General features: G+C 46.3%; 44 protein-coding genes and 2 pseudogenes (2 of these 46 cut by a window edge). 35 read left to right on the forward strand and 11 right to left on the reverse strand.

Annotated features, from left to right (window positions below; genetic code table 11):
- A pseudogene (locus AB4Z29_RS15790) lies at positions 1 to 45 on the reverse strand (IS3-like element IS655 family transposase) (its annotated part extends 204 nt beyond the left edge of the window); the annotation flags it as partial.
- Positions 46 to 839: 794 nt separating this feature from the next.
- Between AB4Z29_RS15790 and AB4Z29_RS15795 the strand changes: the two are divergent.
- The 3 genes from AB4Z29_RS15795 to AB4Z29_RS15805 all read left to right on the forward strand — a co-directional run bounded on the left by AB4Z29_RS15795 (position 840) and on the right by AB4Z29_RS15805 (position 3,498).
- Positions 840 to 1,787, forward strand: a complete 948-nt coding sequence (locus AB4Z29_RS15795) for a glycoside hydrolase family 43 protein (protein WP_441943993.1) — start codon at positions 840 to 842, stop codon at positions 1,785 to 1,787.
- A gap of 36 nt (positions 1,788 to 1,823) precedes the next feature.
- Positions 1,824 to 2,654: a metallophosphoesterase family protein gene (locus AB4Z29_RS15800; protein WP_441943994.1), complete on the forward strand. Its 831-nt coding sequence runs from the start codon at positions 1,824 to 1,826 to the stop codon at positions 2,652 to 2,654.
- A 118-nt stretch (positions 2,655 to 2,772) separates the two neighbouring features.
- Entirely contained in the window at positions 2,773 to 3,498 is a 726-nt protein-coding gene (locus tag AB4Z29_RS15805) for a glycerophosphodiester phosphodiesterase (protein WP_441943995.1), read from the forward strand.
- A 407-nt stretch (positions 3,499 to 3,905) separates the two neighbouring features.
- Here AB4Z29_RS15805 and AB4Z29_RS15810 read toward each other — a convergent pair whose 3' ends face one another.
- Both AB4Z29_RS15810 and AB4Z29_RS15815 read right to left on the reverse strand, forming a co-directional pair.
- On the reverse strand, positions 3,906 to 4,115 hold the full coding sequence (locus AB4Z29_RS15810) for an integrase core domain-containing protein (RefSeq protein ID WP_441944155.1): 210 nt from the start codon (positions 4,113 to 4,115) through the stop codon (positions 3,906 to 3,908).
- Positions 4,116 to 4,205: 90 nt separating this feature from the next.
- Positions 4,206 to 4,384: pseudogene (locus AB4Z29_RS15815) on the reverse strand (IS110 family transposase); the annotation flags it as partial.
- Positions 4,385 to 4,759: 375 nt separating this feature from the next.
- Between AB4Z29_RS15815 and AB4Z29_RS15820 the strand changes: the two are divergent.
- The 5 genes from AB4Z29_RS15820 (at position 4,760) to AB4Z29_RS15840 (ending at position 11,308) form a co-directional block, all read left to right on the forward strand.
- Entirely contained in the window at positions 4,760 to 6,316 is a 1,557-nt protein-coding gene (locus AB4Z29_RS15820; protein ID WP_441943996.1) for a response regulator transcription factor, read from the forward strand.
- Complete coding sequence (locus AB4Z29_RS15825) at positions 6,313 to 8,076, forward strand: cache domain-containing sensor histidine kinase (protein ID WP_441943997.1); 1,764 nt, start codon at positions 6,313 to 6,315, stop codon at positions 8,074 to 8,076. Before AB4Z29_RS15820 ends, AB4Z29_RS15825 begins: the two co-directional genes overlap by 4 nt.
- A 110-nt stretch (positions 8,077 to 8,186) precedes the next feature.
- Positions 8,187 to 9,533: an ABC transporter substrate-binding protein gene (locus AB4Z29_RS15830; protein ID WP_441943998.1), complete on the forward strand. Its 1,347-nt coding sequence runs from the start codon at positions 8,187 to 8,189 to the stop codon at positions 9,531 to 9,533.
- Positions 9,534 to 9,551: 18 nt separating this feature from the next.
- Positions 9,552 to 10,505, forward strand: a complete 954-nt coding sequence (locus tag AB4Z29_RS15835) for a carbohydrate ABC transporter permease (RefSeq protein ID WP_441943999.1) — start codon at positions 9,552 to 9,554, stop codon at positions 10,503 to 10,505.
- Entirely contained in the window at positions 10,502 to 11,308 is an 807-nt protein-coding gene (locus tag AB4Z29_RS15840; RefSeq protein ID WP_441944000.1) for a carbohydrate ABC transporter permease, read from the forward strand. The genes AB4Z29_RS15835 and AB4Z29_RS15840 overlap by 4 nt, the downstream gene beginning before the upstream one ends.
- A gap of 65 nt (positions 11,309 to 11,373) precedes the next feature.
- Here AB4Z29_RS15840 and AB4Z29_RS15845 read toward each other — a convergent pair whose 3' ends face one another.
- The 3 genes from AB4Z29_RS15845 to AB4Z29_RS15855 all read right to left on the reverse strand — a co-directional run bounded on the left by AB4Z29_RS15845 (position 11,374) and on the right by AB4Z29_RS15855 (position 12,949).
- Complete coding sequence (locus AB4Z29_RS15845; protein ID WP_441944001.1) at positions 11,374 to 11,520, reverse strand: hypothetical protein; 147 nt, start codon at positions 11,518 to 11,520, stop codon at positions 11,374 to 11,376.
- A 269-nt stretch (positions 11,521 to 11,789) separates the two neighbouring features.
- Complete coding sequence (locus tag AB4Z29_RS15850; protein WP_441944002.1) at positions 11,790 to 12,131, reverse strand: nuclear transport factor 2 family protein; 342 nt, start codon at positions 12,129 to 12,131, stop codon at positions 11,790 to 11,792.
- Between the two features lie 23 nt (positions 12,132 to 12,154).
- Complete coding sequence (locus AB4Z29_RS15855; RefSeq protein WP_441944003.1) at positions 12,155 to 12,949, reverse strand: SDR family oxidoreductase; 795 nt, start codon at positions 12,947 to 12,949, stop codon at positions 12,155 to 12,157.
- A gap of 176 nt (positions 12,950 to 13,125) precedes the next feature.
- On the opposite strand from AB4Z29_RS15855, the gene AB4Z29_RS15860 reads away from it, so the two are divergent.
- From AB4Z29_RS15860 to AB4Z29_RS15925, 14 genes are all read left to right on the forward strand, one after another.
- Positions 13,126 to 14,022, forward strand: a complete 897-nt coding sequence (locus AB4Z29_RS15860) for a LysR family transcriptional regulator (protein WP_441944004.1) — start codon at positions 13,126 to 13,128, stop codon at positions 14,020 to 14,022.
- Positions 14,023 to 14,683: 661 nt separating this feature from the next.
- Positions 14,684 to 15,574: a carbohydrate ABC transporter permease gene (locus AB4Z29_RS15865; protein WP_441944005.1), complete on the forward strand. Its 891-nt coding sequence runs from the start codon at positions 14,684 to 14,686 to the stop codon at positions 15,572 to 15,574.
- A gap of 13 nt (positions 15,575 to 15,587) precedes the next feature.
- Positions 15,588 to 16,424 carry a carbohydrate ABC transporter permease gene (locus tag AB4Z29_RS15870; protein WP_441944006.1) on the forward strand — a complete coding sequence of 279 codons (837 nt, stop codon included), beginning with the start codon at positions 15,588 to 15,590 and terminating at the stop codon, positions 16,422 to 16,424.
- Positions 16,425 to 16,453: 29 nt separating this feature from the next.
- Positions 16,454 to 18,220: a cache domain-containing sensor histidine kinase gene (locus tag AB4Z29_RS15875; protein WP_441944007.1), complete on the forward strand. Its 1,767-nt coding sequence runs from the start codon at positions 16,454 to 16,456 to the stop codon at positions 18,218 to 18,220.
- Positions 18,217 to 19,845 carry a helix-turn-helix domain-containing protein gene (locus tag AB4Z29_RS15880; RefSeq protein WP_441944008.1) on the forward strand — a complete coding sequence of 543 codons (1,629 nt, stop codon included), beginning with the start codon at positions 18,217 to 18,219 and terminating at the stop codon, positions 19,843 to 19,845. Before AB4Z29_RS15875 ends, AB4Z29_RS15880 begins: the two co-directional genes overlap by 4 nt.
- Before the next feature lie 141 nt (positions 19,846 to 19,986).
- Positions 19,987 to 21,393, forward strand: coding sequence for an ABC transporter substrate-binding protein (locus AB4Z29_RS15885; RefSeq protein ID WP_441944009.1), 1,407 nt, complete (start codon positions 19,987 to 19,989; stop codon positions 21,391 to 21,393).
- 96 nt (positions 21,394 to 21,489) lie between these two features.
- Positions 21,490 to 23,355: a heparinase II/III family protein gene (locus AB4Z29_RS15890; RefSeq protein WP_441944010.1), complete on the forward strand. Its 1,866-nt coding sequence runs from the start codon at positions 21,490 to 21,492 to the stop codon at positions 23,353 to 23,355.
- A 20-nt stretch (positions 23,356 to 23,375) separates the two neighbouring features.
- Positions 23,376 to 25,775 (forward strand): hypothetical protein, encoded by a 2,400-nt coding sequence (locus AB4Z29_RS15895; protein WP_441944011.1) that lies wholly within the window; start codon positions 23,376 to 23,378, stop codon positions 25,773 to 25,775.
- Positions 25,776 to 25,809: 34 nt separating this feature from the next.
- Positions 25,810 to 26,124 (forward strand): cupin domain-containing protein, encoded by a 315-nt coding sequence (locus tag AB4Z29_RS15900; RefSeq protein ID WP_441944012.1) that lies wholly within the window; start codon positions 25,810 to 25,812, stop codon positions 26,122 to 26,124.
- Positions 26,125 to 26,520: 396 nt separating this feature from the next.
- Positions 26,521 to 28,140 carry an extracellular solute-binding protein gene (locus AB4Z29_RS15905; RefSeq protein ID WP_441944013.1) on the forward strand — a complete coding sequence of 540 codons (1,620 nt, stop codon included), beginning with the start codon at positions 26,521 to 26,523 and terminating at the stop codon, positions 28,138 to 28,140.
- Positions 28,141 to 28,216: 76 nt separating this feature from the next.
- Positions 28,217 to 29,173: an ABC transporter permease gene (locus AB4Z29_RS15910; protein ID WP_441944014.1), complete on the forward strand. Its 957-nt coding sequence runs from the start codon at positions 28,217 to 28,219 to the stop codon at positions 29,171 to 29,173.
- The gene (locus AB4Z29_RS15915; protein WP_441944015.1) at positions 29,167 to 30,039 is read left to right on the forward strand and encodes a carbohydrate ABC transporter permease; all 873 of its coding nucleotides are present in this window, start codon (positions 29,167 to 29,169) and stop codon (positions 30,037 to 30,039) included. Before AB4Z29_RS15910 ends, AB4Z29_RS15915 begins: the two co-directional genes overlap by 7 nt.
- A 338-nt stretch (positions 30,040 to 30,377) precedes the next feature.
- Positions 30,378 to 35,717 carry a heparin/heparin-sulfate lyase HepB gene (gene hepB / locus AB4Z29_RS15920; RefSeq protein WP_441944016.1) on the forward strand — a complete coding sequence of 1,780 codons (5,340 nt, stop codon included), beginning with the start codon at positions 30,378 to 30,380 and terminating at the stop codon, positions 35,715 to 35,717.
- Between the two features lie 278 nt (positions 35,718 to 35,995).
- Positions 35,996 to 39,016, forward strand: coding sequence for a GLUG motif-containing protein (locus tag AB4Z29_RS15925; RefSeq protein ID WP_441944017.1), 3,021 nt, complete (start codon positions 35,996 to 35,998; stop codon positions 39,014 to 39,016).
- A gap of 513 nt (positions 39,017 to 39,529) precedes the next feature.
- Here AB4Z29_RS15925 and AB4Z29_RS15930 read toward each other — a convergent pair.
- From AB4Z29_RS15930 to AB4Z29_RS15940, 3 genes are read right to left on the reverse strand one after another with little or no spacing between them, the layout of a single operon-like run.
- On the reverse strand, positions 39,530 to 39,964 hold the full coding sequence (locus AB4Z29_RS15930) for a DoxX family protein (RefSeq protein ID WP_441944018.1): 435 nt from the start codon (positions 39,962 to 39,964) through the stop codon (positions 39,530 to 39,532).
- Between the two features lie 14 nt (positions 39,965 to 39,978).
- Positions 39,979 to 40,422: a DUF2269 family protein gene (locus tag AB4Z29_RS15935; RefSeq protein WP_441944019.1), complete on the reverse strand. Its 444-nt coding sequence runs from the start codon at positions 40,420 to 40,422 to the stop codon at positions 39,979 to 39,981.
- 40 nt (positions 40,423 to 40,462) lie between these two features.
- The gene (locus AB4Z29_RS15940; protein WP_441944020.1) at positions 40,463 to 41,059 is read right to left on the reverse strand and encodes a TetR/AcrR family transcriptional regulator; all 597 of its coding nucleotides are present in this window, start codon (positions 41,057 to 41,059) and stop codon (positions 40,463 to 40,465) included.
- 297 nt (positions 41,060 to 41,356) lie between these two features.
- Here AB4Z29_RS15940 and AB4Z29_RS15945 point away from each other — a divergent pair, with 297 nt between their 5' ends.
- Positions 41,357 to 41,842, forward strand: coding sequence for an NUDIX domain-containing protein (locus tag AB4Z29_RS15945; protein ID WP_441944021.1), 486 nt, complete (start codon positions 41,357 to 41,359; stop codon positions 41,840 to 41,842).
- Between the two features lie 126 nt (positions 41,843 to 41,968).
- Here AB4Z29_RS15945 and AB4Z29_RS15950 read toward each other — a convergent pair whose 3' ends face one another.
- Complete coding sequence (locus tag AB4Z29_RS15950; protein WP_441944022.1) at positions 41,969 to 42,478, reverse strand: tetratricopeptide repeat protein; 510 nt, start codon at positions 42,476 to 42,478, stop codon at positions 41,969 to 41,971.
- A 319-nt stretch (positions 42,479 to 42,797) separates the two neighbouring features.
- On the opposite strand from AB4Z29_RS15950, the gene AB4Z29_RS15955 reads away from it, so the two are divergent.
- The gene (locus AB4Z29_RS15955) at positions 42,798 to 43,190 is read left to right on the forward strand and encodes a VOC family protein (RefSeq protein WP_441944023.1); all 393 of its coding nucleotides are present in this window, start codon (positions 42,798 to 42,800) and stop codon (positions 43,188 to 43,190) included.
- A gap of 185 nt (positions 43,191 to 43,375) precedes the next feature.
- Here the strand turns inward: AB4Z29_RS15955 and AB4Z29_RS15960 are convergent, their stop codons facing one another.
- A complete protein-coding gene (locus AB4Z29_RS15960) occupies positions 43,376 to 44,662 on the reverse strand; it encodes a galactokinase (protein WP_441944156.1) in 1,287 nt (428 codons plus the stop codon).
- A gap of 132 nt (positions 44,663 to 44,794) precedes the next feature.
- Between AB4Z29_RS15960 and AB4Z29_RS15965 the strand changes: the two genes are divergently transcribed.
- The 11 genes from AB4Z29_RS15965 to AB4Z29_RS16015 all read left to right on the forward strand — a co-directional run.
- Positions 44,795 to 45,325: a GNAT family N-acetyltransferase gene (locus AB4Z29_RS15965; protein WP_441944024.1), complete on the forward strand. Its 531-nt coding sequence runs from the start codon at positions 44,795 to 44,797 to the stop codon at positions 45,323 to 45,325.
- A 157-nt stretch (positions 45,326 to 45,482) separates the two neighbouring features.
- Entirely contained in the window at positions 45,483 to 46,037 is a 555-nt protein-coding gene (locus AB4Z29_RS15970; RefSeq protein WP_441944025.1) for a VanZ family protein, read from the forward strand.
- A gap of 263 nt (positions 46,038 to 46,300) precedes the next feature.
- Entirely contained in the window at positions 46,301 to 47,977 is a 1,677-nt protein-coding gene (locus AB4Z29_RS15975; RefSeq protein WP_441944026.1) for a CehA/McbA family metallohydrolase, read from the forward strand.
- Between the two features lie 70 nt (positions 47,978 to 48,047).
- Positions 48,048 to 49,658 (forward strand): response regulator, encoded by a 1,611-nt coding sequence (locus AB4Z29_RS15980; RefSeq protein ID WP_441944027.1) that lies wholly within the window; start codon positions 48,048 to 48,050, stop codon positions 49,656 to 49,658.
- Positions 49,659 to 49,695: 37 nt separating this feature from the next.
- The gene (locus tag AB4Z29_RS15985) at positions 49,696 to 51,432 is read left to right on the forward strand and encodes a sensor histidine kinase (protein ID WP_441944028.1); all 1,737 of its coding nucleotides are present in this window, start codon (positions 49,696 to 49,698) and stop codon (positions 51,430 to 51,432) included.
- A gap of 472 nt (positions 51,433 to 51,904) precedes the next feature.
- The gene (locus AB4Z29_RS15990; protein WP_441944029.1) at positions 51,905 to 52,870 is read left to right on the forward strand and encodes an ABC transporter permease; all 966 of its coding nucleotides are present in this window, start codon (positions 51,905 to 51,907) and stop codon (positions 52,868 to 52,870) included.
- A 31-nt stretch (positions 52,871 to 52,901) separates the two neighbouring features.
- Entirely contained in the window at positions 52,902 to 53,789 is an 888-nt protein-coding gene (locus AB4Z29_RS15995) for a carbohydrate ABC transporter permease (protein WP_441944030.1), read from the forward strand.
- Positions 53,790 to 53,856: 67 nt separating this feature from the next.
- Positions 53,857 to 55,545, forward strand: a complete 1,689-nt coding sequence (locus AB4Z29_RS16000; protein ID WP_441944031.1) for an extracellular solute-binding protein — start codon at positions 53,857 to 53,859, stop codon at positions 55,543 to 55,545.
- 115 nt (positions 55,546 to 55,660) lie between these two features.
- A complete protein-coding gene (locus AB4Z29_RS16005; RefSeq protein WP_441944032.1) occupies positions 55,661 to 56,311 on the forward strand; it encodes a histidine phosphatase family protein in 651 nt (216 codons plus the stop codon).
- Between the two features lie 42 nt (positions 56,312 to 56,353).
- Positions 56,354 to 57,571, forward strand: coding sequence for an amylo-alpha-1,6-glucosidase (locus AB4Z29_RS16010; protein WP_441944033.1), 1,218 nt, complete (start codon positions 56,354 to 56,356; stop codon positions 57,569 to 57,571).
- Between the two features lie 55 nt (positions 57,572 to 57,626).
- On the forward strand, positions 57,627 to 57,671 hold the 5' end (the start) of the coding sequence (locus AB4Z29_RS16015; RefSeq protein WP_441944034.1) for a family 78 glycoside hydrolase catalytic domain. It continues 2,589 nt past the right edge of the window; only the first 45 of its 2,634 coding nucleotides appear in the window; the start codon lies at positions 57,627 to 57,629; its stop codon lies off the right edge, out of view.

The following is a 57,671-nucleotide window of genomic DNA, read 5'->3' on the forward strand; positions in this document are numbered from 1 at the left end:
CGAACTTGACCGCTCGCTTTGTTGAATCCAGCGGTCAAGAGCAGATATCTGTCCTACTTACTGTAGGCGATCCAAGTATTTCAATTCGAAGAAGTAGGATTAACAACGACGCGTTTGCTTTGGTGACATCAAAGTTGTGACTACACCCGTAGAAGACTGTGTGGCGTGATCTTCGGACAGGGGTTTGAAATCCCCACTTCCGCCAAACTTATCAGAGGAGACACCTTGTTAGGTGTCTTTTTTTGCATTCGCGGAATACACGGCGGTTAGAGTGGCATTCATTGAAAATGCCGATATATGCGATAATTTCTTCATATAGGACAATAGTTTATATTCATTATTATAACTTATATAATATGTACTAAATTTAATATATAAATTTTAAAATAACCTAAGTATAATATACACAAATATAGAGGGACGGTAATGAAAAAATGGCAAAGGAGGCATTGTTCAATGTTTACCTCCAAAAAGTGTGAACTCTTTCTGCAGTAACTGCTCCCTGCGTATTTATCGGCCCATCTATGTAATTTATCATTGTTCGATCATAATTGCAGCTTGAATGTCATCGTGGGAATGTCCTTGACACCTTTATGGGGTCTCTAATCCATTGTGCATGATTATCTTTTTAGCAATATTGAAAACGGTACCAAAAAGGGGGGGGTTATTACCATGAAAATGTCTGGTTATGTGGAGGTATAATCGTTAATCAGGTTCGGCATGGAACTTTGCGACCGGGCAATCGGATCTTGTCTGAAGGTGAATTGATGAATCAGTATCATGTGAGCAGTATTACGGCAAAGAATGCCTTTCAAATCGTATAGAAAGTGGGGAATCGTATGGGCAAAACTTTTGTGAATCCATTACTATTGCATGGCGCCGATCCTTGGATGTATAAACACGGAGACGGAACCTATTATTTTATGGTTACAAGAAGAGATCGTCTGGATCTATGGAGATCAGACAATATAACGAATATCGCCAACGGTGACAAAAAGACAATCTGGATCCCGGAAGAGACCGGAATCAAAAGTAAAAATCTTTGGGCTCCCGAGATTCACTATATTAACAAAAAATGGTATATATACTATACGGCGAATGACGGAAGCGGGGATAGTACTCGTAAAATATTTGTCCTTGAAAATGAAGGAGAAGACCCTTTTGAAGGAACCTGGACGGATAAAGGTTCTATTAATACAGAATATGCTGGCTTGGACGGTACGGTATTTGAACATATGGGCAATTTATTTTTCCTATATGCGGGATATGGCCATTTTCCGGAGTATGGGTCTGCGATTTATATAGCAAAAATGATTAATCCTTGGACATTAGAAGGAGAAAACGTCCTGATAAGTAAACCTACGGACCCATGGGAAATGCAAGGTGGCATGGCGATTAATGAGGGCCCTGTAATTTTGAGAAACAATGGAAAAATATTTCTTGTTATCTCGGCTAGCACTTGTTGGTCTGATGACTATTCTCTAGGTATGCTGACGTGCTCTGAACAGGATGACTTGATGAATCCAAAATCTTGGATAAAAGCCCCAAGTCCAGTATTCCAAAAGAGCATAGAAAACAAAGTGTTCGGGCCTGGACATAATAGTTTCGTTAAATCACCTGATGATAAGGAAGATTGGATAGTCTACCACGCAATCTCAGTGTCAGGCGCAGGAAGTGCGCATCGAAGTACTAGGGTACAAAAATTCGGATGGGATGAACAGGGTAATCCCGATTTCGGAATTCCGGTCCCGGTCGATCATCCTATTGATGTGCCTTCTGGCGAATAATGCAATCGACTCAAAGGTAGATAGGGGAGAGATAATATGATGCGTTTGGCGCTATTTGGGGATTTGCATTTTTTTAATAACAAATTTGTGCAAGGAAATGAAGAACTGCTAATGGCTAAAGAGAGTTTCTATGAAAAATATTTGCAAAAGCTATTGGAAATCGAAGCAGACTTACACATCTCCCTTGGTGATTTGACCCACATGGGAACGGAAGAAGAATTCGAAACCGTATATCAGTATATTCGTAACTCCGGCATATCATTTCGCCAAGTGCTAGGGAATCACGATGCATATGAACTACCTAAAACTAAACTTCAATCTTTGATAGATCAACCATTGAACGATGTATTTGAAACCAATGAGGCTCTGTTCGTGTTTGTGGATACGACTAGAGAAATGGACCCGAAAGATTATAGCGGTCATCTTAATGCGGATCAATTGGAATGGTTGGAGGCACAAATGCTCGTTTCTCCATCAAAGCCAATGTTGGTTTTTGCCCATCATCCCCTATATAACACGACAACCGGGTCATTGGATGAGAAGATGCATATTGATCCGACCATTGATTTGCGAGCAGTTTTACGGAAAAGACAAGGAAACTGCTTTTACTTCAACGGCCACAATCACGTGCACTCCATTGTAAGGGAAGAACAATGGAACTTTATTCAAACTGCTGCAGGCTTGTGTCATCCTTCCATACGCATCGTGGAAATCGATAAGTCTGAAGTTCGTACCCGAATAGTAGCCATCGAGGATGAAGAAATAGTAAGTGCTGCGCAGATCCTATATGATAAATTACCTCTTTATCATCGGCCATTAAATGCATGCGGGCAAGATGCGGATCGGGATCATATCATGTTGTTTTAGTGGCACATTTCGTGCTACTTGTTATATGAAATACTAGTATTTCTCAACTGCCAAATTCGCACGTTTACTCACTCAGCCCGATGCTATTCATAAATTCATAATAACGGAGGAAAAGACTATGAAAATCAGAGGCGTAGCGCATAGGGGTTATCCGGTGAGATTGCCGGAAAACACATTATCTTCCTTTCAAGCGGCTATTGACTTGTCATTTACACACTTGGAACTGGACGTCCATTTGTCCAAGGACGGCGTGCCCGTGCTGATGCATGATTTTGCCATTAACCGTATGACGGACGGACAAGGATTGATTCGCGATTATACGTTGGAGGAACTAAAAAGGTTCCGAGTAAAGGAGATAGAAACGATCCCGACACTGGAGGAAGCGATGAAATTGCTCAAGGGCAACATTTCTGTGCTTATCGAGTTAAAACAAACCGGAGACCGGTATCCGGGGCTGGAAGAAGCGGCACTGGATGTTATTCGCCGTACGGATACATTGGACCAATCGAGGATCATCGGCTTCGACCATTTTTCCATAGCACGTACTAGAGAACTTGATTCTGATATTGAATTGGGATTGATTTGCAACGGCAGTATGCCTTACGTTTTCCCGTATATGAAGGAGATCCGCTGTACGTATCTCGGGGTGCACAAACAATTCATGACGCCGAAATATGCGGAAATGATTGCTGAGCACGGCATTGAATCCGGCCCTTGGCCGATTGATACGATTGAGGATATGGAGTCAATTGCAAAGAATTATCCTACATCTTTGATCACAACTGATAATCTGGAGGTTTGGGCGGATTTTTATCGCAAACATCCCGAATTACACATTTCTTAAAATGACGTTTACAAGCACATGAATAACCTATTTAACTGTGTAAAGGATAACCTTTTTTGATGAAGGTTGTCTTTTTTTTGAGCAAGTGGGCATCAGGGAGTCATCTGCTTCATTGATGAAAAATCCAATTTATTGGTAAACAACAAACAAACTACACTGTAACAGCTTAATATCTTGCTCGCGTGATCACGCTCTATATCACCGATTTACCGGGATCAGGTTCCAACGTACTATTTTCATTTGATGATGAAAAACGGGAAAAGCTAAGACCTGGCCATACCTTAGATACGAAGAAGCATCGATCCATTGTGATTCAGGTTATCTCCCATGAAGAACGAGGGAATGACTGACCTTGCCTTAATTATGTAAACAGTAAGAAAACCTCATTATAACTTTTAGTCTAGATATTAAACCGCCTCAAAACGCTGTAATGGCGGGATGTACCCGTTGGAGGAATGTGTTCTCCGTCGGTTGTAAAATAGCTCAATATACTCGAATACAGCCTTTATAGCTTCAGCTCTAGTCTTAAATTTATGATCATTAAGCCATTCCATTTTAAGCTTCTCCCAAAAGGATTCCATTGGGGCGTTATCGTAGCAATTACCTTTGCAACTCATGCTGCATACGAAATCGTGTTTTTCCAGGAGACGTTGGTATTTCTTGCTGGCATATAGAACACCAAGATCTGAATGGACGATTAAGCATAGCAAGAGATTGTGAAACCCCTCCTCGTCATTTGAAAAGGATAAGTAGTCTCCGATGAAGCCACGAAAATTTACAGCGCGCGCAACATGCATCTGCTGGCGATGTCGATCCCGATAACTAAATGCTGAGCAGTAATTTTTTCAATGAATTGATTTTGTCTCGCTTGCGATTTAAACTTCATAGTAGAGCGTCCTCCTGGATGATGGGATTTTTAGGGCTAAGACCCGTTGCGTACTCCCATCGTACCGAGGCGCTCGGTTTTTTGCAAAGCTGAAAATTTACGCTCTACAGGAATGCTAACGGGCAGCATTCCTATTATGAAGAAATAGTTGGTTAGAAAGCTGCTGAAGGTGGTTGGTTTAAGTTCAGGACAGGACTCTCCACTCTTATGCAAATCCTAAAGTACGGACCGCCCTTATGGGTGGTTTTTTTTACGTTCTAACCGTCTGAGAATAATTCTGTCCTTTATTCAGTATTTCGTCGTATACTTGGCGAAAGTTAGCCGATTTCTGTGTGTGTAACCTTAAAGTATTGAAAATAGGGAGGCAGGGGACGAATGAAGTGGGTCAAAGTGATGCTTGTGGATGATGAAGTGCTCGCGATTGAACATATGCAAAATCTCATATCGTGGCAGCAGCTAGGCTACGAGATTGTGTGCTCGACGACCAGATCGTCGCAGGTCATGCGTTTAGCGCGGGAACATCGCCCGGATTTGGTCATCATGGATATTGTGATGCCTGGAAGGGACGGACTGGCACTTAGCAAGGATCTGCTAACATCCGGGAATGTATTGAAGATTGTGCTGCTCACCTCTTACAAGGAATTTGAGTACGCTAAGGAAGCACTTAAGCTCGGCGTGTCGAACTATTGGGTTAAGCATGAGATGGACGCAAACACGCTTAAACGCGAGCTTGGAGGTTTAAGGGCAGAAATTGAGAGCGATAGACGACTGAGGTACGACGATCGGGACAGGCTGCTCATTGATTGGCTAGGCGGGCGCTCCCTATCGGATACCCAGTGGAGAATAGCGACGGCCGATCGCGGCGAAACGTTCGATCGCCTTCATCTGCTGGTGTTGGAATCAGATCAAATCTATCCGCTGCTGTCCGGCACAATAAAGAATCATCCTACATTGCCTAATGAATGGCCCGAGACCGGAGATTCAAGCTTATTGGCGGCCATCCGTTTTCTCGAAGGTTATTTTATCCTCATATATGGAGACAACAGCAGCAGGGGTGAGAGAAAGATGCTGGAATTGCTTGAGGAAAAGGCGGCGGCAGCCCGGCAGACGTTGGAGCAATTAATCGGACGTACTGTGTCAATCGCGATAGCTTACGGCTTACCGAATCGGACAGCCGTTCCAGGGAAGCTGGCTGAAGCCTTGAAGCGGCTATCCCAAAGTATTTTCTACGGCCCGCGTCAGTTGTTTCGATTAAATGATCTTCAGCCTGAGGAGGAGATGGAACTTGTTCACTGGGAGTGGGAAGATCGCTTAACAGAACTAAAAAAACGGCTGGCAGACATGCGATACGAGGATTCTGCCCTAGAAGTTGCGGCGTTGTTCGCGCTGTCTGTGGAAACAAAGAATATGAGCGGGTTTGCTGATCTGTGCCGGCAATTGGTCACCTCCTTGAACCGTTGTCGTTCTACATACGGATTGGCATCGCTGGCAGAGAGCTGGGCAGCAGGTCCCGGCAGCGCAGCCGATTGGACCTCAGTAGCGGGTATTTGCGACTGGTTTCTCTCAGAGATCAAAGCGATGGAGTCAGCGTCAACCGCTCTGCCTGCGATCTCCCGCAAAGTTCGCCAAGCGCTGGAGCAAATGGAGAGGCAATATAGCGATCCTGAGCTTAATACAGATGTCATTGCCCAGCAGCTCGGCATTAGCCGAGACTACTTGCGCCACTTGTTCAAGGAGGAGACCGGCAAGACGGTACTGGACCAGCTAACGGACATTCGCATGGAAAGAGCTAGAAAGCTGCTGGACGAAGGAAAACTGAAAGTGTACGAGATTGCCGAACGAGTAGGTTTCCGCAACGGGCAATATTTCAGCCAAGTGTTCCGCAAGGCGGCGGGCATGACCCCGCTCGAATATATGGAGAAGCGCAGGTGACCCAAGCAATGCGCATGAAAATTCGCACCAAGATAATCGCCAGCACCGTTCTTGTTGTCTCTTTTTCGCTTATACTTAGCGGCTTTTTCATATATGACTATGCTAAAGATATCATCCGCGAGCAATCGATTAAGGACAGCCGGACGAAGCTGGCGCAAATTTCGTTCCAACTGAAGAAAATTCAGGAGCAGGTCGTGAAGACAGCGGAGTACATCGTATCCGACGAAGAGATCACCGAACTGATCAGTATGCCCACTAGCGAGAACATTGAGGTGGATTATTTTCGCAAGCAAGCGGTGCAGGAGAAACTCAGGCGGTTCGTGGCACTAAGCAATTATATCCTGAACGTCGTCATTATTTCACCGGACCAAGACATTTACTCGAATTTCAGCGGGTATGAGGAATATTTCCACGAGTACTTAAAGCAGGACTGGTTTGTGAAAATAAAAAATACACGTGCCGGCTACAGCGAGCCGCATCCGTTCTTCTTCATCAGTGGCAACCGCCAAGTGTTCAGCTACGCGCTGAAATACCGCCCAATCGGACAAGATTCTAGCGTAGAGAGCTATCTTGTCATCGATATTGCCTATTCTGAGCTGTCGAACGTCTTCATGCAAAGCGCACAGGATTTCGAGCAGATTGAGCTGTTCACCGAATCAGGCGCCTTGCTGCTCGTCGCTAACGATACCCTGCCGGAATCGGATCGCTCCTTTATGGCAGACGTTCTGCATTCCGGTCTGTCGTATATGGAGGACGATAATAGGATCGTGCTGACTGACGATGTAATGAATCAGGGATGGAAGCAGGCCGCTCTGCTGTCAAAGAACAAACTATTTATGAAAATCAACCGCGTCTTCTTTTTCTATATCATCATCATTATTTCCGGTATTATTGTGACGCTCGTCGTTATGCTGCCCATCATTGTCAACCTGACGAAGCCGTTAATCCGGTTGACTAACGCGATGAAACGAGTGGCCGTCGGTGATTTAAATACGAGTGTCCAGATCCGCAGCGGGGACGAGCTGGAAATTCTGGGTACAGGCTTTAATCGGATGGTCGAAGACCTGAGGAACATGATGGAAACTTCCGTGCGGAACGAAGCCGTGAAACGGCAAATGCAGATTGATCTCTTGATGGCTCAGATCAATCCGCATTTCTTGTACAACTCCTTGAACACGGTCATTTACTTATCCCATGCCAATCGTGGAGGGGAAGCAGCCGAAGTAACTCAGGCGCTTATCTCCATTCTGCAGAATACGATCAAGACGGGAGAAGGGGCCGTCCGTGCTCCACTGTCGGAAGAAAAACGCATCATCGATAAATACGCAGTCATCCAGCAGACCCGTTATCCCGAAAGCTTTCATCTCGTCTGGGAGGTGGACGAGGTTCTGTTGAGCCGCTCGGTTCCCCGGATGGCGCTGCAGCCGCTTGTTGAAAACGCCATCATACACGGCATTATCCCGTCTGATCGGGAAACAGGAACCATCACCGTGCGCGCTTATCGAGAGGTCGAACAGCTTATCTTGGAAGTGGAAGACGATGGTCAAGGCATGTCGGTGTCCGAAGACGGATGGAAGATGCGAGTGGGACAAGGACAGGAACCCGAACGCACGCGAGGAATAGGGTTGTCCAACATTCAAGAACGTATGCATACGCATTTCGGAGCTTCTGCGCGGCTGGAAGTGTATAGCCAGTTAGGCCAGGGCACACTTGTCCGAATTCGGCTGCCTTGGACCGAGTCTGACAGTAAGCCGCTGTAATCGCCGGATTTTATACAAAATCGCCGTTTTGGGTAATTACCCCGTGACAGGGTCTTAAGGTACGATAAATGCAAGCACTTACAAAATCATTTTTAGGGGGTCTCACCATCGTGTATAACAGAAATAAAAGCAAGTGGTTAGGCGGTTTCGCATCTCTGATTCTGTTGTCCGGACTGCTCGCTGCATGCGGCGGCAACGGCAACAATACCAACAACACAGCTTCGCCCACTTCAACCAGCACGGATCCAACACAGCTTAGCGCAACAGTTAAGATCTGGGATTGGGACGAGACGTTCCAGAAGGGCATGATTCCGGAATTCAATAAAAAGTATCCGAACATCAAGGTCGAAGTAACTGTCGTCAACCCGAACGATTACCTGCAAAAGCTGCAGAGCGGCATTGCTTCCGGTTCTGATGTTCCAGACATCATTCTGGGGGAGTCAGCCTATCGCGGCAAGCTGTTCGATCTCGATGTGCTCGACAATCTCGAAGCTGCACCGTATAACTTCGATAAAAGTACGGTTCTAGATTATGTCGTGCCTTATGTCTCCAATTCCAAGGGTGAAGTCATCGCAGTAGATCAAGCGATAACCCCAGCCGGGTTCGCTTACCGGAGGGACCTGGCAACACAATATTGGGGTACCGATGATCCGACCGAGCTCGAGAAAAAGATTGCCACATGGGATGAATTTATTGCCACAGGCAAAGAGTTAAAGGATAAAAGCGACGGCAAGGTGCTGATGTTCCCAGGGCTAGGCGATGCCTTTATCGCCTTGAGAGGTCAGAATTTCGTGTCCTATGTCAATGACAAAGAGATCGATTTGACAAGCAAGCTGCAAAAACCTTTGAACAGGCTGTTCGAAATGCGTGATGCCGGCATTATCGGCAAAAACGAATTGTGGACACCGGCCTGGTCAGCCTCCATGGCGAAGGGCGAGTTCATGTTCTATCCTATGGCGCCATGGGGAGCCAAATGGCATATCTCAGCGAACGATCCCGACGGCTCAGGCCGATGGGGCCTAGTGAAGGCGCCGGAAGGCGGCTTCACGCGTGGCGGTACAGCCATCGGCATTTACAAGGACAGCAAAGTTAAAGAAGCCGCTTGGACATTTATCCAGTACGCGTACTTGTCCGATGAAGGCTCAGCGTTCAACTTCGAAACGTTCGGCAACATGACGAGCTCCAAGTCGTTCTACGAAACCCAGAAAGCAATCATTGATGCTCCGGGGCCTTATGATGAGTTCTTTGGCGGACAGAATCTCGCAAAATACTTCGTAGAGAAGATCATCCCTGATATGAAAGGCGAGGCGCAGTCCAAATACGATTCAGTCGTGGACTCCGTGTTCAACGCTCTGTACCCGTTATGGATGAAGGACGAGTCGGTTACCGCTGAATCTGCGCTCCAGAAATTTATTCAGGAAACGAAGAATAAAGCAGCTGACGCGACCGTCAAATAAATTTCAGGAAAACGAGGGATGAAAGTGAATGCGGAACACTTAACGACCACTTCCGCCGCATCCAGCAAACGAAAATGGGGGCCACGGATGTGGCCCTATATTTTCGCCTTGCCATTCGTGTTGACGTATGCGGCGTTTCAATTGTATCCAGTCTTATACTCATTCGTACTTAGTCTGCATGACTGGAATGGCATAGGCGCCAAAACGTATGTCGGCTTTCAAAACTACGTACAGCTTTGGACGAATGATCCTTTGTTCATCAAATCCTTGTGGAACACCTTGCTAATGATGGCTATGTTCATTCCGCTAACCTTAATTCTAGGACTTACTCTGGCATATTGGACGTTCAATCTGACACGCAGCAAGCGATTATTCCAAACTATCAATGTACTGCCGTATATTACGACGCCAGTAGCAATCGGCTTTATTTTCTCCTATTTGTTCGACTGGCAGACAGGCATCGTGAACTTGCTGCTCACGAAATCGGGAATCTTGGAAGAAAGCTTCTACTGGCTTCAGGACCCGTGGGGCTCTAGATCGATTATCGCTCTAATGGTCATATGGCGCAATCTTGGGTATTTTATGATTATTTTTATGGCTGGCATGACCGTTATCCCACAAGACGTATACGAAGCGGCCAAGGTAGACGGGTCTACGGGGCTGCATACCTTTCGTAAAATTACGATTCCGTTGCTGCGAAATATTATCGTATTTCTCGTCGTCACCTCCGTTATTGGCGGATTGCAATTATTTGATGAACCGAAGCTGCTATACGGCGGATGGTCGGGCTCGGCACAAGTGGGCGGTCCTGATAATACAGCACTTACAATTATTTGGAAATTCGTGGACGAATCGTTCGTTTCCAACACTCGTTTCGGCTATGCTTCTGCAATTGCTTACTCGCTGTTCTTGCTAATCGTACTATTCTCTATTTTAAGCTATCGGCTGACAGCGCCTAAGGAGGACAAATGATGAAAGCAGTCATGTGGTTTTGTCTAATTGTCATCTCCCTGCTCTCGCTCTTTCCGTTCTATATCATGATCGTCATGGGAACCCATTACAGCGAGGATCTATTTAAAGGAATTCCTATCCTTCCTGGCAACTATTTGGGAGCAAATCTGAAGACGGTCATGCAGGCCGACTTCTTGAAAGTGTATGGAAATAGCTTGATCGTATCCATTGTATCCGTCGTTTTGGCGACATTGACCAGCACGCTGATCGGCTATGCGATAGCGAAGTTTGAATTTCGCGGGCGCAAATGGCTTCAGATCTTCGTTATTATCACAATGATGGTACCGACCCAGGTCGGATTAATCGGTTATATTATCGAAATGAGACATCTTGGCGTCGGGAATACATTATGGCCAGTCATTCTCATTTGGGCGGCTTTCCCGTTTGGCGCATTTTTTATGATTCAGTTTATGCGCGATTCAATTCCGAGCGACTTGCTGGAATGCGCACGAATTGACGGCTGCTCCGAGCCGGGCATCTTCGTCCGCATCGTGCTGCCGATTATGAAGCCTGGCTTGGCAACTTTGGCAACCTTGGTCTTCCTATGGTCATGGAACAACTATCTGCTGCCGCTCGTCACGATTAACAAGTCTGAGTGGTACACGCTTCCGATATTTATTTCCAATCTGGGTATCGTACATCGTACAGATTACGCGGCACGGATGGCTGCGTTAACGATGACGACGGTTCCCGTATTAATTCTGTTTATTCTTGGTTCAAAAACGTTCATGAAAGGCCTAACCGCTGGAGCGGTCAAAGGCTAATGACGGCAAATATTGTCCAGCTATAACAACGTATATGAGGGGGCAGTCCACAATTGGGACGTTCCCTAAATGAGAATTTTTAACCGGTACAACAACAGCTGCTCGCGGAGAGCATACAACTGTTCCATCAAATCCATTACAGGCACTACTGCTAACTTCATTTCAATAGCCTTCATTTTCATCTCTACGGGGTAACTCACTCTTGCTCCCAAGCAAAAACACCTCCAAGTGTACGACTATTTAACAATAGTCGTACAACTTGGAGGTGTTTTATTCTGTCTCACGCTTTGGAGTCAGTTCGAAGGGTTCACGTTGTTCTTTCTCCAGAAAGATAAGGGATGTGTTAAAACTGTCGTTACGCTAACTAAAAACGATAGTTGTTTATCATACACGATGAGGAGGCGCTGCGGCGGCCTGCTTTTTATTTTATGCTGAGAGGTATTCGTGCATTTTATAACATGATGACAGAATGATACCAGTTTCAGAAAATGGATAGGCTCACTATTTTATCATCTACTATACCGAAATAATAGTTCAACAATAAGGGATCGGGTAAGCCAGTTTTGTCATAAGTTCCATCAATTTGGCATGTTACTACAAATTTATCGCCTTCTTCTTTTGCTTCCTTTGGCTCCAATGTCACATTTGCCCCGAAATGGTATTTATCACTCCATTTTTTGATCGCATGTTTGCCAAACCGCTTTTTTCCTTCATCCAATACAACGGCATCTTCTGAAAAACATTCTATAAATGCTGCAGGATCAGGCTTGTTGGATGCGGATATATATTTGTGGATCACAGATGGGATTTGTTGAAATTCCATAATATTCTCTCCTTTTTCAATGGTTAGACGGTAGGAATGGTTCCACCATCAATGACGTATTCACTTCCTGTAATGGATGCTGCACGATCGGAAACCAAAAATGCAGCCAGCTCAGCCACTTCTTCTGGGAATCCTGGCCGACCAATCGGTATGCCTCCAAGTGACGACATAAGTTGTTCGAGCGCGCTTTCTCTGCTTCCTGTCTCCGCAGCGATTCGATCAATCAATGCATCTGCTGCCTCTGTCTGGATAAAACCTGGAGACAATGTATTTATTCGAATTCCCTGGGGAGAAAATTCATTAGACAATCCTTTGCTATAATTAGCGAGAGCGGCTTTTGCGGAAGCGTAAGCTAGTGTCGTTTCATATAGTGGTAACCGTCTTTGGATTGAGGTGAAATGAAGAATAACGCCTGATTTATTTTCTAACATGAGTGGAATTAAACCGCGATCGAGCCTAACAGCGGCGAGCAGATTCCAATTCAATGCCTGAAACCAATCCTCATCGCTCAATACAAGAGCGCCTCCGGGAGGTGTGGTTGAACCGCCTACACAATGGACTATAATATCGATACCGCCAAGCTGTTCTTTCACTGCTGTAATCACTTGCTCTACACCTTCAGGTGAAGCAATATCTGCTTGAACAAATTTTACCGAATTGGGTAAGTCTACAGATAGGGATCGGGCAGTTGTCAGAACAGTAGCTCCACTGTTGGCGAGTTTTTTCACAACAGCTTGTCCCATTCCTTTCGTTCCTCCGGTTACAAGCACCTTCTTGCCTTCAAATTCTGATGAAGAGAACTCAAATCCTTTATTCATTTCTATTCCTCCTAGTGATGAACACGTTTGTTTTCAATGCTTAATCTACAATCACTCCACGATGTGTTGTTCGAGAGGAGCTAAATCTAATAGTACACTTGCACCTTTTATAACGTCCAATTTATTATAATAATAGAATCAATGAATAATATTCATATATGGAGGGGGATATTGTAGTGGAACTTACGCAATTAGAATACTTTATGACCGTTGCAAAACTTGAGCATATGACTTTAGCCTCCAAAACACTCGGTATTACTCAGCCAGCATTAAGTCATTCGATTGCCAAGCTTGAAAACGAAATCGGAGCTCCCTTATTTGAGCGAAATGGACGAAATGTAAAGCTGAACCGAAATGGTACCATGTTCTCCAAATGGATTGGCAAAGCTTTGCAAAACATTGAAAATGGCATTAAGGAAATTGAAGAGTGGTCTAACCCGGAAACAGGAGTGATTACGTTATCTTATCTGAACATTCTAGGTGTAGACCTGATCCCTAATTTAATCAGAAGTTACCAGTTAGAATATCCCAAAGTTCGTTTTGAGCTGACACAGGGGAATCTTGGGGACATTGATGACCAACTGGAACAAGGCTTTTCGGATGTTATGATTACATCGAGAGAATCCACTCTAGAGAATCACCAATGGGTAAGTATTCAAAAGGTCCCATTATACATTGTGGTACCCTCCCAGCATCCATATGCGGATAGCTCTGCTCTAAATTTGATAGAGCTGTCGGGCGAGCCATTCGTAGGTTTAAAAAACAACTGTGGATTAAAGGCTACAATTATGTCTCGGTTCCAATATACAGGGTTTGTTCTTGATTCGGCTTATGAAGCTGAGGATCTGATTACTGTGGCTGGTTTCGTGAAGTCAGGTCTAGGTGTTTCTGTTTTGCCTAAGACACTGGGTTTGATGTTGGATGATTTGATTTGGATTCCAATTAATGATGAAGGTTGGTATTGGGAAATTGGATTGAAGTGGAGAGAAGATCGCCATATTTCTCCAGCAGCCAAACGGTTTATTGCATATGTTCAAAACTCAAACCCTTGGAAACAGAAAATAGTCGAGTAAGCAATATTAGAGTGGGGGAGCATTGGTTCCTATTTATGGGACCATATTAATCAAAGATGTAGAAGATGAAGAGAAGTTAAAAAAGAGTTTAAACACGCTCAATTGAAGAAGAAGACCCATTCAAATAGAGTGATGAGCAGATCTCAAAATGTAGGGGTGACAGCAGTTTGTAATGCCTATAGAGATTAACTTTTGCAATACGAGAAATTCAGGTGTAGCCAAATAAAGGAGACTATCGGAATTGAATCTGATAGTCTCCTTTATTTCGTCTAGTGACAGATCTGCTATGTACGTCGTGAGATACGTCGTTGATTCTATTGGCCCAATTGGATCATATGAACTGCACCGCCATTTCTGCTATTTTGGTCTATAGCTGCATTCGTGAGCAATTGCAGGCGAGCAAAAGCCAAATCGAGAGCTCCGTCGTTCTCAATGAGCAGTCATCGCCGCTAAAAACGGACTGCATGCTGCAGCAAACGGGTTGCCCAATGTTTTTTCGGCGTTCAGGCACAAAGCGAAGCCGTTTACTTTTTTAAGGCGTAAATTAACTTTTTTTTAGGCATAAAAGTAGTTTCGTCCCCCTAGGTTGATGGATTGTCCCATCCCGTCAACAGGCAGGCTTCTTATACAATGAAGCTATAAGACGGGAGGAGATGGATTCATGCAAAGAAATCGAATAGGTGCCTATTTGTTCAGCCTTCCCAGTTTTTTTCTGACGATGGCCCTCGGCATATATCCTGTATTTTGGGCGCTGCGCTACATGTTTTATGATTATCAGGGGTATGGGACTCCAAAATTCATTGGCTTGGAAAACTTCGCCAGAGTCGCAAGGGATGCTGAGTTTTGGCAGTCTGTCGTGAATACTTTCGTTTACGCGGGAGGAAAACTGATTATTACGCTGCCATTATCGCTTATTCTGGCTGTTATCTTAAATCGCAAGCTGCGGGGACGGCATGCTTTCCGGGCTATCTTTTTCCTGCCGACCATCTTCAGCGCATCGGTAATGTCTATTGTTTTCTATATCGTATTCAATTCTTACAACGGCATTATCAACCAATACTTAATCAAGCTGAATATCGTATCTGGGCCGGTTGATTGGCTTGGCGCTGCCCATGCGATGATGACGATTATTATCATTGCCGTATGGGGGGCCGTAGGCAACTACATGCTGCTCTTTATCGCGGGCCTTCAGAGCATTCCGGAGGATGTTTACGAGGCGGCTTCGCTGGATGGCGTAAATCCGGCCCAGCGCTTATGGTACATCACGATTCCAATGCTCGGACCTGTGCTGCAGATGATCGTCATGCTCGCTATCACGACTTCCTTGAAGGGCTATGAGAGCATCATGGTCTTGACGGAAGGCGGACCTTTCGGCAAAACGGAAGTCATGTATCTGTATTTGTACAAGCTGTTTTTCCCGCTCACCACAACAGGCACCTCTGTTCAGAATATCGGCTACGGCAGCGCGGTCGGGTTCACCACAGCCATCATTGTTGGCCTAGTCACGTGGCTTTACTTCTGGATGTCGAAAAAACTGAACAATGTTTATTAAAGGGGGAAGGAACATGACGATTCGTAAAATGCTGGTCCGTACGCCGGTATGGTTGCTATTGCTGGTCACGGCAGGACTGATGCTGTTCCCGATAGTAATCGCGCTGCTCGGTTCGTTCAAGACTAACCTAGAGCTGACGACCGGTGCGACGGTGCTTCCTTTGAAGTGGCAATTCCAGAACTATGCTGAGGCATGGAGCAAAGCCGATTTCTCAGGCTTCACATTCAATAGTATCTATGTAGCTGTGTTTGCTACGATCGGAACGCTGCTCGTATCCGCTATGGCGGCTTATGCAGTCGACCGCGTTGCATTCAGAGGCAAAAAACTATTTATTTTTCTTCAATCGTTCACCTTGTTCATCTCTATCGGAGCCGTGGTGTTAAAACCGCAGTTTAATCTCATGGTCGCCATCGGTTTGCAGAAATCATTATGGGGTGTCATAATCATTCTAATCAGTGCGCATGCCACCGCTTTTTTCATGATTATAGGCTTTTTCCGAGGTATTCCGAAGGATTTGGACGAAGCGGCGCTGATTGACGGCTGCAATTTTTACTCCACCTTCTGGCGAATCATTTTGCCGCTCCTTAGACCTGCACTTGCTGTTGTGGCACTCTTTACCTTTAGGAATGCCTGGAATGAATATATTCTGCCGCTGGTCTTCTCGCTGTCCCGTCCTGATTTGCAAACGCTCCCCGTGGGCCTCGCGAATTTGAGATACGGAGCAGGAGCAGCCGTAGAAAATCAATTGATGCTTGCAGGCGCATGCATTTCGATTTTACCGCTGTTGATCGTTTACCTTTTTGCCAACCGCTCCTTCATGCAAGTTACTATGGGCTCTGTTAAGGGCTGATCCTTTCATATATTGAGGCGATGGACGATATGAAACATATATTTAGAAAGATGTCGCTAAAAAAACGAATATGGATCTCATTTGTTATGCTAACTGTCGTTTGTATATCTGTCACGGGAACTTATGTTTCCGTGTTTTTTTCTCGTGAAATGAAAGCTCAAGCGAACAAGACAAGCCAGGACACCTTGAACAAAACGGCGCAGGTGTTCGATGAGCGCCTTCGGAATATAGTCGTATCGGTATCCGCGCTCATGATGGGGGAGCCGTTCCAGCATGCGATGCGCGATGTCCAAGCTGGCAACGGGAACGAATATTATAACCGGCTTTCGCAGCTGCAAACCCCTTTCGCTCAAATGATGATTGCGGAACAATCGATCGATTCCGTGCTGGTGCATACGCCGATCGGCGACTTCTATCCTACGGAGAGCAAGCGCAGCATGTATGATTTCGCCGATACAGCGCTTAGTGCCATGATCCTTGATACACAGAAGCAGTGGGCTACGTTATGGGCAGGCGGTCATGCCGATCAACTGTTCAGCAGAAAAAATGCGGTTATATCCTTAATCATCAAACCGCTTTTTGAGATGCAGCTGCCAGGCGTTTATGTTGTTGTTAATATTCGGGAAGATTATTTGCAGGAGCTGATCCAAGCTCATCTACAGGAGGGCAGCCTCAAACAGCTCGTTGTTGACCGAAGCAGCGGGAACGCCGTATTCACCTCCGAGGCTGATCTGCCTAATCATAACAAGGAGCTGTATGAACGGTTCGCTGCCAGCGACAGAGGCCACTTTGAATATTCCACCGAGAGCAATAAGCCTTACTTGGTCAATTACGTGGCGATGGGCATGAATCCGGACTGGGTTCTCATTGGCTACCAATCAAAGTCGGAGCTGCTTGCACCCGTTCAGCGCATGCGCTGGACCATTCTTTCGATAATGGGCGTATGCGTCGTGCTGGCGCTTATTATGTCGAGCATGCTGTCAGAGCTCCTTCTAAAGCCGCTTTTCAAGCTTCGAAACCTTATGTTTAAAGTCGAACAGAACCAGCTTGACGTTCGCTTTGAGAGTGTGTTTGAGGACGAAATCAGCCAGGTAGGGCATAAATTCAACCGAATGCTGGAGCAAATTGGCGAATTAATCCATGAGGTTAAAGCATCGGAGCAATCCAAGCGCAAATCCGAAATCAAGGCGCTTCAAGCTCAGATCGATCCTCATTTCTTATACAATACGCTGAATACGATTTATTGGAAAAGCGAAATGGAGGAACAGCAGGATGTCAGCGGCATGATCGTCTCGCTCTCCCTGCTGTTCCGGCTAGGCCTCAACAATGGCAGAGAAATCACGACCTTGCGGCAGGAGCTTGAACATGTCGCACAATATCTGAAGCTGCAGGTCATGTGTTATCCCGATTTGTTCGAATACGAGCTTGCGGCAGCCGATGAGAAGCTGATGGATATCCCGGTACTCAAAATCATGCTCCAGCCGCTCGTTGAAAATTCGATTCTGCACGGCTTCCAGGAGCTGCCGCACAAGGGAATGATTCGCATTGAGGTTGCTGTGGCTGAAGAATGGCTGACGCTGACGGTAACGGATAACGGTAGCGGGATGGATACAGCTCGCGTGGAAAAGATGCTGAACGGAGCGGATACAGAGCAAACGAGCTACGCGCTATCCAACGTTGCAGCGAGATTAGCGCTATATTACGGGTACAAGGCTTCCATGAAGCTTGAAAGCGAGCCGGGCATTAGAACGTCCGTTAAGCTGATGATTCCTATTCAAGAGGTGATAAACGAATGAGCGGCATAACGATGTGCATCATTGATGATGTGAAGACGGTAATCGATGGCATTCTCAAAAAGATTCCATGGTCGGAGCATGGAATTGATATTGCCGGTACGGCAATGAATGGCAAGGATGGCCTTCAGCTTATTAAGGATAAGCATCCGGATATTGTATTGACGGATATCCGGATGCCGATGCAGAGCGGAATCGATATGGTTCGTGAGCTGAAGGAAAGCGGGGAGCAAGGTCCACAAATTATTTTTTTCAGCGGATATTCTGATTTCACCTATGCTCAGGAATCGGTGCGACTCGGCGCGTTTGATTATTTGGTTAAACCATTTACGTCGGAGCAGGTGGTTGATGCGGTGCTGCGTGCCAAAGCTAAGATTGAGGCGCAGAGGCTGGAGCAGCTGGATAAGATGGCGCTTGAGAGAAAGGTGAGGGAAAGCCTGCCGTATTTGCGCCAGGAATATTTCCGCCTGCTGATCCGTCATGACGAGCTACCGGAACGGGCGTACGAGAAGTGGGATTTCCTCGGAATCGATATGGGTACGAGCGGCTTTGTCGCTATGGCTGTACAAATAGAAGGCTTGATGAACGAGCGTACGCCTTTGCCTGTCAGGGAGGTCGAGCTTACAAGGTTCGCGGTTCAGAATATTATGGAAGAAACGATCAAGAAGCAGGCGAAAGGCATCGTATTTCGCGAGCATTTGGGCCAGTTCGTCGTCCTTCTGAATCCGGACAAAGACGTAGATGTGCTTGCTCTTGCAGAAGCCTGCAGGCATCATGTGAATCAGTATGCCAAACGAGATATTTCAGTCGGTGTCGGAGGCCGGGTAGAGGGGATCGGGGAGATTGCTCTATCCTATGAACAGGCTAAGACAGCGCTCAGCTATCAATTTTATTCAGGAAACGGCTGCGTTATTTCATACCGCGACATTGAACGCCAGGACCACATTACACCTCAATACTCAGCGGACAAGGAGACAGAGCTGCTCTATTGTCTGCGTTCGGGCAATAAAGAAGGGACAGAGCGCCTGCTGGCAAGCATAGCCGAGGAATGCCTGCGCTATCCGGCTCCGCCTGATCCCGATGTGCTGACGAATTTATTCTATGGGCTGGCATTCTCCATGTACCGCGTCATTGCGGAGAAAGCGGATGAAAAGCAACGATTTTGGCTAGATGAACGGTTAAGCGCGATGAAGAAAGGACGCTACCTATCCACGGCAGAGCTGATTCAAGATGTGAAGGAGCTTGGATTAACAGGGAGCGAATGGGTTCAGAAGCGTCAGAAAAACGACGTCGGCCAGCTCATTCATCAAGCTGTGAACTATGTAAGCAGCCGGCTGGGAAGCGATCTCACGGTGCAGGAATGTGCAGGTGTCGTACACTTGAGCCCAAGCTATTTCTCGAATTTGTTCAAGAAGGAAGTTGGAATGACGTTTATGCAATACGTCACGAGCGAGCGCATGGAGAAGGCGAAGAAGCTTTTGCTTGAAGGCATGCAGGTACAGGATATTACCTTCGAGCTTGGCTATCGCGATCGGCCGTATTTCAGCGAGCTATTCAAGAAGCATACGGGGCTGACACCAACAGAATTTCGCGGCAAATATGAAAGCTCGGGGTCAAATAGCGAATAAGAGTGATTTTCCCCTCCCAGGATCGTGATTTTGTCCTTCATGGCTTGGCGAGCTTAGGTGCTACAATGAGGTCAGCAATGTGAGCCGGACGGGTTATCCCGAAAGGAACGCCGCTTGCCAAACAAAGGGGAGGTACGACAGATGAACAAAAGGTTCGCAACGAAGAGTACACTTTCGGTTTTATATCTACTGGTTATGGCTATCATGCTGGCAGCATGCTCGACGAATAATGGTACGAGCGAGAAGCCGGATGCATCAGAGGGCGGCAGTGGAACGGCAAAGACGAAGATCGCATATTGGACCATTGATCGCCACGACATGGATTATATGCAGCAGCAAGTGGATAATTATAACGCAACAAACACCGACAATATTGAAGTTGAAATGAAGGTTATGGCAGACAACTACAATCAGGCGGTAGAGGTTGCGTTCGCAAGCAACCAGGCTCCTGACATTTTCCGAAGCGGCGATTTCCAAACTTATGTGAACAAGGGCTACTATGCACAGCTGGACACGCTGCTAAGCGATGAGTTTCTAGCGAAGTTTGAAGGCCTGCTGGTTGAGGATATTTACACGAAGGATGGACATGTCTATACTCTGCCGAATACAGGCCAGTTCTGGCGCTTGTTATATAATGTTGATTTGATGGAGAAGGCAGGTTATACAGAGCCGCCGAAGACGCTGGATGAAATGGTCCAAATGGCTAAAAAAATGACGGAAATGGGCAAATCGGAAGGCGTATATGGATTTGCGAGCAATTTCAAAAACGGATCGGGCTTTACTCGCCCTGCGTTCGCGGCTGGCTCGTTAGGCTCCGAATCCAGTCATGAAGGCTTTAATTTCCAAACGGGAGAGTTCGACTTTGAAATGTACCGCGATATTGCGGAGGCGCTGCGCCAAATTAAAACTGACGGAAGCATGATTCCGGGAGCAGAGTCGCTGGATATCGATCCGCTGCGCGCTCAATTCGCACAAGGCAAAATCGGGATGTACGTCAACCATTCCAGTGAGCCTGCTGTGTATACCTCACAGTTCCCGACCGACATCCGCTGGGCATCAGCGCTAGTGCCGACGAAGGATGGTCAAATAAATGGCGTTTCTTGGGTCAATGCGGGTGGATATATTGGAATAAGCGCCAAATCGACCAAGCAGGAAGCAGCAGTGAAGTTTCTGGAATATTTGTACAACCTCGAGCTTCGTTCAGATTATCAGGAGAAGGGTCTTGGCCTCTCCGTGCTTCCTTACGTGAACGAGGCGGCAGGCAAGCCGGAATTGGCGGGCATTGAAGGATTCCTTCCAACGAAGTATGACGGCATTTATCCAGCTACGCCGCTTTCGATCACAGAGACGAAGCTAGAAGGCAAGAAGTTCAGCGATGTTTTCATTGAGTATATTTTGACAGGAAATCAAGAGCTGGATGCCGCAATCACAGATTTGAACACGAGATATGAGAAAGCGCTGGCAACGGCACGCAAGGAAGGATTAACGAATGTACAAGCTAATCCATCATTCAGTGCGAAGAGTCTGCAAGGCTCGCTCGGCGAATAGCCATTCAAGGGAAATAGAGTCTGCCTGCATGGGCAGCCTCTGTTTTTTATAAAAATGAGCGGTATCAAATGCGGAGCGAAGAGGAGCGGGATAGGAATGGATCATCTATTTTTCACCCTCGGGCAGAGAAGGGAATGGGGAGAGCAGTTTAATCGGCAATTTCCCGCGAAAGCAACGGAAGCAATTGCGGAGGCAGACCGTTGGTGCGCAGGAAATCGTCTGGTTTGGAAAAACATGAATATCGACTTGGGCGACCCTATCGACTGGCTTCATAATCCTACAGGGGACAAGGAATTTACTTGGGGCATCAATCGATTCAAGCATCTCCGCAGTTTAGGCATCGCTTACGCGTGCACAGGCAATGAGAAGTATGCAGCCAGAGCTTTAGCGCATATCACGGGATGGATCGACACCCAGCCTTGTCCGCGCAATGTGCCGGCGGAGGAACTCACCTATTTCCAAAGACCGGGTCCATGGCGGCTGCTGGAGACGGGGCTTAGACTGAGGCAATGGGTCTATGCCTATCATTTCTTCCATGGATCAGCGAGCTGGACCGGTGATCAGGAGCAGCGGTTTTTTGATTCGGTGAAGGAGCATGCTTGGTTCCTATCGACCTACACGGCAAGCATCGAAATCAATCACTCGATCATGCATATGATCGGATTGCTTAGCGCGGGACTTACGTTTATTTCATGGGAGGAAAGTCCGGAATGGCGCAATAAGGCGATTGAGCGTCTGGAGGATTGCATTCGCGTACAGGTGCTGTCCGATGGCGTCCATTCCGAGCTTACTCCGCATTACCATATGGTATCGCTTGAGCTGTTTGTCGATTGTGCGGTCATGCTGCAAAAGCGCGGCCTTGCGTTCTCCGACGAATACGAGCGGATTGTGGCAGGAATGGTACGCTTCGCGACCTGCATGACGAGGCAGGACGGCAGCATGGCTCCTTTCGCAGATTCGTATGCCACGCATCCCCCTGATCTTAATGCGGCAGCGCTTTATATGAATCAACCGGAATTCATGCTTGCCGAGCAGCTGCATGAGCAGTTCTGGACAGTCGGCCCACTTGCCATAAAGCAGCTTCTAGACGCACGGGGAGAAGGGAAGCTACCAGCCGCGAAGCTGCCCTTTGCTTTCCCGAAAGCGGGATATTACGGGCTGGGCAGCAGCGAGCAGAAGCTGATCTTTGACGCTGCTGCTTTGGGCGGGCCGCATGGGCATGCGGATGCTCTTTCCTTCGAGTTTTGCGCATTCGGAGAAGCGTTGTTTGTAGATCCAGGCACTTATACGTACATGGAAAACCCGTGGAGACGTTATTTCAAAAGCACATCCGCGCATAATACCGTTCTTGTCGACGGGCAGGACCAAACGCCATATTTGCGAACGCAGAGCTGGGGACTGCCTGAGGCGAATGTCACTTTGCTCACGTGGGAACCGGATCAGCAAATGATTTGTGCAGAGCATGACGGCTACGAAGGGCGAGGTATTAAGCATCGTCGCGCTGTATGGTTCCTAGAAAGCGGCGAATGGGTGATCTACGATCGCCTGACTGGAACAGGGCAGCATACGTTCCAGCACCGGCTTCATTCCAGACTGCTGGATTGGAAGGTGGAGAAGCTGGCAGGTGCCGAGTCCGCACCCTACTATGCAATAGGAAGCCGCTTGATGGGAGAAGATTCGCCCATTACATGCGAGATGCTGGTTTTTGGACCCGAATCGATGTCCATGGACGTGGAGGATAGCTGGGAGTCTGTTCTACCGATGACGATGCAGCCGCTGAAGGTGCTTCAGAGCTTGATAAATTCGAGTGAGGGAACCTGGTTTATTACCGTAATGAGGCCTAGTCAAGGAAGTGGCGAGTTGCAGCCGGCAGAGTGGAGCATCCAATTGGATGAATGGAAGCCGCCTGTACTTAGTTTGAATAGAGCGGATCGACATACCCGTTTTGTTATGCCTGAATGAATACTACGGAGGTGAAGGCTGTGGAGAGCTTCAACGGATTTATTTCGCATTATCTCATTTCAGGACCGAAACTAACGCCTTTTATAGCGGATAAAACAGATAAAAACCAGATTCGCTATGAGAAATATTTGAGATCCATCGTTGCGGAAAGGAATTTGCCTGCCCCATCCGATCAGATTCGTATAGGCAGCCTGAGCGAATTGGGACTTCCTTGGGCGTATTATTATCCGCGCAGCGGCTTTGTGAATATTAGTCAGTTTTCGGTCACACCGCAAAAAGTCGAGCTGCTGGCAGCTGCGGGGCTGGTTGTAAAGGAAGCGATAAAGGTACGAGCAGTAATTTGGACTTACGCAGCCGTTGATGTATGGCTTGGCGATCATAAGGTATGCTCCGTTATGGAGCCGGTGTACAAGCCGATCGTCAAGAAAGAAATTACCTTTATGCTCCAGAAAGGCTATAACGCATTAACGATTCGCATGCAGAATTTGGCGGTGCGGGATACGCGAAACATTTTCGGCATTCAATTATTGGAGAAGTGGGACTTGATCGATACCTCGCTCCCTGATCTGGAGAATGTCCAGCCGTTTCTCGCGTTGGATCACTGGTTATCGGGGATTGAAATGAGTGGAAGGAGAATTCACCTTCCCGCGAATCCTCCTTGTCCCGTCTATTTGACTTATCGTCATATTCAGAATGACGGGCAACGAATGGATATTAGCGGTTTGAGCTTTATTGATGTAGAAGAGGACGAGCTGATAGCTGTCGTTTACGGAGAGATAGATCAAAAAAAGCTGTCACGCAAAATCGAATTGCTGCAAAACCGCAAACCTATTTATCTGGAGTCAGCAGATTTCGCAGAACGAAGCAGAAGAATGTATAAGGAGCTTGCGGGTATTGGCGCTGGCCATACGTTCGAGCCGCTGCGATTCGGTTTGTTCTATGTGCTGGCACGTTGGGAGCTGGGGATGAAGGCGGCACATGATGAAGCTCACATCGTGCAGGCATTAGAACAAATAGAGAGAAGGGAAGATTGCTCGGACTTTTTTCTTGCCGGGCTGCTTCGCCTGATGCAATCCCATAGTCTGAATGCTGCCTTGTCTGACCGGGCTGAACGAGCCATTGTGAACTACCGGTATTGGATGACCGAGAACGGCTCGGACGGCATGTGCTTTTGGAGCGAGAATCATGCGCTAATGTTCTATATATGCGCCTATATGGCAGGCCGTGAATACCCGAATCAGACTTTCCCAAGGTCAGGGCGCACAGGTGTAGAAGTGAGCAAGGTGGCTAAGGGTAGAATACAGCAATGGTTGGCAGATATCGAGGAATATGGCTTTGAGGAGTTTCTAAGCACGGATTATATGTGCGTGACGCTCGGCGCTTTACTTAACGTTGTCGATTATATGGAGGAAAAGGAAGCATCCCGAGCCGCCCGGTTAATCGATAAGATGCTGGAAACCTTTGCTTGGCATACATTTCGCGGCTCTATCATTGCGCCGCAGGCTAGAATTTACCGTTCTGTCATTCTTCCATTCACCCAAGCGGCACAATCCTTAATAAGCTTGCTGGATGAAAAAGCGCCAATTGGCAACAGCGAATGGATGGTTTTCCTCATGAACAGCAAGTATCGGCTGCCAGATTCATTAGTCGGTCTGATGTACGAGCCTTTAGAGAGGGAATATCAGACAGGCAACGCGTGGATTAAGCTCAAAAAACATAAGGATTATATGCTTACCTCTGTACAGTCGCCGAGAAAGGATGAGCGTCCCGGCTATTGGGAAAATATTAGCTTTGATGACGAAGCCGACATCGAATCCAATGATTATATTAAATCTTTTAATGAGCGATTTCACGGCACCTCCCGCTTTGAACCTGGCGTCCAGGGCTATCAGCAGCATATGTGGTATGCGGCGCTAGATAATGATACGGTTGTGTTCACGAACCATCCAGGCGAGATGTCAGATGATGGCGGCATGCGCCCGGGATACTGGTATGGGAACGGCATCATGCCCGCGATTAAGCAGCAGGGCCAGTTACTTGGAGCTGTCTATGATATTGGTGAAGACCACCCAGTTTCGTTCACGCATCTCTTTTTCCCGAAAAGCAAGTTTGATATAGTATCACAGGTAGGCTCGTGGTTGTTCGGTCAAAAGGACGGCGGTTATGCAGCTATCTGGAGCAGTGACATCAAAGTGCCTCATAATGATCTTTTGTTTGAGTGCGAATATCGGGTATATGGCAGCCAAACGGCTTATTTATGCCAATGCGGCTCCAAAGAGGAGTTTAAAAGCCTGAGTCAATTCATGCGCTATTGCGAGCAGCTTTCTCCTGAATTTGACCGATCTTTGCTTACGCTTTCTGCTTCAAACGGATTTGAACTGACCTTTGATCGATGCGAGAACAAGACGCAATATATCTAAGATTGTTTAATGAAATAGAAGAGGAGAATGCTACATGAGTCGAATAAACGAATGGGAAAACGCCGAGCCGGGTGTCAAACGCAAAATTTTCACGCCAGGCGAGACGATCATGATGATGGAGGTTCATTTCGAGGAGGGTGCGGAAGGGTATTTGCATAGTCATGTGCACGAACAGCTTTCTTATTGTTTGGAGGGGCAACTGGAATTTACGATTAATGGCGAAAAAACGGTCATTGCAGCTGGGGATTCGATTTATATTCCGAGTCTCGCCGAGCATGGCTGCCGAGCCCTTCAGAAGAGCAAGCTGCTGGACACCTTTACTCCGCTAAGACAGGATTTAATCACATAGCACAGCTATGCACGCTAATATGACGATTTCCATTATCCTTCATACACTCTTCTTTGATTGGAAAAACTTACAGACATTGCTTTTAAAAAAATTTATCTTATGGGGAATTAAGTCACGAGCAGTAATCCATGTAATCGAACCAAGCCAATACCGGAAGCGGAAACTTCGCGAACATATGAATTTGTATTCCGAAGATGATATTTAATGGTTTATGAAGACGAGCGCTTTTTGCGGCTCGTCTCTTTTTATGCTAAATGGTAAGGCTAGGTTGGAAATCTATTATGGTCAAAAAAGTACCAATGGAAAGTCATACCTCTCATCTATGAATCCGATTTGGCTTCGCGGATAATAAACGTAAGCAAATGAACGATATTAACATTTGGAAGGTGATGAAAGGTGAAAAAAACTTTAATTGCAGTACTAGCCGGGCTAAGCATGTTGACTGCGGCCTGCTCAGGGAATGGCACTTCGACAGAATCGAACGTGCCGGAAGCAAGCGTCGATCCAACCCAGGAGACAGCATCCAACGAGACGCAGAAACTCAGCCTACGATTTATGATTCCGGTCGGCCCTGCATTTGCCAATTCCACATTTCCTGCAGCAGACAAGGACTTCGTCAAACAAGTCATCGAAGAAAAATTCAACGTGGATCTGAAACTGGATTATATGGTGGTCGGCGAGGATTACAAAAATAAGATGAACGTACAGCTGGCAGGCGGGGATATACCGGATATCTTCATCGGTGACGGTGCCGCTTCGCAAAAGTATGCGACCGACGGACTGCTGGCCGACTTGACGACCTACTTGAACGAAGAAACGATGCCGAATTATTACAAGTGGGTTAAACAGCAAGAGTTGGACTCATACCAATTGAAAGGAACAGGCTTTAACCGGGGAATCCTCCCCTTCATGCGCAATCAGTTCCCGGCATGGTACGTGCGCAAGGATTGGTTAGACAAGCTGAATTTGGAGGTACCGGCATCTTATGACGAGATGATCGAGGTCATGCGTCAATTCACCAATAACGATCCTGACGGAAACAACAAGAAGGATACGTACGGGTTCTCGACATCAGGCAACGGAGCCAGCATACCTTTGGAGTTCCCGCAATGGCTGGCGAACGGTTTTGTGGCTGACTTCCAAATCGCCAATGGATCGTTTGTAGACAATAGGACCGACCTCGGCGTTCAGAAGGTAATCGAGGATATTATCGCCATAAGCAACGAAGGCATCCTCGATCCGGACTGGTTCTTGAGCAAATCTCCGGGACATCTGGATAAAGCGGCACAAGGCAAAATCGGCATGTTCTTTAGCGGAGATCAGAATGCCGCATTGGAAGGTGTCCCTAACAGCATTCAATCGCGTACGAAAGCGATAAATCCCGAAGCGGACTGGCAGCCTTTTAATCCGTTCCCGGACAAACCTGCGATCTGGAAATACGGAGTCCCCGAAGCTTCCATCATGGTCGGCAAAACTGTAGCGGAGCAAAAACCGGAGAACGTGATTCGATCGTTCGAAATTCTAAACTGGTTGACCGGTGAGGAAGGGTATCTGCTGACCCATTACGGCCAAGAGGGCAGACACTACACGAAAAACGGCAATACGATCACGCTCATCCCAGAGGCGTACGATGCCGATATCGCAAACGCAGGCAATTGGCTTGGCATCTATCGTTTCTTTACACCGGAAGAGCCGTCCGTGCTCGGCTTTGAAGTGATCGACCCGCGCATATCCCCGCGCGACCAGGCTGTCTCGAAGACAGTTGCATCATTCCCGAAACATGACGCGCTGCCGCCAATCACGCTTGCTCCGCCGGAGGGGATGAACATCGGCGACCTGCGCAAGGAAATGAACAAGCTGCACATCAAGATGATCTTTGAAGATAAAAGCGCCGCCAATTGGCCGAAATACCGCGAAACATTAATGACGACGTTCAAAGGAAAAGATATCTTCCAAGGGTATACCGACCAAATCAACGCGGCGCTCAAAGACAATAAATTAAACGATTTCAAATAAGGATAACCGAAGAAAACCCTGGTGGCGCAGGGTTTTCTTCCTATCGGCAGCCAGACTGGCGGCAAGGAGGAACAGGATGAACAAAACAATTGTGAGCGAGTCAATGACCACTGCTAAACCTATAGGATACCGAAAGTCGCTTCAGAGATTGTACCGGAGCAAATGGATGATTATCATGATGATTCCCGGACTGCTCTATTATTTATTGTTTCACTATGTACCCATGGCGGGCATCCTGATCGCCTTTCAAGATTACAACCTGTTGAAGGGCATATGGGGAAGTCCGTGGGTGGGATTGGATAATTTTCGAATCATCTTTCAATCTCCCGATTTTCCTCTCATTATGAAAAATACGTTGGTTATCAGCGTCTATCGCATCGTGTTCAATATGCTTCCGGATGTGATGTTGGCGCTTATGCTGAACGAAATTCGTTCGCAATGGTTCAAGCGGGTCGTGCAGACGATTACCTACGGTCCTCATTTTTTATCTTGGATAATCGTGTACGGAATCGTTTTTTCCTTATTCGCGCCAGGCTCGGGGTTGTTCACGACATTCATCCGAGACATGGGGTGGGGCGAGCTGAATTTGCTAACCGACGCCGACTATTTCCGTCCACTCTTGATCGGCTCCGATTTATGGAAAAACGTAGGATTTGGTGCGATTATCTATTTGGCCGCGCTTGCCGGCATTAATCAAGAGCTGTACGAGGCCGCTGTCGTGGACGGCGCGGGAAGATGGCGACAGATGTGGCATATTACGCTGCCCGGCATCCGCTCGGTCTTCGTGCTCCTGCTTATTCTCAGGCTCGGCAGCATTCTCGACGCGGGATTCGACCAGGTGTACATCTTCTTGAATGCCAGGGTCTACGATGTTGGCGACATTATCGACACGTGGGTGTTTAGACAAGGGCTCGAACAACTGAATTTCAGCATCGCCGCCGCAACTGGTGTATTCAAATCGGTGATCGGATTGATCTTTATTCTAGGCGCAAACAAACTGGCCAAGAAAGTTGGAGGTTCAGGCATATGGTAACCAAATCGGACCGACTCGTCGACGCCCTGATATATATCGTTTTGGCTCTGTTCGCGTTATCGACGTTATTTCCGCTCTATTTCGTATTCGTGATGTCGGTAACGCCCTATACCGAGGTGCTTCGCAACGGTGGTTTTATCCTTTGGCCGAGCTCCTTTACGCTTCAAGCCTATAAAGAAATATTCGCCAGCAACCGCATACCGGATGCTTTGCAAATTACCGTTTTCATCACGGTTGTAGGCACTTTTTTGAATCTGCTCGTCACCTCGCTGCTTGCCTATCCGCTGTCGAAGAAATCGACGCCATGGCGTAACGGGATTTTGCTCGTGATCATTTTCACCTTGCTGTTTAATGGTGGACTGATACCGACCTATTTGGTCGTCAGGGAGCTGGGCCTATACAACACGATCTGGGCCTTGTTTGTTCCGGGAATGGTATCGACCTTTAACTTCCTGATTATGAAAACGTATTTCGAGAGTTTGCCCCAGGAGGTTGAAGAAGCGGCGCGTGTCGACGGCTGCGGCGATATCGCGACACTTGTGCGGATTGTGCTCCCGCTCTCGGCTCCCATTATGGCAACCGTCGGCTTATTCTATGGAATCGGTCATTGGAACGAATATTTTAAAGGGATTATGTACGTGACGGAAAGGAATCTTGCACCGATCCAGGTCGTCCTGCGCAACATGATTCAGACGCCGAGTATTAGCCAAGAGCTGGCGGTTAACTCGACGAATCTGGCGATGCTGCCTCCGGAGACGATCAAGATGGCAACGGTCGCCGTCGCCATTCTGCCAATCGTGCTCGTTTATCCTTTTCTGCAAAAGTATTTCATTAAAGGTGTCATGATCGGTGCGATTAAGGGATAGGGGAACGAAAATGAAGTGGTCGTCGTGAAGTTCGATCTCACGTGGTCGCGCTTCGAAATCTTTTCCTTAGCAACGAGTAATGATGCCGCGTCAATAATAACCGATATCGTTCTTAATCAAAAAAGGATCCAGCAGCAATCGATGCTGCTGGATCCTTTTTTTCCGTCGTCAGCACCGATTGTCAAAAAAGTACCGATTAAAAGTCAAATCCCTCCTCTATGATTCAAGAGAGTATAGGTTAATAATGGATACCAATAGAGAGATGGAGTTTGCTAGATATCATCGGCATCGGGTCTAATGATAGGCCAATATACAATCATGAAGAAAGGTGTGAAGGAATGAAAAGATTCGTAAGTTTATTAATGGTCTTGGCGTTGTTCATCGGCAATATCCCTTTGTTGTCGTCAAGCCGTGTATCGGCGGCCGAGGCGGGGCTCATTAATGGCGGCTTCGAGAGCGGCCTGACCGGTTGGACGCAGACGGCCGGCACGACCGGCGTCTCTGCCAGCACGGAGCAGAAGGTATCCGGAAGCAGCAGTCTGAAGGTTGTAGATGCCAGTGCAGGCACGTCGATCGCTGTAGAGAGCGACAAACAAGCCGCAGCCGGGGGGCATCTCTACTCGGTGACGGGCGCTGTCTACCTGGAATCGGGAACGACGAACGTCCAGCTTCGTTTTTATGACGAATCGAACACGCTCGTCGGGACGCCTTCTTCCGCCTACGTATCCACGCCGTTGAATGCCTGGACGAGCTTCAACGTAACTTCCGAAGCGCCAGAGAACGCCGCTAAGTGGAACGTGTACGTTAATACCGGAAATTCGAACACCGGAACGAGCTATTACGACGATCTTCAGGTTTCTGAAAGCGCATTCTCCGCGCTGCCGATTGAGGATTCCTTCGACGGCGATGCGATCGGTTCGTCGCCGAGCGCCTACACGGTCGGCGGCCTTGGACTTGTCTCGGTTACGGATACACCGGGGGAAGGCAACAAGAGCTTGACGCTGCGAGATCAGCAAGCATCGACAGCGGGCGTCTCCGCGATCCGACCGATTCAGCCGATTACAAGCGGTAGATATGAGCTGGAAACGCGGTTTCTGTATGAACCGGATGCTTCAGGAGCGGGTAACCAGCTTGCCTTTAATATAAATCTGTTGGGCAAAAACGAGAGCGGGGCGTTGCTGCCCGGAGCTCAAATCAAAATTCTGAACAATGGCGGTGCCAAGATCATAAGCGGCGCGGGCAACGCCGACCTGCCGAACGGGAACGGCTCGCTGGCAACAAACAAATGGTATACGATTCGAATCGCGGTAAACATGGACAGCAAAACGTACGACGTGTATATGACAAGCGACGCGATCGAACCTGGCACTTATATCAAGCCGCCGGCGATCCGCGTTGACGAGCATACCGCCGTTCTACTCAATCGCCCCTTTGTCACAAGCGGGCTCGTCAGCTTGAATCGGATCCAACTGGAAACGCTGGATAAAACGGGCGCGGTTCACTTTGATCGCATGAATCTCGTTCGGAAGCACGGCGTGAGCGGCATGGTACGCGATGCGGAAGGAGAAGGGTTGGCCGGCGCAACTGTAAAAGTGTACGCCGCGAGCGATACTGGCTTTATTTACGCTCTCGATAGCGCCGCAACGGGTGCAGACGGGTCCTATACGTTCCAAAAGGCAGTCAATGACGGCAACTACGTGCTGCGAGCTTCCTTGCCGGGATATGCGACCGTCTCTCAACCGCTGACGGCGTCGGAGGCTGGGCTTACCGACACCCATCTGGTTCTGAGTGAATCGGAATCGGTTCTTCACGCAATCGGCGGAAAGGTGGTCGCGGCAGACACCGGTCAGCCTGTCGTTGGCGCAGAAATTCGGTTATACGATGACAATTTGTCCTCTCAATACGGTATCGCCACAACTGGGGCCGACGGATCGTTTGCCATCGATGCGGAAGTATATGATGGCAGGTACATGCTCAAAGCCGAACATGACGGGTACGTAACGACGACCTGGCCTGTCGCGGTTTGGGAATCGGACATGACGGACGAGACGGTCGCGATGCCGGCGAAGACGGCCGTGGTTACCGCCGACACGGTCGTTAAGCCGCCGCAGGGCGTACATCCCCGGCTGTACGTCAGGGCAGCCGATATCCCGCAGCTGCAGGCCAAGCTGTCTGATCCGACGATGCAGACGGTATGGAATGCCGTGCTCGCGAGCAGCGATAATGCCTCATTTACGATCAGCAGCGGCACGACCTTGGAGCTTGAAACCTATCCGCTACCCAACGCGCAGCAGGCGCGATATGTCCGGATCATAGGCAAAGGGAACAACGGCGGGTCTTCGGCTCCCTGGAACTCGATCACGGAAGCGAGAATATACGGCGAGCCGCAAGGTGGCGGATACGCCAACCTGCCCGTGCAGTCGTCGACCTGGAGCGCCGCGCAGGACAGCGACCACGAAGGACCGAAGACGCTGGACGGGGACTTTAATACGTACTGGACGTCTGATGGCGCGGGGCAATGGATGAAGTACGACTTGGGTTCCGTACAGGAGGTGCATGCGGTCGCGCTGGCATTCTTCAAGGGCAACGTCCGCAATTCGTTTTTTGACGTGGACGTGTCGACGGACGGTCAAGCATGGACTCGTCTCGATCTGGAGACGGGAGACCGTCCGGAAGGCTGGCTGCCCCCGATCAAAGGCGACTCGAAGACGAACTACATTCGAGGCGTACGCCAGGCGATCGAAGCAGCGGCGATGCGTTATCTCGTGGAAGGCGATGCGGAACAGGGAGAACGGGCTGTGACGATGGTCAAAAACTTTCTGGGTACCGTCGACTTCACACCGGTCGAACAATACCATCAGGTCGGAGATACGCTCAACGCGGCTGCCATCGTCTATGATTGGTGCTTCCCGCTCATGGATGATCAGGAGCGGTCGTATATCATCGCCAAGATGAAGCTGCTGGCCGAGGATTTGGAGATGGGCTATCCGCCGCAGCCGAAGGTGCCCGCGATCGAGAGCCACTACAGCGAGGACCAGCTTCTCAAAAACTTGCTCGCGGCAGGCGTCGCCATATACGACGAGGATCCGGAGCACGAAATCTACAACTACGCCGCCGTTATGCTCATGAATCAATTCGTGCCCGTGCGTAATTTCTGGTATGAATCCGGCATGCATCATCAGGGTGACTCTTACGGCATGCAAGGTCGATACGAACCGGAGCTGTGGGCGCAGATCATCATGCGGAAGATGGGAGCCGGAGACATTTTCACCGAAGCCCAGGGCGATGTTCTGATGCGAGCGATGTATACTCGCAGGCCGGACGGCCAGCTTCTCCGCGATGGCGATTCCTATCAGGATGTTTACACGCCTGTAAATCAGACATGGAAATATGTGAAGGAGTCCATGCTCGCTTCTTATTTGTACGACAATCCTTATGTCCACGATATGTTCCAAGGCGAATACGTGCCGGGGACGATCGATCCGGTCGCCGAGATGCTGTTCGTCAAGCCGGAACTGGCTTCCAGTCCGGTTGACGAGCTGCCGCTTACCAAATACTTCGGCTCGCCGATGGGCTCGATGATCGCGCGCACGGGCTGGGACAATCCGACTGCCATCGACAAAAATTCGTCATCCGTCGTCGCGGAGATGAAAATCGGCGGTTATTGGTTCGGCAACCATCAGCACCTCGATATGGGCAGCTTTCAGCTGTATTATCAAGGCTCGCTCGCGCTTGACAGCGGCATGTACGAGGGTCTGCCTGCCCCGGGAGCCAAGTCCGAGTCCTATATGAGCGGCCATGACCGGAACTACTACAAGCGAACGATCGCGCACAACTCCATGCTCGTCCACGATCCGGCGGAGGTCCCGGTCTATCGCGGCCAATCGCTGCTGAACGATGGCGGTCAGCTATGGGCGAACGGCTCGGGCACTTACGCCGAAGCCTGGTCGCTCGAGGAACTGGCGGGCAAGGACTACGCCCGGGCCAAGGTCACCGGGCAGTCATACGGCGGCGGATCGGATCCGCTTGCACCAGAGTACAGCTATATCAAAGGCGATCTGACGCATGCTTATTCGGACAAAGTCAAGCAGTTCGAACGCTCGATGATGTTCCTGAATCTGAAGGACACCGATCATCCCGCTGCGATGGTTGTATTCGACAAGGTCGTCTCTTCAAATCCGAATTTCAAGAAGACATGGCTGCTTCATACGGAAGAGGAACCTGTTGTGGACGGCACTTTCACGACCGTGACCAGAAGCGATAGCGGATACACCGGCAAGCTAGTCAACGAGACGCTGCTGCCGCTCGCGGACAATCTGAACATTGAAAAGGTAGGCGGGCCGGGTCGTGAATTCGAAACAGGCGGAACGAACTATCCGCGCATTCCTTCAGGCAGGCCTGAATTTAACACAATCGAAGCGGGCGAATGGCGCGTGGAAGTATCGCCCGAAGCGCATGCGGAGACCGACTACTTCCTGAACGTTATGCAGGTGATGGACGACGGAGAAACGGCGGTTCTGCCGAGCCAGAGACTGGATGCCGATCTGATGACCGGCGTGCAAATCGCGGACAGAGCGGTCTGGTTCAGCAAGAGCGGCCAGCGCTTGAATAAATCGGTGACGTTGTCCGTCTACGGTTCTCAGGCGGAAATGACGGTAACCGTAGCCGATATGCAAGCGGGAAATTGGAAAATTTCGATGCCCGGCCAAGCCGACCGAACAGGCGTAGTGAGCGAAGAAGGCGGCGTTCTGTCATTCGCGGCACCTGCCGGGACTTATACGCTGACACTTGCCGGCGATGAGCCTGCGGCCGAATATTCCGTTGCTTATAGCGGGAATGGCCATATGGGAGGAACGGTGCCTTCGGATAGCCATTCGTATTTGCCTGGCGCCGCGGTAACAATCGCAGGGAACTCTGGAAATCTGGTAAGAGAGGGCTACGCATTTACGGGTTGGAATACGGCAACGGACGGCAGCGGAACGAAACATGCGGCTAGCGCGACATTTATTATGGGTTCGGCAAACGCGACACTGTACGCGCAGTGGAAGAAGAACCCGCCGGTAGATCCTCCGGTGAACCCGCCAGTGAACCCACCAGTGAACCCGCCGGTAACTCCGCTGCCAGCCACTCCTACAGAAAGCGACTTTAGCGATATTTCTGGATACTGGGCGGAGGCTGATATTAAGCGAGCGATAAGCATCGGATTCATAAAAGGTTATCCTGATGAAACCTTTAAACCCGGCAATAAGGTGACGCGCGCGGAATTCACGGTCATGCTGATGAACGCGCTGAAGCCGCAGGCGGAGGGTGCGGCTCTTCAATTAACCGATTTAGAGAGGATTGGCAACTGGGCACAGAAAGCTGTGGCACAGGCGATCGATCTTGGAATTGTTAAAGGCTATGAAGACGGCAGTTTCCGTCCTGAAGCCGAAATTACCCGCGCAGAGATGGCAGCTATGCTCACTAAAGCTATGGGTCTCCCTATCGAAGCGAATGCACCAACAGGCTTTGCGGACGACAAAAACATTCCGGCTTGGGCAAAAGGCGCAGTAGCCGCCTTGAAGAATGCCGGGATCATCCAAGGGAAAGGCGCGAATCATTTCGCTCCTCAAGACTCTGCGACTCGTGCAGAGGCGGTAACCGTTTTGCTAAAATTGTTGGATCGAAAAAGCAGCTAAAAAACAGGTTCAGGTCAGGATGCTCCACTCCTATCCAAATCCTATAGTGCTCAACTTGAGTACGGACCACCCTTATGGGTGGTTTTTTGTTCGTTCGAATTGGTCATCGGCAACGGTACCTTTTTTCGGTCGACTGCTGATTGGCGTACTGTCGAGGAAACGACCACGTGTTTCCATTGGCTTCTGAACCAGAGATTCTTTCATTATTCTTTCAGAGGTGCTTGTTATACTTGCAATAGTTCACATTTGTCTTAAATAAACAGAGGAGGAAAACAGTAATGACAGCACGGCATTGGACTAGGCAAGCGATTGTAGGTTTGATTATTTTTGTAACAGTATTTGGCAGTATTCCAAGTTGGATTAATCCAGAGGGATCCTACGTTCAAGCTGCAGGAGGCTTTGCTGGGGGAAGTGGTTCGGACATCGATCCCTTTCTAATTTCTACAGCCGATCAGTTAAATGAAGTTAGGGATCATCTGGATAGCTACTTTAAATTGGTTAATGATATTGATTTAAGTGATTATGACAATGGTCAATCATGGGAGCCAATAGGCACCTATGGGGATCCATTTTCGGGAAGTTTAAATGGCAATAATTATACAATTTCAAACTTGTTTATTAACACTAATACTTCCAATCAGCATCTTGGGTTATTTGGTTATATGCTTGGTTCTGGAAGTATAAAAAATGTCGTGCTTGAAAATGCACATGTAGAAGGTGACTACAGTGTAGGAGCCCTTGCTGGTTATGTTCAGGATGGCATATTTGAAAATATTACGGTTACAGGATCAGTGTATGGGGGGAGTGGAAGTGTAGATGTAGGTGGCGTTATTGGTTTTAGTGAAAATACGATACTCTCTAATATTAATGCTGAAGCATATGTAGAAGGCTATGACCATGTAGGTGGGATAACCGGTTATAGTATTAATGATACCGTTAGCGATGTTTATTTTGATGGGGAAGTAAAGGGTATCCATTATTATATAGGTGGTCTATTCGGTATCATTAGTGACGCTACTATTCGCAATAGTGGTTCCACAGGAAGTGTATCTGGACATCAATATATAGGTGGGCTAGCAGGGGCTCTTGATCATTCATCCGTTAGCGAAAGTTATTCTCATGCCAATGTATCTAATACGGATGATGACATGGGCGGATTGATTGGCAACAGCATGAATTCACATATTAAAGATTCATATGCTACTGGTGATGTAACAGGTGAAGATGATTTAGGGGGATTGGTTGGATACAGCGAAGAGACAAAAATAGAAAATTCATTTGCTACTGGTAATGTAACAGGAGGCGATGATGTAGGTGGCTTAGTAGGTGATAATGAGGGGGGAATTATCTCTTACAGCTATGCGACAGGTAATGTGATTGCAGAATCATATGTTGGTGGTTTAGTAGGTGAGAACGAATCGCCTGCTACAGGAGATTCGTTAATCGAATATAGTGTTGCGAAGGGAAATGTAAGCGGGATTAGTGAGGTAGGTGGAGCTGTAGGTTACAACTATAAAGGGATAGTAAATAATAGTTATGCAACAGGATCTATAACTGGAGAACTGATAGTGGGCGGTTTAGTCGGTGATAATCTAGAAGGATTTGTTGAAAATAGCTATTCGAACGGACTTGTAACCGGCGATGATCTTAAAGGTGGATTAGTTGGGTCTAATATTGCTGGGAGTATTGTAGGCAGTTATTTTGATACCGAAACTTCCGGCCAGTCGGATAATCTTGGTGAGGGATTAGACTCAGAAGCAATGAAGACAATGGACTCCTATGTGAATTGGGATTTCGACAATATATGGAAGATGGATCTTCATAATAATGGCTATCCTTATTTTAATGCATACCAATCCTTTATAACTTATGTAAGTAATGATACAGATCCAGAAAGCGAACTAACGAATAGTAACGCATATACATTAGATTCCCCCGTGTTAGTAATTGGTAATGATCAGAATTGGGGAATGCAAGGTTTTCTTTTTAATAGCTGGAATACAGAAAGAGATGGTACTGGAATCTCATATAACGAGGGGGACACGATATCATCCAATACAAGTATCATATTATATGCCTCGTGGACAGATAATAGCGAGAAACTTAGCGGGTTGAGATTATCTGAAGGAGCAAGCTTAAATCCATCCTTTTCAGAAAATATAACGAGCTATACATCTCAAGTTGCAAATCATGTGAGTAGTATCAAAGTAACACCTACCCTAGTTGCGTCTGATTCAACAGCGACAGTAGCGATTAATGAGGAAACCGCACTGACAGTACGAAGTGGTCAGGAAAGCTCTGGGCTTGCTTTGGGTGTGGGTGCAAATACAATTAAAGTGGTAATCACAGCGGCGGATGGAACGACAATCAAGACGTATACCGTGAATGTAACGCGAGAAAATTCTCAAAATGCAGGAATTCCTTCGCTTAGCTCCAATTCCAATATCAAGAAATTGGTGCTAGATATAGGCGAGCAGCTAGATGCCGAATTTAGTTCGGATACATTGAGCTATACTCGAAATGTAGATCATAGCGTGCGTCAAATTTGGATCACTCCAACATTAGAGGATGTTAGAGCAACTGCAGCGTTACAAATGAATGGTGTTAATTATGTTGTTACAAGTGGCAGCAAGAGCAGTGAGTTGCCATTAAAAGTAGGTTCTAACCTCATTGAAATCATGATTACAGCGGAGAATGGTTCCATTAAACGTTATACTCTGATCATTGTACGTAAACAAGAAATAGAAGTTGATAACAAGTGCTTATTTAAAGATATTGAGCTTCATTGGGCAAAGGCGGAAATTTGTGAAGCAGCAAGCTTAGGTATTGTGAAAGGAACGAGTGCTCAACATTTTGGGGCAAATACAGCGGTTACTCGCGCGGAGTTTGTCGTCATGTTAATGCGTATGCTTAAAGTCGAGCAGTTTGAGGAATCAACCCCTATTTCATTCCTTGATCAAGACTCTATTCCAGAATGGGCTCGTCCAGCTATATACACAGCGCTTAAGCAAGGAATGATAGAAGGATATGTGGATGAAACGCTTCGTCCATTGGATACAATAAATCGTGCAGAAATGGCAGCTATCATTGCACGGGTTATGAACTGGCCTAAAGGTAATATTACATTTTCATCTTATTCGGATGATGCAAGCATTCCCGAATGGGCTAAAGGCTTTGCTCAATCCGCTCTCGAGCATGGCATTGTAACAGGCCGTTTAAATCATACATTTGTACCTTTTGGTAACACAACTAGAGCGGAAGCAACAGCTGTTATGTTACGACTTCAAAAAATCCTATAGATTATATTTCAAATGCCCCAAACAGATAAAGGTGAATTCTGATTCGATTTTGAATGAGAATTCACCTTTTTTATTTCGCGCAATAGATGASGAGAAGGCGATGTTCTTCACGCTGGACGGCAAGAAGCTCAAGAAGCTGATCATAGGGGCCGAACAGCGGCGTGAAGGAAGGCGACATCATCGTCGTAGCTGCGACTTGGTCGATCTAGCATTCAATATAGAAGAAAATTTAATTATAATGAAGCGCTGCTCGCCGAAATAGAGCTCAGAGCGGGTCGCCACGAGGCTGCCGTCCAGCATGCCAGGAAAGTGGTGCATTCCTCCAGAGGCGTCCATCGCTATGTGCTATATAAGGAATGCGAGAGGTTGTTGCCGCAAGCAGAGAAAGCCACGTCGTGAGCTCGACGCGTTCGGTTATAAAGGAAAGGCAGCGGGAAAAGAATTCACGCTACCTCCACCCTTGTAAATCAATTGTATCGTTAATTATCGGATCTACATGAACAAGCCGCAGTCTTAACCCGCTAAGAGGACCGCTGCGAGAAACACGAGCTGCAGCAATGTACGGATAAGCAGCTTAGGTGTGGGTCTTCCACCGATAGTTAATCTTTCCCGGGCTGCCCATACATTGGCAGGGAACATKGTCACAAGTAGAATCGCCAAGCAGATGGAAGCCGCGCGGGAGGTAGTGGGGAACAGAATGCCGAAGGCTCCCGCGATTTCCAGCCATCCGGTGGCCGTCACGATCCAATCCGGTTTTGGAAAAGCAGCCGGGATCATCCGGATGAGATCAGGCCGTCTTTTTCCCCAGTGGGCGGAAGCGGTAAGCAGCAGCATGACGGCCACTGCTCCTTGAAGCGGAGAATGCCAATTGTCGAAATATGACCAGCCGAACAGCCCGAAAACCCGGAACAGCAAAAACGAAACAACAAGCGCAAATAAAGGTACCATATTTGTCCCTCCGTTTAGAAGCTTTTCGTTATCATGAGTAATAAAATGATGATCGGCAGCAATGTCGCCGCCATTCCGAAGATGGCCCAATAGCGGGACGCTTGATGATACTCTTTGGAGATGTTCCCGCTTTCGATGCATGGAGCGATATGGCGGATCATACAGCGCTGCAGCGGAATGAGAACAGCTAACCAGATCACGCCGGTAACGGCAAACAAAATCAACGACAGCGTAAGCCAATTCAGCTCCGAAAGCGGTATTTTCGCCTGTACGGCCATCACAATACCCGAGACAATGATGATCACGAGACCTGGGATCGTAAACACATAATCGGCAAGCATGACGTTTTTAACCGTGCTGTGGATGATGGCCGGTTTTTTTGACAAATCCGCACGAACTTTCCAAAATGCTGCCGTAATGATATTTCCTACGAATACCACGACTCCAACTAGATGCAACGTTAACCATAAGTTAATGATACACGCATCCTTTCCTTCTCTATCTATTGGGATTTAAAATATTGACCATGAACGACGAATAATCTTGGTTATTGAAAGAAACCGATGCTAAAGGAATAGAGGAACGGACACGCAAACCGAGTGATAGCAGGACGAACATTTCGGCTGTTTTATCCGCATCAATCGATTCCGAAATTACCCCATGCCGTTGACCGGTCAAAATCCATTGCTTGGATAAATGCACTGACCGCTCATAATACTGATTGAGGACTTCCGCGACGATAGGCTCATCTTCCTTTCCAAGTAAATATATGAGCACCTTGTTCGTTACACTCTGAACATCTTCCAGCACCGGAAGACGGTCAATGATCTTCTGCATGGGTCCATCGAACGTTTTTTCGCCTTGTTCCACTACGCTCATAAATTGTTCGTTTGTCTCATCGAGCCGCTCCTGCAGCACCCAGGCAAAGATCTCGTCCTTACTCTTCACGTAATGGAAGATAGCGCCTTTTGACATTCCCGATTTTTCCATGATGTCCTTCATAGTGACAGAGTGACACCCTTTTTCCCGTATCAGCGCTTTGGTCGAATCAAGCAGCAGTCCAATGGTATGCTGCCTTCGTTCCTCTTGCTTCAAAGCAATCCCTCCGTATTCTTTTGACAGCCTATACAACGATTGATAAGTAAATATATTCCTATTATAAATACCGACCATCGGTTTGTAAATAGTGATTATCATATCTCGATTCAGCATTTAGCTGAAGCAAATTATTGAGCTATTGGGTAACGATAGTAGAACTCCGAAAGTAGCTGCTGCATAATAGCCCTACGTTACGCAAACGGGCAAATTAACCTAATTAATCTCTTCTATTAGAAACGATAAATGGTACAATACCCCATGAAGGTAACAAGAAGAGAACGGATGTGATAAGGGTTGGAAAAGATACGACTTCGTGCGTGTGCATTAATCATTGAAAACGACGCGATTTTACTGGTTGAGTTTAAAAATGATCATGATGACGGCGTGCATTACAATCTTCCAGCAGGTGGCCTTGAGCCAGGTGAAACACTAATTGAAGCTGTAAAAAGGGAAGCAAAAGAAGAGGCATGTATCGAGGTAGACGTCGGTCCGGTTGCATTTGTTTATGAATATCAACCAACGAAAAGCAACTACATTTACGGAGACACTCATTCAGTGGGAGTAACATTTAAATGCAAGTTGAAAAATGGTGCATACCCCAAGCTTCCACCAAATCCAGATCCTCACCAGATTGGTGTTAAGTGGATTCCTATTTCGGAGTTGCATTCCATCCAATTGTATCCAGAGATTATTGAAGACATTATTGATTATTACAATGGAACCGATTATCGCAATTATGTTGAGGAACACGAAATACAACAAAGTAAATCATTGCGCTAACGGATCACGATAGATAAATCCTGAAGGGCTGCGGGTTGGCAGCCTTTTGTTCAATTAACGGACAGTTTAACGCTACAATTCTTTGCTATCCACATTAAATAGTGTACTTTAAGCTAACAAGGTAGTTTATTCTGCTGTTTCATCAAGGTCTTCGTTGTAAGCCAATATCCCACGTTTAAAATAATGAAGTTTTTCGTCTGATGTAGTTTCCATTAAATTGGTGATCAGCAGTTCAACACTCTCCTCGTAGTTTTGGTTATTGTACAGAGCCATGGCGAGGAATACTTGAATGGCATGGTTCTCAGGGAACTCCCTCAAGCCTCTGCGTAACGTCACAACTGCTTTTTGGTAGTACCCCCAGTAGCGGTATGTACTCCCCAGACCCATTAGGCATCTTTCTAAATCAGGACCAGTCAGGCCCAACTTAAGAGCTCGCTCGTAGTATGGAATAGCCTCATGTCCTTGGCCGGAATTGTCATATGCGATTCCGGTTTGGTAGTTGATTTCCGCATCATTCGGATAATTTGACAACAGTTCCAATAAGTGCTCGCGAACCTCGCTCAAGATCTCTAGATCTTGCTTGGCTCGTCCTTCTTCACGCCGTTCAATCCATTTACTTAAATCGTCTCTAGTCATTTGTTCACCATTCCTATGTTTGGCAGTCTGTTGAGATAAACCTATCTTAACATAATGCTGGGGCTCGTTTGAATTTCTCAAAACTGAGGAAAATGAGGTTGAACCATTGTTGATTGAGCTAACGGGTATCGATGGTTGAACAATCAAAGAGCAGTTTGCTGCGTTTATCCTTTCTTCGTTAAGCTAACTGGTAGTTATGCGCAATGCGCGCAGGATCGTATGCAATAAGCACAGCCTCCATATTAACATTGACATTGGAACGGGCAATTCGTATGATCCAAATAGGAATGTAAAAAAATGCAAAAGGGGTCGAATGCGGATGGCGACAGCTGAATGGGCGAAAAAAATTACCGAAATCACTTTGTTTGTGGAAGATTTGCATCGGTCGAAGGCGTTCTACCAAGAGACGTTCAGACTTGCGATTATATATGAAGATGAAAGCTGTGCGGTGTTCGATTATGGCAATACATGCATCAATCTGTTAAATCAATCGAATGCCCGCGAGTTGATTGAGCCGGCACAGGTTGGTCGCGGCGGAGACGCGCGGTTTCAGTTCACGATCCAAGTGCCAGATGTTGACCGGGTATGCGATGAATTGGAAGAGCGGGGAGTCAAGTTATTGAATGGACCGATAACGCGCCCTTGGGGGCGGCGGACGGCTAGTTTTGCCGATCCGGACGGACATTTGTGGGAAATTGCGCAGGTGCTGTAATGAATAGGGATTAGTGCCGATGTTCTAAAGCTTTTTGCTCACTTATGTTGAAAAAAACGGGCATGATAGTTTAATAATCTCACGAAATCATCCGACAATTGCATGCTCCCTTACGATAGACAGGTGAATAAAAATAACCTGTTACTATAAGGGAAGCCTACAATTGACGATTAAACCATCCGAACCTACAAGCGCGTATTCAAGCAGACCGCTCCGATTTCGCGCACGCGGATCGTAAACATTTCCGTGCCGGTCGTACGCCCGATTAGTTCCCGGTATTCCGCTACCGCCGCATGTGGCAGAACGGCGAGAATGACGCCGGCGAAGCCGCCGCCGTGTACTCTGCAGGCACCGTCGCCCAACCGGTCGATGAAACGTTCGGTAATGGCGAGTGTAAGCGCAATCCCTTGTTCACGGGACACTGATTCTTGGTAGATGTTCTGCAGCCATTTCCACGAGGAATTACCTGATGCGGTAATAAACTTCAGCACGTTCTGCCACTCACCAGCCTTAATTGCCTCTACCTGCCGTCCGACACGGTCATTTTCATCTAGGTAATGCAGCGCCCGCAGCACTGCTCGATCTCCGGCAGTTTCGCGAAGTTCCGCGAGCCGGCCGTAGATCATCTCTGCCGTCAAATCGCGACATACCTCTACCCCGAAGGCTTGAGCCACCGCCCGCATCTCATTTGGGATCGAAGCATAATCCTCTGTTAGGTCAGCATGGTTACCGCCGGTGCTGACAATGACAAGGCTGTAACCCGCTGCTTCAAAGGTACCTGGAATACGCTCGATCTGAGGCTCTGCCGGCTCCTTAAAGTCGATTGCGATCATACCACCATGCGAGCAGGCCATCTGGTCAAGCATTCCTGATGGCTTGTTCCAATACAGATTTTCGGCATGCTTGCCAATGCGCGACATCATGACCGCATCCAGCTCTCCGTTGTTATAAAAAGTGCTTAGAATCTGGCAGATCATAACCTCGAAGGATGCGGAGGAGCTGAGTCCTGACGCGGGAAGCACGTTACTGCTGACGTAAGCATTGAATCCGCCGATTCGGTACCCGTGCTGCTGGAAACCGTGTGCAATACCGCGGATCAAAGCAGCCGTCCCGCCCTCACCTGCCTGCGGTTCCAGATCATCTAGATTAATGACTGACACGCCTGGATACCCTTCGGAAATTACGGAAATGACTCCGGTGTCCACGGCTGCTGCAGCCGCAATCGTATCTAACTGAATACTAGCCGCCAGCACCTTTCCATTGTTATGGTCCGTATGATTGCCGCCTATCTCTGTGCGACCCGGCGCACTGAAGTATTTCAACGACTCTGTCTTTCCATATTGCGCACTGTATCCATTCATACAAATCCGGTACCTGTCGATCTGACGCTCTCGTTCTTCGCTGCCGTACATCTGCTCAAGCAGCTGTTGTGCCTGTACCGAATCAAAAAGCTGCTCGAATTGATCGTTCATCATGAATGTTCCTCCTGATTTTAACTGTTTGAGTAGTAGTTATCCATGTCCATTGTACCGAAAGGCAGCGTTCAAGGATAGGATATTTATAATAGTTAACTATGGGTAAAATTTACAGATGAGGTGGGCAATATGTCTGTTTCGGTTGAGTTGGTAAAGCCATCTATTGAATATAAGGATGAGTACCTATCATTCTATAAAGATTGGAAGTTCAGTAAGCAGGATATAACCCCGTGGGTTGTCAAGAAAGACCCTTCTAATTTTGAGGCCATGATTGATTTTTTGTACTCGGAAGATACAGAAAATAAGATAACGAACGGGAACTTCGTTCCCCATTCTACGTTCTGGCTTATAGATAGATATTCAAAAAAAGTAATTGGTGCAGTAAATATAAGACACCGACTTCATGCAAAGCTCCTTAATTGCGGTGGACATATCGGTTACGGAATATGTCCAGCAGAAAGAAGAAAAGGCTATGCCACCAAGCTATTAGCATTATCACTTGAAAAAACAAAAAGTATGGGTTTAAGTAAAGTTCTTTTGGTCTGTGATGAAGGGAATATTGCATCAGAAAAAACCATACTAAAAAATGGCGGTCAATTTGAGTCGGAGTATGTAGAGGGAAATGGTAACGTTGTAAGACGTTTCTGGATTCATTTATAGACTAATTAAGATCATGGGTCGGAAAGTAAATGTGATTCATAACAATGTCCACAAAGACTCGGTATCTGCAATGTGCAGCTTCCTAACGAGATAGTTAAATTACAACATCGTCGAATACTTAATGTCACGGCAATTACACTGGGGGGATACACTTTCATTGGATAACTTTATCATATATTGGGGAATTTTCAGCAAGTACCTTCCTTATGTTTTGTCTACATTATTAATGATTTCTATTGTATTTGCACTTATTTATTACAGAAGAAAAAAGAGTGGATATCAAATAAATGCCTTCAGAACGACAATGAATGAACTTGCTATTACATTCGTTATGATAGGCATACTATTTGTATCGCTCCTGCCATCGAACAGCTTTCTAACCTTTCAAATCAGCATTAAAGTACAATTAATTCCTCTGCTAGCAGGGGATTTGGAGTATTTAATCAATATTTTGATGTACCTTATTTTTATTTTTTTTGTGGCATTACATAGGAAGTCAAATAACATAAATCCAATTTTTTTTGGCATAATATTTTCTTTATTCATTGAAATCATGCAACTTTTATTGCCAACTGGTAGAATTGCAAGTGTTACTGACTTTATTTTAAATGCAATGGGATCTTTGTTAGGTTTTTGCATCGCAAAAATAATTTTGTGTGGAATCCAGTTTGTTTCAAACACTCGTCCGATGAACGATAGATATAGAGTCTGATTGTAGCGGTAGAAGAAACGAGCTGACTATAAGCGAACGAATTGCGCCTCCTTGCTGAAGGGGGCGTTTTTTTGCATGGAGCGCACTTATATTGATTTGTATCAATCATTTTTGTTTTTATCGATGACATAAATAAGAGGATGAAATAACGATATAAATATCGATGTATTTTTGAATGGTAGGCTTTGTTTACGACTATATAATAGGATAAGATGGTCCGGATTAGATGACGGCAAGGTAAATGACTATGCGTTCAGGAGGATATGATGAAATTAAAAGTGCATGTATGCAATGATAAGATGGAGAGGACGTTCTGCAGGATTTCTCTACACAAATTAAGCAAGGGCACAGTAGATGACAAACAATCAACCTTCTATTGCGATGGAGAATATGAATTCGAGCTTGAACCTGGTGAATATCATTTTGAATTTCATAAAGGTCAGCTATACCACCCCGTTCACAAACAGATGGTAATTGATGATATGGATGTTGTAGTAGAGGTTGTTCTGACGGAATTAATCGATACAAAACGTATGGGGCTTTATTCATTTGATGCTCATTCTCATGTTTCGCGCAATCTAAAGCTGAAAACGGGCAACCTTGAGAATGCTTCTATGATCATGAAAGGTGAGGACTTTAATTTCTTTTTTGCGGGATCGCCCTATGATCAGGAAACCCATATTCAGAATATCAATAATCAATATGATGATGAGGTAACGTTTAGAGAAAAATATGCGGAGAGGATACATGCCATAAACAGTGAGAGCTTTATTGTGGATATAGGCAACGAAATTGTGAAATGCCGATTCGGGCATATGTTCTTAATGAATCATGAACAGGCGCCCCCCTATAGCAAATATTACGATTCAACATGGGATCCTTGGCTATTTACTAAGGTGGGAGAAGAACCGGAATATTGTATTCCATATCCATATGAAGCGCTCGGTAAGGAAAAGGGGAAAAATTCAGCAGCCGTTGCTGCCCATCCTACAAGCTGGTGGCATCACCAGAGTGAGTTTATTTCCAATATCGCGGCTACGATCGGATTTGAAATTTTGGCAGAATCGATTGATGCCATGGTAATTATGGGGTATGACAGCGACCATGTCCATTATCAGCGGCTTTGGTATGATGCCTTGAACAATGGCTACTTCATGCCAGGTGTAGCGGAAACGGATCATACCTTCGATACGAATTCACAAAAACATCTTGTGTTTAAAACGTATACCTTTTTGGACGAATTTGGAATTGAGGAATTGTGCTCATCTGTCAAAGCAGGCAGAAATCTGGTTTCCTCTGGCCCCATTCTATTATTAAAGGTTAATGATCAACGACCGGGATCAGTCATGAATTATGCGGAAGATGAGATGTTTGACATTCATATTGAAGCTATGCGGTGTTACCAGGCAGCTCTCTGTCATATCCAGTTGATCGTCAACGGAGAGGTTTGGAAGGAATATAAAATAAACGAAGATCGTTACAATTTGAAAGAAAAGCTTACCGTGAATCAGGATAGTTATATTCTCGCTAAGTGTTATGATTCTGCCGGAAATGTCGCCATCACGAATCCCGTTTATATCCGTAATAAGCCTTTTGAAAACAGAGGCTTTGAGTCGGAGGTAACCGTGAAGGTTACACAAGATGGGAAACGGGTGAACGGTCGATTCTGGATCGATGACAATATCAGTAAGGTGACATTCTCGGAGGAATTCCAATGCAATATAAAAGTCACGTCTGAGGTGAATATCGAGGTTGGCGGCATCGTCAAAAAAATAAAACTGTTCGAATTGGATGAATTACAGCACATATTCAAAAACCTATATTTCGGTTATTTTAATTCCAATAATCGATATGCTCCGGGAGAAGTGCCTGCCGAATATTTCGAGCTTTCACGCATTAAAAAAATATTAAAGAAGGTTGATCTTGAGATCAGCTTTTAGGGTATGTTACTATTTTTTTGAACATGTATCCAAATAAACAAATCCATTGAAAGGAAAAGGTATCCCACACATGGTCAAACTATTGATTGTGGAAGATAACGATTTTGAGAGAAACGCTTTGCAAAATTATATGGACTGGGATATCATGGGCATTCGGCATGTTGAGACTGCTTTCAATGGTCTAGATGGATTGGAGAAAGCGAAAACGTTCATGCCAGACATCATAATTAGCGATGTGATGATGCCCGGTATGGGCGGAATCGAGATGGCCAAAAACATTTCAAGATTTAACCCTCAAGTCAAATTCATTTTTTCCAGCGGACATGAAGACGTAAGCCTGCTTCGGGAAGCAATCGAAGTAAGGGCGTACAGCTACTTAATCAAGCCTTTGAAGCAAGTAGAATTGATATCCATCATTAAAAAAACAACGTCCATTCTCGTAGACGAAAAGCTTTCTAGTCTTGAAAACAACAAAATTATTGAACAATTCAAGAACAACCTTCATTATTTGCAAACCAAGTTTCTTGAGGAATTAATCGTAACGGGTAAAAGTGACAATGTAACAAAATCAATGTTCGTTCAGGCAAACGATCTGCAACTGAGTATGATCGGGATGTACAAACTGGCTTTGATCGAATTTGATTTTGGCGCGGGTACGGATATTTTCCACAATTCCGATTTATTTAATGTAGCTTTATACAAGCTTGAGAGCATTTGCAATCAAAGGAACGTCATCTTCATAAAAAAATCAGGCAAAGGAATCATCGTTTTGCTTCATACCTTAAATAAAGGGAATGAGGAAGGTGCAAGGAGCCTGCATGATATCGAGTCGGAAATAAAAGTTTTGTCAATGGAAAATAACTATAACTATATTATTGGAGTTAGCGATTTGTTTGCTAATCTTGACGAGTTAAACATCGCATATAAGCAGATCAGCTTTGCCGTTAGCAAAAAGATGAAGCTGGGCTACGGACAAATCGTGTATTATTCTGAATGTAGCGATTCACTTCCTGCTGCCTTCGAAACGGAACAAAAGGATTTGAAGTCGGAAATCACCCAATTAATAGACAGGGTGTGCGAAGGTGAAAACTGCGACGGGCATTTAAGCACCTTGGTCCATTCCATCGTCCTTGATCCCAGTAACAAAATGGATCATATTCAAAGCTTCTTCATCGTTCTTTTTTCCCAACTTTCTACGAGACTGTCAGGTATGGGAGAAAGCTTCGAGAAAATGGCGGAAGAAGATATTGTAATTTATAAAAATATTATTAACGCTCAAACCATTCCAGATATGATTCAGTATACCGGCAAGCTTCTAGCCTCCGTCTCCTCGTACATGGACCGGAAAAAACTGAATAAAGATGACTATACCATCAACGAAATTCTACAAATTTTAAATCACGAGTACAGGGAGCCAATCACGCTTACTTACCTCTCGGATCGGGTTTATTTGAGTCCCAACTATCTAAGAATTCTATTCAAGGAAAAAATGAAGATAAGCATTCAGGAATATTTGACGAATCTACGAATTTGCAAGGCCAAAGAATTGTTAAAGGAAACCCGGTACAAAGTCCATGAAATCGGTAAGTTGGTCGGGTACGAGAATAGCACTTATTTTAACATCGTGTTCAAAAACTACATGAAAATGACGCCAGGGGAATACAGGAATAAGTCTATATAAGTGAACAAAGGCCCATGTGGATGGAGCGTACAAGCTGATGAGTGCACATAAAATTCGCTTTGTTAAAAATGACTTTAAATTTTTCCACATGATACTTGCATTCAACATTATTACCGTGCTCATTTGTTCCGCTACGATCAGTACGGTTATCTATGGCCGATTAAATCAAACGCTTAAACATCAAAATGAGGATTTTATGCATTATGCCACGTCCCAGGCTCTCAATGGCATCGAGAATATTATGAGAAACAGCGAGTTGACGGCGAGAAACATCTACTCCGACAGTACCGTATCCAGCTTGCTTCTTGGCGATTATTCCGGCGATGTAGACTACGAACTATTCCGCGAATTTATGAGCATTAACAGTTTGTTTGAGAATTACGTCGCGACAAACTATGATATCAAAAGCATAACGATCTATAAGATGGACCCGGAGCTTATCACAGATGGTAAAAATATTAGGAGCATCGAGAGCTTTCCAAGACAGGATTTGATTCAAAAGGCGATAGAGGCTCGCGGTAAAGACGTATGGGTCGCCTTTGAGGAGGAGGGCGAAGCAACAAAAATCTTGTTGCTCAAATATATCAATATCAACCTGCCGGGCGGCATTCTAGCCATTGAATTAAATCAAGATCGCTTAAGCGAATTATACAAAGCAGAAGAGAACGCGAAATATTTGCTTTATCTATTAAGCGAAGGCGGGATCGTATTCAGTTCGAATCAAAAGGTACATATTGGAGCGGAATTACTAGAGAATGTGGAATTAAACGCAGGCAGCGACCAGGTATTCTCCCAGCTCAAGCAGGAACGTAACCTCTATTATTCCTATTACGGCAAAGTCAATCATGCGTTAACGGTCGTCATCCTCTATGATGCCTATCAGCTAGGAGAGGAAAAGCGTGCGATCACGAAGTACGTCATCCTTTGTACATGCTTTTTTGTGTTCGTTGGCGTGCTCCTCGCAATCTTTTTTTCTAAAAAGTTCTCCCATAATATCGAAAATTTAATGAAAAAGATCAGATCCATTGAAAAAGGCAATTTGAAAATCGTTCCGAATCCAACCAGCATTACCGAAATTTCAGCTTTGGATCAAACCTTGTGCAGAATGGCGGGCAGGATCGAAGGTCTGACAGATGATATTGCAAGGACAGAACGGCAAAAAGTCGAAAGCGAAATTAAATATTTGCAGAAGCAGATGAATCCTCATTTCTTGTATAATTTGTTATCGGCGGTTAGGTGGATGGCTTTCCGTAAACATGACCATCAAATTGTTGATATTATTGATTTGTTATGCGATTTCTACAAAATCGCCCTAAGCCAGGGAAGAGATATTATTCCAATCCAATCAGAAATCAAATTGATCGAAAACTATGTCGCTCTGCAGAACTTATGTCTCAGCGATGGGATCCGGCTGACGGTTCGCGTAAGCCGAGAGCATGAAAACATGCTCATTAATAAAATGACGATACAGCCATTCATTGAAAACAGTATTATACATGGGAGGATTCAAGGAAAGACTCTCCATATTGCCGTGGATATTCAGAAAGAGGAAGAGACCTTTATCATTACAATCAGAGATGATGGCATGGGAGTCAAGGATAGCTTTATCGAGTACATCGATCGGATGAATAAAGGAGATGTTTCGGATGACAGAATGGGGTACGGGGTGACAAACACGTTCATGAGACTTAAGCTGCTGCACAGCAATGCTCGTATTCAAGTGCGCCATGGTCATCCCGGAACCGCTGTTGAAATTACGTATTCGATAGAGTAGAAGCGGCATAATATAAGAAACATGGCAGTACAGATTGCATGAGCAGGGTTCCCCATATGGCGTTTTCGCCGTTCCGGGATACGCTGCTTTTTTTATTGCTTGGACGTGCACCATAATTTCTGGTATGAAATTTACCGTTTGTAATGTAAACTCGTCATTTTAATGACGCCGCATTTTCCCCATTGTGAACACCTTACCTAATATTATGATTATTATCTGTTTACCGTTAAGTGGTGCCCATTTTCATTTTAACCTGCAATGTACTTGCTGGAATACATTCGTTTTCTAATCAAAATGTTCAAATCTATTGCTTTTTACAATTCCAAAAGATGCAGATCGATATATCGTTAGATGGATACTTCAATTGAAGTTAAAGGTAGCGACAATCATAATTAAAGGTGAAAGCAGCAGGTTAACGATTTAAAAAAGTCAAAAGTGGGAGGAATATTATTCAAACAAGGAGAGGGAATTGTTGAAATTATCCAATATGTTTAGTATGAAGCAGGGTGTAACCGCCGGATACAGCCAAAATGCAATTGTAAAAAAAATAAAAAGACAGAAAGTTCATTTATTATTATTACTTCCATTTATCGCTTTCATCATCATCTTTAAGTATATTCCTATGTATGGATCTCTGCTAGCTTTCAGAGAGTTTTCGTACCGGACTCCGTTCGGTGGGGATTGGGTTGGACTGCAATATTTTAAGTCGTTTTTTAACAGTCCCGACTTTGGCTACATCATGCGTAACACCGTTGTCATCAGCTCGCTCAGTCTTGTGTTCTCGACCCTTGCGGCAATCCTGTTTGCGATCCTAATCTGCGAGGTGCGAAACGCTGCGTACAAAAAGGTCATACAAACCGTATCCTATTTGCCGCACTTCATTTCATGGGTTGTGGTTGCAGGAATGGCGATGACGATATTATCGATTGATGAACTAGCGCCAGTCAATTCTCTTCTTCTTCATCTGCAACTGATAGACAAACCGATTAATTTCCTTGGGGAAGCGGATCATTTCTGGCCGATGGTAACTGGGCTCAATGTGTGGAAAAATATTGGATGGAATTCGATTATCTATATCGCTGCCATTATGTCGATCGACAAACAGATGTACGAATCGGCAGTCATTGACGGTGCGAACAGGTTTAAGCAAATCATCCATATAACACTGCCTACGATTATGCCCACCATCATTCTGCTATTTACTTTTGGCGTAGGTTATATTCTGAATGCGGGATTGGATCAGCAGTTGTTTCTTCAAAATCCAATGAACATTAGAAGCTCCGAAGTGTTGGATACCTACGTGTTGAAATACGGCTTGCAGCAAGCTGCGTACTCGTATGGGGCAGCGGTTGGCCTGTTCAAAAGCGTAGTGGGGATCGTACTGATCGTGGTTTGCAATTACGTCTGCAGAAAATATCTGAAAATGGGCATCTTCTAACGCTTGGATCGCAATAAGAGGGGGGAGCAAATTGAAATTATCTAAGGGAGAGCGGCTGTTTCATGTATGCAACAATCTATTTCTGTTGTTGATTGGATTTCTGGCCGCATTTCCGTTTTGGAACATCCTGATCGTGTCCTTTAATGAAGGAAGGGATGCCATGCGAGGCAGTATCTATTTCTGGCCTCGAAAATTTTCGCTGGAAGCCTACGCGGCCATATTCAACGAAAGCAGCCTGATGCACGCAACTTACATCAGCATTATGCGAACGGTATCGGGGACACTTCTCGGTCTCCTATGTACAGCAGTTCTTGCCTATCTGTTAGCCAACCGAGAGCTGATTTTGAGAAGAAGCATGCTGTTTTTCTTTATCTTCACCATGTATTTTTCGGGAGGCTTGATTCCGGAATTTATGCTTATCAAAGAGCTGAATCTGTACAATAGCTTTCTTGTGTATATCGTTCCMGCGGCCATTAACGTCTGGAATGTGATGGTCATGAGACAGTTCTTCGAGGATTTGCCCCCTTCCTTGGCCGAGTCGGCTAGGATAGACGGAGCATCTGAATTAAGGACGCTGGCAAGTATTATACTTCCCATGTCTACGCCAGTGCTGGCAACCATCGCATTAATGATCGGCGTTCAGCAGTGGACTACATGGTTCGATACTTATATGTTTACTTCCGGCACAAAGGAATTGGCAACGTTGCAAGGCGTTCTTGTGAACATTCTGATGGAAAGTCAGATTCAGTCTATGGACCCTGTGCAAGCGTCCAGATTGGAGCAATCCGGTTCCATTCTCACGCCTGAAGTGATCAAGATGGCGACCATTACGATCACAACGATTCCGATTGTCATGGTATACCCATTCTTGCAAAAGTATTTCGTAGGCGGACTTACGGTAGGCGCTGTAAAAGGATGACAAGTTTAGGTTATGCGGATATGCCTAGCACAAACTTTTCATAAAAAAAACCGAAGGGAAGAAAATCATGAAACGGAAATTTAGGTTTATGAACATTATCGCGGCTACAATGATGTGTGCTGTCTTGCTCAACGCTTGTTCGTCAAACAGCAACACGAATTCGCCGACCCCAAGCGAGAGCAACACTGGCAGTACGAACAACGCAAATGATACAAAAAAAGACGAGCCCGTAGTCTTAACCATCGTGAACTCTGCTGGAGGTACACCTAACTTTCCAACTGGAGATCCATTCTGGGAGGATAACCCTGTTGCTAAGGAACTGGAAGAAAAATTAAACATTAAGCTGAAATGGGAAGTTTATTCGGGGGCTGGAAAAGACAAGTTGAACGTCGTACTCGCAAGCGGAGAGTATCCGGATATCATTATGCTGTCTGATCCTACTAAAGTAATTTCGGATAAAATTGCGATTCCTCTTAACGAATTAATTGATCAATTTGGTCCAGATTTGAAGAAGAAATACGGATCTGCACTGAACATGCTCAAACAAAGCGACGGAAACATCTATCATCTGACTAACAGCTATTTGCCGGAAGGAGCTACTCCTCCGGGATTCGGATACAGCTTTCAGGTGAGAACAGATATTTACGAAGCTCTGGGTTCTCCGAAGCTGGAAACGTCGGATGACGTGTACAGCTATTTGAAAAGCGTAAAGGAAAAATATCCGAAAACTTCTGATGGGCAAACCATGTATCCAATGAGCGGCTTCAACCGTAACTGGGGATCTCCTTACTATGGCATGATCGCCATGGCCGGTTCGCCAGCGGATTCCAAGCTCTACATGGGCGAGGGCGATTCCGTCAAATATTGGCCAAAGGCTCCTTGGGCTGAGGAAGTTTTTCAGTTCTATAATAAGCTGTTTCGCGAAGGGCTAATCGACCCTGAAGCATTTACCCAGGATTATGCAACCTGGCAGAAATCCAAGCTTTATACGGCAAGAGTTGCTTCTCACATTGGCGGTTGGAACCAGACGTATGACGTATTGAAAACCTATACGGACGCCAAACTGCCAAATGCGGAAAAAATGTATTTCCAGAATTTCGTATTCAAGTTTCCGACTGGCGATAAACCGGCTGTCTTCTCCGCAAGCAAAAAAGGAACAGGTGCACTTATCATTACCGATAAAGCCAAAAACCCTGAGGCTGCTATGAAGCTGCTTAATTATCTGACAACTGATGAAGGGAATTTCCTGGCCATGAATGGCCCGGAGGGAATTCAATGGGAGATGGCGGATGGAAAGCCGTCATTGAAAAAATCCTATCTGGATAGATGGCTGGCTGGAGAAGCCCAAGTGAACATCGAGAAGGAAACAGGTATGAACCATTACTCCAGGCTGGTGGGCTCCGATCTTGGTCAAACGAGCTGGGGAACGTATTGGATTCTGAAGGATGATCCGACTGCAACAAACAATACGAGGGTACAGCAGAGAGACGAGGCACTAAGTCCATATTGGTATGATGCTACAACGATAGGCGATCTGATGGCAGGAGCGGACACAGATACTCTGGCTAAACAGCAGGCTGTGGACAAGAGGCTGTATGAGAATGCATTCACCGTCATTCTGGCGAAATCAGATGCGGAATTCCAAACGGAATTTGCGAAATTCGTGAAGGAACTGGATTCGGCTGGCGCTGTCGAGGTTGAAGAATACATGACCAAGATGCATCAACAATACAAAAAACAATTAGCTGGAGAGTAATGGCTCCATAGAACGTCGAGTTCTAGGCATGTGGCAATGGATGAAAGCGAATAGCTTCATTCATTGCCTTTATTCTGGGGTCAAACTATATTACTCGAGCAAAAGGAGCTGGAAAATGATGAAACTCACCTTGATTAGACATGCTCAAATGGCAGGCGATCCTTTCATATGTCCTGAAAGACCCGTGAAAGGAAGTTTGTCGGAAGAGGTGGGAATTGGGCAGGCCGAGGCGACTGCGAAGGCATTGAAGGAGGAGCGGTACGACTGCGCGTTTTCTTCTCCTTACGGCAGAGCGCTGCAAACCGCTGAAATCGTCTTGGCCGGCAGACAATTGGATATCGGAATTATGCCGTATCTCTATGAGTGGATGCCTAATCGCGAGCTGGAGAAGGTGCCGAGCACCGTATTTGAGGAGATGCAGCGGCAAGTTGGAGATGCCTATGCGGAAGAAACCTGGAAAACGGAACTGGGTGAAGGTTATTTCGACATGTGCGCAAGAATCATTCCACCGTTTTTAAGAGATTTGTCCAAAATTGGCATACATAGCCGCATGGGTGGATTTGTCCCCGAAGAAGCGGCTAAGGAGCTTTCCGTCGTTATTTTCGCGCATGGGGGATCATTGGGCGTACTGATGAACTTTTTGCTCGGGGTACGGCCATTCCCGGTGGCAAGCTTTGCATTTGAACATACAGGAGCAGCCGTCATCGAATTCGTCGAACGCAAGGGAATTTATTATCCTCGTCTGCTCATACCGGCACACCATTAATGTGTTGTAAGCCAGAAGGCATTAGATCAAGGGGGCTATGAAATGAATTTGATCGAGGAAGCTTATAGACAATCCATACTCGTTGTAGAGAGGTGCATGCATGCAATTGGAGCAAAGGCATCCGCATTATCGGAAGGGTACAATCAGGTTTTTACGAGAGACAGCATGATTACTTTTCTGGGAGCATCCCTGGTCGATAGCCAGGCATGTCAAGCATCTTTCAGCATGACGCTGGAGACGCTTGCCAGGTATCAAACCAAGCTTGGAATGATTCCGTTGTCGGTTGACGTTGATAATCCCGCAATTGAAGCGAATCAGGGGGCCGTCGATAGTAATCCCTGGTTTGTCATTGGACACAGTGTTTATTATGCACGTTATAAGGATACGGAATTTCTAAAAAAACATCTGGAATCGATCCGGAAAGCCATGTTGTGGCTGGAATATCAGGACAGTAACAACTGCGGTCTGATAGAGGTGCAGGAGGCTGCGGATTGGGGAGATTTGTTCGCCAACAGAGGCAATATTCTCTATGATAATGTCCTTTACTATAAAGCGCTAGTCGAATATGCCCATATCCAAGAGTTGTGCGGCGAAAGCGGCGTGGAAATCCTAGCGAGAGCAGAAGATGTTAAACAAAAGATGAATGTGTTGCTTTGGCCAGGAGACGTTGAAGAGCAGACGAGAATGGTTCGCGAACACGGCTATAGCCAAGAGTGGCTGAGGATTATCCGAATGAGCAACGAAGTGTTTTGGTTCGGCAAGTTTTATTTGCCCTACGCCTCCTTTCGGGATTTCGGATACCATTGCGACGCGCTGGGCAACAGCCTGGCCATTCTGTTCGACATCGCAGACGAAGCGAAAGCCAATACGATTATCGATCACTTTATACAAACGGGGATGAACAAGCCTTATCCTATCATGGCCAATTATCCGCCTATTAACCCCGGGGATAAGGACTGGCGCGAATATTACAGAAATGCCTATTTGAACCTGCCCTACCAATACCATAACGGGGGCATTTGGCCTTTTGTAGGTGGCTTCTATGTTGCAGCGTTGATGAAAGCGGGGAAAAAGGAGTTTGCCAGAGAGGAACTGGAGAACCTCGCTCGCGCAAACCAAGTGGGCAAACGGTTCGAGTGGGAGTTCAACGAATGGTTGAACGGAAGAAGCGGAATGCCTTCGGGCATGGCCTATCAGGCTTGGTCAGCGGGCATGTATATTTTTGCTTACAAGTGTGTTATGGAAGACGCAACGATATGATAAGCATCCGGATAGATTGACTAAGGAAGTTCCGGAAAGAGAGGGATAACGAAGGATGAATGGGAATAAAGAAATAGCTTGTACGGGCAGTCTTGCCTAC

It is taken from the genome of Paenibacillus sp. 2TAB23 (genome assembly GCF_052115165.1).
GTDB lineage: Bacteria > Bacillota > Bacilli > Paenibacillales > Paenibacillaceae > Pristimantibacillus.

Coding starts and splice junctions, on each gene's coding strand:
- AB4Z29_RS15795 (WP_441943993.1), top strand. CDS start 840: ATGGGCAAAACTTTTGTGAATCCATTACTATTGCATGGCGCCGATCCT.
- AB4Z29_RS15800 (WP_441943994.1), top strand. CDS start 1,824: ATGATGCGTTTGGCGCTATTTGGGGATTTGCATTTTTTTAATAACAAA.
- AB4Z29_RS15805 (WP_441943995.1), top strand. CDS start 2,773: ATGAAAATCAGAGGCGTAGCGCATAGGGGTTATCCGGTGAGATTGCCG.
- AB4Z29_RS15810 (WP_441944155.1), bottom strand. CDS start 4,115: ATGAGTTGCAAAGGTAATTGCTACGATAACGCCCCAATGGAATCCTTT.
- AB4Z29_RS15820 (WP_441943996.1), top strand. CDS start 4,760: ATGAAGTGGGTCAAAGTGATGCTTGTGGATGATGAAGTGCTCGCGATT.
- AB4Z29_RS15835 (WP_441943999.1), top strand. CDS start 9,552: ATGAAAGTGAATGCGGAACACTTAACGACCACTTCCGCCGCATCCAGC.
- AB4Z29_RS15840 (WP_441944000.1), top strand. CDS start 10,502: ATGATGAAAGCAGTCATGTGGTTTTGTCTAATTGTCATCTCCCTGCTC.
- AB4Z29_RS15850 (WP_441944002.1), bottom strand. CDS start 12,131: ATGGAATTTCAACAAATCCCATCTGTGATCCACAAATATATATCCGCA.
- AB4Z29_RS15855 (WP_441944003.1), bottom strand. CDS start 12,949: ATGAATAAAGGATTTGAGTTCTCTTCATCAGAATTTGAAGGCAAGAAG.
- AB4Z29_RS15865 (WP_441944005.1), top strand. CDS start 14,684: ATGCAAAGAAATCGAATAGGTGCCTATTTGTTCAGCCTTCCCAGTTTT.
- AB4Z29_RS15870 (WP_441944006.1), top strand. CDS start 15,588: ATGACGATTCGTAAAATGCTGGTCCGTACGCCGGTATGGTTGCTATTG.
- AB4Z29_RS15875 (WP_441944007.1), top strand. CDS start 16,454: ATGAAACATATATTTAGAAAGATGTCGCTAAAAAAACGAATATGGATC.
- AB4Z29_RS15880 (WP_441944008.1), top strand. CDS start 18,217: ATGAGCGGCATAACGATGTGCATCATTGATGATGTGAAGACGGTAATC.
- AB4Z29_RS15885 (WP_441944009.1), top strand. CDS start 19,987: ATGAACAAAAGGTTCGCAACGAAGAGTACACTTTCGGTTTTATATCTA.
- AB4Z29_RS15890 (WP_441944010.1), top strand. CDS start 21,490: ATGGATCATCTATTTTTCACCCTCGGGCAGAGAAGGGAATGGGGAGAG.
- AB4Z29_RS15900 (WP_441944012.1), top strand. CDS start 25,810: ATGAGTCGAATAAACGAATGGGAAAACGCCGAGCCGGGTGTCAAACGC.
- AB4Z29_RS15910 (WP_441944014.1), top strand. CDS start 28,217: ATGAACAAAACAATTGTGAGCGAGTCAATGACCACTGCTAAACCTATA.
- AB4Z29_RS15915 (WP_441944015.1), top strand. CDS start 29,167: ATGGTAACCAAATCGGACCGACTCGTCGACGCCCTGATATATATCGTT.
- hepB (WP_441944016.1), top strand. CDS start 30,378: ATGAAAAGATTCGTAAGTTTATTAATGGTCTTGGCGTTGTTCATCGGC.
- AB4Z29_RS15925 (WP_441944017.1), top strand. CDS start 35,996: ATGACAGCACGGCATTGGACTAGGCAAGCGATTGTAGGTTTGATTATT.
- AB4Z29_RS15950 (WP_441944022.1), bottom strand. CDS start 42,478: ATGACTAGAGACGATTTAAGTAAATGGATTGAACGGCGTGAAGAAGGA.
- AB4Z29_RS15955 (WP_441944023.1), top strand. CDS start 42,798: ATGGCGACAGCTGAATGGGCGAAAAAAATTACCGAAATCACTTTGTTT.
- AB4Z29_RS15960 (WP_441944156.1), bottom strand. CDS start 44,662: ATGAACGATCAATTCGAGCAGCTTTTTGATTCGGTACAGGCACAACAG.
- AB4Z29_RS15965 (WP_441944024.1), top strand. CDS start 44,795: ATGTCTGTTTCGGTTGAGTTGGTAAAGCCATCTATTGAATATAAGGAT.
- AB4Z29_RS15975 (WP_441944026.1), top strand. CDS start 46,301: ATGATGAAATTAAAAGTGCATGTATGCAATGATAAGATGGAGAGGACG.
- AB4Z29_RS15980 (WP_441944027.1), top strand. CDS start 48,048: ATGGTCAAACTATTGATTGTGGAAGATAACGATTTTGAGAGAAACGCT.
- AB4Z29_RS15985 (WP_441944028.1), top strand. CDS start 49,696: ATGAGTGCACATAAAATTCGCTTTGTTAAAAATGACTTTAAATTTTTC.
- AB4Z29_RS16000 (WP_441944031.1), top strand. CDS start 53,857: ATGAAACGGAAATTTAGGTTTATGAACATTATCGCGGCTACAATGATG.
- AB4Z29_RS16005 (WP_441944032.1), top strand. CDS start 55,661: ATGATGAAACTCACCTTGATTAGACATGCTCAAATGGCAGGCGATCCT.
- AB4Z29_RS16010 (WP_441944033.1), top strand. CDS start 56,354: ATGAATTTGATCGAGGAAGCTTATAGACAATCCATACTCGTTGTAGAG.